Below are 54,107 nucleotides of genomic sequence, written 5' to 3' on the forward strand. Positions count from 1 at the left end.
TATTCGATGACGATAACCGAATGCTTGCCGTCCTCCGACAGGCGGTAGGCAAGCGCCGCGCCGGCGGAGCCCGACCCGATGATGACGAAATCGGCTTCAAGCATCGGCGATGTGCTTCATGAAATCGGCGAGCGAAACATTGCCGCCGCTGGCGACCACGACCACGGTCTTGCCTGAGATATCGACGCCGCCATCGAGAAGCGCCGCCAGCGAGGCCGCCCCGGAGGGCTCGAGCACCAGCTTCAGGCGCTCGAAGGCCAACTTCATCGCCCGGCGCACGGAAGCGTCTGAGACGCTCAGGCCGCGCACGCCGGCTGCGTTCGCCGCCGCGAACGGGGCTTCGCCGGGCTCGCGCGCCATCAACCCATCGCAAATCGATGTCGGTCCGAGCGGCATCGTCTCGATCGCGCCGTGGGCGAGCGAATTGCCCATGCCGTCAAAACCCTCGGGCTCCACGGCGATGATCTCCGTGGCCGGCGAGAGATAGTGGAAGGCAAGCGATACGCCACCTATCAGGCCGCCGCCGCCGACCGGGCAGAACAGTATGTCCGCTTCCGCGCCCTTGGCGGCAAGCTGGTCGAGCGCCTCGAGCCCGGCGCCGCCTTGTCCGGCGACGATCTCCGGATCATCGAATGGATGCAGCAGCGCCAGGCCTTCGTCCCTGGAGATTTGCCTGGCGCGCTCCGACGCCACTTCCTCGCGGGCGCGGTCGCCATGATCGGTCAGCACCACCTTTGCGCCGTAGCCGGCGGTGGCGTCGCGCTTGGCGGCGGGCGCGTCGATCGGCATCACGATCGTTACCGGAATGCCGAGCGCCTGGCCAGCGGCGGCCAGTCCCTGCGCGAAATTGCCCGAGGAATAAGCGACCACGCCGCGCTTGGCCTCGTCCGCCGAAAGCTGCTTCAGCCGCCAGTAAGCGCCGCGGATCTTGAACGAGCCCGCCCATTGCAGCGATTCCGGCTTGACGAAAACGCGTGCCGCGCCGGTTTGCTTGGCAAGCGCTGCCGAGTCGAGCAAAGGCGTTATCTGCGTCGCCCGCGAGGTGACGGCGTAGGCCTGCTTAAGATGATCTAGCGTCGGAACAAAGGGAGCCATCATTCGCCTCTCGGAAACCGCTTGCTCTCTTCGAGCACGTTCAGATCCATGTGATTGCGCATGTAGCGTTCGGACGCCTTCTGCAGGGGCTGGAATTCCCACGGGTAGTAGGCTCCGTTGCGCAGCGCCGGATAAACCACCCAGCGTCGCGCCTGGCTCTGGCGCACGGCCGCATCGAACGCCGCCATGTCCCAGCGGCCACGCACCTTTTCCATGAACGACGCCACCAGGCCGGCATGGGCCGGATCGCCGGCAAGGTTCGCCAACTCCCGTGGATCCGATTCAAGATCAAAGAGTTGCGGCGGATCGATCTCGCAATGGACGAACTTGAATCGCCCCTCGCGGATCGCCACCATCGGCGCGTAGGAACCCTCGGCGGCATATTCCATCAGCACCGGAGCGGTGCGCTCTTCGCCTTGCGCCAGCGGCTGCAGCGACTGGCCGTCGGTCCAGGGCTCGATCGCACTCATGTCGATGCCGGCGAGGTCGCAAAGCGTCGGCGCCACATCGAGATTGGAAACCGGCGTTTTGACGGCGCCCGCCGGAATACCCTTGCCGGCGATCATCAGCGGCACGCGGGCCGACCCCTCATAGAAGCACATCTTGAACCAAAGGCCGCGCTCGCCGAGCATGTCACCATGGTCCGAGCAGAACAGGATGATCGTATCGTCGAGCATCCGCGTCCGTTCGAGCACGGAGACGAGTTCGCCTAACTTGTCGTCGAGATAGGAGATGTTGGCGAAGTAACCTTGCCGCGACCGGCGGATATGCTCGGGTGTGATATCGAAATTCGCATAGTCGCTGGCGAGGTAGAGCCTCTGCGAATGCGGGTCCTGCTTTTCATGAGGAATGAAGCCGACCTGGGGCTCGAGTTCGGCGCAATCCTCGTAGAGGTCCCAATATTTGCGCCGCGCCACATAGGGATCGTGCGGATGAGTGAAGGAAACGGTCAGGCACCAGGGGCGGCGGTCCCGATCATCGGAGGTCCGGGCATGCTCGTACAGCTTCTGCGTCGCGTGGAAGGCGACCTCGTCGTCATATTCCATCTGGTTGGTAATCTCGGCGGTTCCGGCGCCGGTCACCGATCCGAGATTGTGATACCACCAGTCGATGCGCTCGCCGGGTTTGCGGTAGTCGGGAGTCCAGCCGAAATCGGCCGGATAGATGTCGGTCGTCAGTCGTTCCTCGAAACCGTGCATCTGGTCGGGGCCGACGAAATGCATCTTGCCGGACAGGCAGGTGTGATAGCCGGCGGCGCGCAGGTGATGGGCATAGGTCGGGATCGACGAGGCGAATTCGGCAGCGTTGTCGTAGACCTCGGTACGCGACGGCAACTGGCCGCTCATGAAGGATGCGCGACCCGGCGCGCAGAGCGGCGAGGCCGTATAATTGTTGGCGAAGCGCGCGGAGCGCGCGGCCAGCGCCTTCAGGTGCGGCGCATGGAGAAAGTCGGCCGGGCCGTCGGGAAACAGCGTCCCGTTCAGCTGGTCGACCATGATGATCAGGATATTGGGACGGCGGCTCATGCAAGCTTCTTGTGCTGGAGGAGTTTGGTTTCGAGATAATCCTCGACAAGCGCGATCGCGCTCGCGGCGTTGGGCGTGCCGTCCTTCAGGGCGCGGCGGATGTAGAGCCCGTCGATAAGCGCGGCAATGGCTTCTGCGGTGCGCTCGGCTTCGCTCCGCGGCAGCAGCCCCGTCAGACCGCTCATCAGATTGGAATGGAGCCGCCGCGCATAGACGCGCAGCAGCCGACGCAACGGCTCCGACTTCTGCGCCTCCACATAGAAGGCGAGCCATGCAGCGATGGTTTCAGGCTGGAACTGCGTTTCGGAGAAGTTGACCGCTATAACCGCAGAGACGCGTTCACGCGCCGTCCGGCTGGCGAGAGCCTTGCGGACGTCCGCATTGAGCTCGGTCAATATGTGCCGCATCGTTGCCTGAAGCAGCCCGTCCTTGGCGCCGAAATAATGATGCGCCAACGCGGACGAGACGCCGGCGCGCCCCGCAATCTCGGACATAGTGACGTCGAGCGTGCCGCGCTCGCCGATCGTCAGGATCGCGGCGTCTATGAGCGCCCTTCGGCGCAGCGGCGGCATTCCAAGCTTCGGCATTGTGATCCTCCGCCGGCATTCTTATTTTTTATTGACTGATCAATCAACAAAAAAATCGGCGCAGCGCGCGCTGGACCAACGGCTTGCGTTGGACTAGCATCGTTCATAGTTGAACAAAAATCAGGGCGTTGGATTTCGTCCGCAAATGGCGCACCATGCGCCCCGCCGAAGGAGGTTCTCGATGACTGCATGTATCGTTGGCTGGGCGCATTCGCGTTTCGGCAAGCTCGAGGGCGAAACGCTTGAAGGCCTGATCACCAAAGTCGCCGCAGAGGCGCTCGACCATGCGGGCATCGGCCCGGACGATGTCGACGAGATCGTGCTCGGGCATTTCAATGCCGGTTTCTCGCCGCAGGACTTTACGGCGAGCCTGGTGCTGCAGGCCGACGACCGGCTGCGCTTCAAGCCGGCGACCCGCGTCGAAAATGCCTGCGCGACCGGTTCGGCCGCGGTGCGGCAGGGCATTCGCGCGATCGACTCAAAGGCCGCGCGCACGGTGCTGGTGGTTGGCGCCGAACAGATGACCACGACCCCCGGTCCGGAGATCGGCAAGAACCTGCTGAAGGCTTCCTACCTGCCGGAGGACGGCGACACGCCGGCCGGCTTCGCCGGCGTGTTCGGCAAGATCGCTCAGGCCTATTTCCAGCGCCATGGCGACCAGTCCGATGCGCTGGCGATGATCGCTGCCAAGAACCACAAGAACGGCGTCGACAACCCCTATGCGCAGATGCGCAAGGATTTCGGCTACGAATTCTGCCGCCAGGAAAGCGAAAAGAACCCGTTCGTCGCCGGACCACTGAAGCGCACCGACTGCTCGCTGGTTTCCGACGGAGCGGCGGCGCTCGTGCTGACCGACTCGAGCAACGCGCTTTCGATGCGCCGCGCCATCGCCTTCCGCGCCAACGAGCACGTCCAGGATTTCCTGCCGATGTCGAAGCGCGACATCCTGCTTTTCGAGGGCTGCGAGGAAGCCTGGAGCCGCGCATTGAAGAAAGCGGGCGTGACGCTCGACGACCTGTCCTTTGTCGAAACCCATGACTGCTTCACCATCGCCGAACTGATCGAATACGAGGCGATGGGACTGGCGAAGCGCGGCGAGGGCGGCAAGCTGGCGCTGAGCGGCGAAACGGCGAAGGACGGACGCTTGCCGGTCAATCCGTCGGGCGGGCTGAAGGCCAAGGGCCATCCGATCGGCGCCACCGGCGTCTCGATGCATGTACTGACCTCCATGCAGCTGGTCGGTGAGGCGGGCGGCATTCAGGTTCCGGATGCGAATCTCGGCGGCATCTTCAACATGGGTGGAGCCGCGGTCGCGAACTACGTTTCGATCCTGGACCGCATCAGATGAAGCATTCGGCCATCGTCACCGGCGGCGCTTCAGGTATCGGCATGGCCGTTGTGAAGCGTCTGCTGGACGATGGCTGGCCGGTCGCGGTGATCGATGCCAATGATGTGGAATTGGCGAGGGCGGAGGACACGTTCGCCGATGACAATGTGATCTTCTTGCAGGCCGACGTGACTGATGAGGAGGAGATCTCGGCGGTCTTCGACGAGGTCGTGGACCGGCTCGGCTTGATTGGCGGTCTCGTCAACTCAGCGGGCATAGCGCGCGATATTCCGGCCGAAGAAACCAGCGCCGAGCTTTTTCGCGAAGTTCTCGACATTAACCTCGTAGGCTCGTTCATTACCGCGAAAGCCGCGCTGGAGCGCATGGGCGCCACGCTCTCCATCGTCAATATTGGCTCTGTTTCGGGGCTCCGCGCCAATCGTGGACGGCTTGCTTACGGCGCGTCGAAGGCCGGCGTAAAGATGATGTCGGAGGTACTGGCGCTGGAGTTCGGCAACCGCGGCGTGAGGGTCAATTGCGTGGCGCCCGGTCCGACCGAGACGCCGATGATCTCGAAACTGCACGACGCCGATCAGCGCCGCCTATGGCTTGGCCGCGTCCCGCAGGGCCGCTATGGTGAGCCGGAAGAAGTGGCGGCGGCCGTCGCTTTCCTGCTGTCGCCGGAGGCCAGCTTCGTCAACGGGCACACGCTGGCAGTGGACGGCGGCTTTCTCTCGGCAGGCATCATCGCCGGCGGCTAATCGTCAGCGAAATCAACGATATGGATCGGAATTTTGAATCATGAATTTGCGTGTGGTGGGTTTCGTCCTATGCCTTCTGCCCTGCTTCGCTGGCCATGCTCTGGCCGCTGACACGCCGCGGGCTGTTGCCGAGAAGTTCTGCGCGACCAGGCTCAAAGGCGATGAGGCGGCGGTGCGCTCGCTGCTTACGCCGTCGCTGATCAAATCGATTGAGGAGGCGGAAGCGCGCAACGACATCATCGCCAAGGCTTCGCCGGACGAGAAGCCGCCATTCGGCGACGGCATTCCCTATCAGAGCTTTCCGGATGCAGCGCCGGTCTGCGAGGTGGGCGACGAGAAGCAGGTTCCGGGCCGGACCGAGATCGAGGTTCGATACATGTTCCCGGACACGGAGGGCGCGGCCTGGACGGACAAGCTCGTCCTGATTGCCTCGGATGACCGCCTGCTGATCGACAATGTGGTATTCGAGACTTCGGTGAACGATACCGACGAGATCAGTCTGCGCAGCGTCTTGTTCAACGCTTTCGACCAATAAGCGGGCCGACCAACAGAGCCGAACCGGCTATCGCAACTGCCGCAGACCTCCCCAACACCCGGTGATTTCGTGACAGATCCAGTTCTCGTCGAAGTACTGCGCGGCGGCCTCGTCGAAAGCGCTCATCGCGGGGCCCTGGCCGTCTTCGACGCTGACCGCAAACCGATATGGGAGGTCGGTGATACCGCCCGCCCGGTTTTCCCGCGCTCGGCTGTGAAGGCGATTCAGGCGCTGCCGCTCGTGGAAAGCGGCGCCGCCGATGCCTACGGCTTCGGCGACAGGGAATTGGCGCTGGCATGCGCCTCGCATAGTGGCGAAGAGGCACATATCGAACTTGCCCGCTCGATTCTGGCCAGAGCCGGGTTGAGCGAAGCAGCGCTCGAATGCGGTGCGCACTGGCCCAGCCAGCAAGCCGCCATGGTCGCGCTTGCTCGAGAGGGCAAGATGCCGACCGGCCTGCATAACAATTGCTCCGGTAAGCATGCTGGCTTCATCTGCGTGTGCTGCAATGCCGGGATCGATCATCGCGGCTACATAGCAGCCGGCCACAAGCTTCAGGAGATGGTGCGCGAGGCGATGGAGGATGTGACAGGCGCGGCGCACGGGCCGGGCAACCGCGGCACCGATGGCTGCTCGATCCCGACCTATGCCGTGCCGCTGAAGAATCTCGCTATCGGTTTTGCAAAAATGGCCACGGGGCAGGGGCTGTCACCCGGCCGTGCCAAGGCGGCGAAGCGCCTGTTTGCTGCCTGCATGGCCGAGCCGTTCTATGTCGCAGGGACGGGCCGGGCCGACACGGCGCTGATGCAGTCGGCGCCCGGGCGCATTTTCGTGAAGATCGGGGCGGAAGGCGTCTATTGCGCAGCGGTGCCCGAACTGGGGCTCGGCATTGCGCTGAAATGCGACGACGGCGCCGGGCGGGCCGCCGAAGTGGCGATTTCAGCGGTGCTGGCGAGCCTGTTCGCCAGGAACGAGGCGCTCTCCGCCAAACTGACCGAACTTGCCAATCCCGCCCTGACCAACTGGAACGGTATTGCGGTCGGGAGCAGCCGGCCAACCGCCGTGTTGAACGAGGTCAGACACTGACCTCAGCTGACGTGATTGCGCTCGACGGTAAGGTGCGGGAACCCGGAATTTTCCGCCATCGCGAGGTCGGAAGTGACCGGATCGGACCAGCGATGGCCGATGACCGCGCCGCTTCTTGCGCCGTCGATGACGTTTTCCGCGATGATTGCCGAGCCGGCGCCTTCGACCACCGAAACTGCGATCCCGGTTCCGGTCTTGCGGATGACGTTGCCGGTGGCCGCGACATTGCGCATGAACGGACCCCAGCCGATCTTCATCCCGTATAGCGGCGCGTTCTCGACCATGTTGCCTGTCACGGTAGTATCGGCCTCGACCGTGATGCCGACGCCGAAGCCCGGCGCGTCGGCGGGGTAGGGGCCTTCGGTCGAAAGATTGCGCACGATGTTGCCTGAGCAGACACCCGCCCGCCCGCCTTCGTTGAAATTGACCATCGAGATCCCATTCGCCGCGCCGTCGACGATGTTGCCGATGATGATCGCGCCTTCGAACGCAAATTCGGCGTAGAGCGCCGTTTCGCCGCTGCGCGTACAGCTGTTGCCTGCGATTTGCAGATTGCTCGAACTGTTGGCGCGGATCGCCGAGAAAGCGCAGTCCGCAACCGAATTTTTTGCCACCCTCACGCCGTTTGCGCGGAAAGTATTGATGCCGTTGCCGTATTGACCCGTGCCGCCATTGCGCGCTCCAATCCGCTCGACGCGGTTTCCGGTCACGATCGTCCCGTCATCAGCGGCCTGCCAGCGATGCACCAGAATGCCGCCATTGGCGCAATCTGAGACGCTGTTGCCGGTGATGTCGAGACGCACGGCTTCCACCGAGTAGATGCCGGCGTCCGCGGCGCCCGAAATACTCGAGCGGTCGATCCGGCCGGTAACGCGCTCGAGCGCGGCGCCATTCTTGCCGCTGCCTCTGATCTGGCAGTTTTCGACCACCAGATCGCCGATACGGCGAAGATCGAGCAGCCCCTGCGCCTGATCGCCGATCCAGCGGTTCGCCCCATCGAGAACGAGCCCCGAAAGCTCGATGTGTCCGGCTTCCTCGGCCAGCATCAGATAGCCGCCGCCGCCATAGATGATGCGGGTCGCGCCGGGCACGCCGCTGAGGCGGACATGCCGCGGCAGCGACAGGTTGGAGACGATGTAGACGCCGGGCGGCAGGAACACCGGCATGTCGCGGTTCGCTGCCTCCTCCAGCATTTTGGCGAAGGCCTTGCTCTGGTCGTCAAAGGCGGCGGGCCGCAGGCCGAGTTCGCCGGCATTGATCGAACCGCGCATGGCGGCCAGCTTGATGCCGGAGAGTTCCGAGGCGCTGGCGCTGAGCGGCGAGGCGAGACCCGCGACAGCGAAACCCGCCGTGGCGGTCAAAAAGCTGCGTCTGTTCAACATCGGCACAGTCCCGGTGATGTTTTGCCTTGTTACGCAGGAAGCGTACCAACGCCGATCGGGCTTGTGCGACCGCCGGGCAGGGCTTAGGCTCGCTTGATGAGCAGGGCCTTCACGCGCGAAGACGACAACAACAACGGCATCTCCGATATTGGCGAGCGCCCGGTAAGTTCGCACCGTAATCTTGTGACGCCGGCCGGCCTGGCGGCTATCGACAAGATGGTCGCAGACCTGCGCGAGGAGTTCGCGAAAGCGGAGTCCGAAGGCAATCGCGAGCGCATGGCGTTGGCTTCGCGCGATTTGCGTTACTGGGTGGCCCGCCGCGAAAGCGCCGAGGTTTCCGTACCCGAACCCGACAGCAAGGTCGTCCGTTTCGGCATGACGGTCACTATCGAGAACGAGGACGGGAAAAGCCATTCCTGGAAGATTGTCGGCGAGGACGAGGCCGACGCTGCGCATGGCATGATCTCGCACGTCTCGCCGATGGCGCAGGCCCTGTTTGGCAAGAAGGTAGGCGATCTGGCCGTTGTCAACGGCAAGGAGTGGGAGATTGTCGAGATTGGGTAGCCAGGCGTGCACTACTGCGAGCTAGCAACCCGATACTTTTCCAACCGCCTATCTGCCTCGGTCAGCTTGGCCCTGAACTCCTCGGTCATGTGCGGAGAGGCGTCGCCTTGCGCCAAGATCGAGAATGCGACATCGTAGCGAGCCATCACCTTGCGAGCGGCGGCAAGTTGCTTTTCGGTGATCTTTTCCGGCTTGGTCATCCTGCAGCCTTAGGTAAGCAGTGCGACCTTAGCACATGCCGCTCTAATCAGCTAGCAACCCATCCAGCAACCTCTCCGCAGCCTCCGGTATCACCGTGCCCGGTGGAAAGATTTCCGTCGCACCGGCCTTCAACACGGCGTCGTAATCCTGCGGAGGAATGACTCCGCCGGCTATGATCCTGATGTCATCACGGCCGAGTTTCTTGAGGGCGCCGCGAAGCTCGGGAATAAGTGTCAGGTGGCCGGCCGCGAGTGACGACGCGCCGACTATGTGCACGTCATGGTCGGAGGCGAGCCTGGCGATCTCTTCAGGCGTCTGGAACATCGCGCCGACCGTCACGTCGAAACCGAGATCGGCAAAGGCGGTGGCGACGACCTTCTGGCCGCGGTCATGGCCATCCTGTCCCATTTTGGCCACGAGGATGCGCGGCTTTGCGCCGTTTTTCTTCTCGAATGCCGCAACCTTGTTTTGGACCCGATCGATGACGGCGTTCTGGCCGATCTCGTTGCGGTAAACGCCGGAAATAGTCTGGACCGACGCGACATGCCGGCCGAATGCTTTTTCCAGCGCCAGCGAGATTTCGCCGACTGTCGCCTTGGCGCGGGCGGCACGGATCGCAAATTCCAGCAGATTCCCGTTCGAGCGAGCCGCATAGGTCAGCGCGTCGAGCGCGGTTTCCACCGCTGCGACATCGCGCGTGCCCTTCAACTGCTGGAGCTTCGAGAGCTGGCGAGCCCGCACTTCGGCATTGTCGATCTTGAGGACGTTGACTTCGATGTCCTTTTCCGGCCGATAGGCGTTGACCCCGACAAGCGCCTGCTCGCCGGAGTCGATGCGCGCCTGGGTGCGCGCGGCGGCCTCCTCAATGCGCAGCTTTGGGATGCCCTTCTCGACCGCAGCCGCCATCCCGCCGAGGCTCTCCACCTCTTCGATGTGCCCGAGCGCCTTTGCCGCCAGATCCTGCGTCAGGCGCTCGACGAAGGCCGACCCGGCCCAGGGGTCGATGATGCGGGTCGTGCCGGATTCCTTCTGCAGAATCAGTTGCGTGTTGCGGGCGATGCGTGCCGAATGGTCCGTCGGCAGCGCCAGCGCTTCATCGAAGGAATTGGTGTGCAGCGACTGGGTATGCCCCTGTGTTGCGGCCATGGCCTCGATCATGGTGCGCATGATGTTGTTGTAAGGGTCCTGCGCGGTGAGCGACCAGCCGGAGGTCTGGCAATGAGTGCGCAGCGACAGCGAGCGCGGATCCTCCGGCGAAAAGTTCTTCTGGATGAGCGTCGCCCAGAGCAGGCGCGCCGCCCGCATCTTGGCGACTTCCATGAAGAAATTCATTCCGATCGCCCAGAAGAAGGACAGGCGCGGCGCGAAGCGGTCGATGTCGAGCCCTGCCGCTACGCCGGCGCGCGCATATTCGATGCCGTCGGCGATGGTGTAGGCAAGTTCCAGGTCGGCCGTCGCCCCGGCCTCCTGCATGTGGTAGCCGGAAATCGAGATGGAGTTGAACTTCGGCATATGCGTCGAAGTATATGAAAAGATGTCCGAAACGATCCGCATCGATGGCTTCGGCGGATAGATGTAGGTGTTGCGGACCATGAACTCCTTCAGAATGTCGTTCTGAATAGTTCCGGCGAGGTCCTTCTGCGCCACGCCCTGTTCTTCCGCCGCGACGATGTAGAGCGCCATGATCGGCAGCACGGCGCCGTTCATCGTCATCGAAACGGTCATCTGGTCGAGTGGAATGCCGTCGAACAACTGACGCATGTCCAGGATCGAATCGATCGCGACGCCTGCCATTCCGACGTCGCCCGCCACGCGTGGATGATCGCTGTCGTAGCCTCGATGCGTCGCAAGGTCGAAGGCAACCGACAAGCCTTTCTGGCCGCCGGCCAGGTTGCGCCGGTAGAAGGCGTTGGATTCCTCGGCGGTCGAGAAGCCGGCATATTGGCGGATCGTCCAGGGCTGCTGGACATACATTGTCGGGTAGGGGCCGCGAATGAAGGGCGCCGCACCGGGATAGGTGTCGAGATAGGGTAGCCCGGCAAGATCGCTCTTGCCGTAGGTGCGCTTGACGGTGATCCCTTCGGGCGTCAGCCAGGTGTCCGCGTCGCTCGACGACGCGCTGGTCTTTGGTTCGGACCATGCAATCCTGGTGAAGTCAGGAATCATCCGACAGCCTCTAGCAATTCGTCTATTCGCATGGCGTCCAGCCGTTGGCAGAACGCCGCACCGTCTGTGGGCAGGGGGCGTCGCTCCGCTTCCAGCGTCTGGACCGGCGTTTCCTGTTTCGCCGGATAGAGCGTGGTCCCGACCAGCACCCGCTTGCCGTCGCGATAGTCTTTTGTACGCGCTTCACGCGCCGCCAAGACACGGTTCTGGATGTGGCCCTCCGCCAGGCTGGCCAGTATGCCGCCTTCGGCCTCGATGCTTTGGAATTCCTTCCACGCCGCGTCGCAAAGCGCTGTCGTCAGAGCCTCGATGCCTCCCGATCCGCAGGCCGGGTCGGCGACGAAATCGACATGGCTTTCTCCCGCCAGGATCAGTTGCGTGTTGCGCGCGATTCGTCGGGCAAATGCGTCGGGCAGACCAAGCGCTATCGTGTGCGGAAGAATCGATACCGAATCCGCGCTCCCGGCCGCCGCTGCAAACCCGGCGAGCGTGGTACGTAGAATGTTGGTTTCAGGATCCTTCGCCGTCATCATTCGGTACGAGGTTTCCGCGTGGATGGCCGCCGAGGAAGGCGGTATCGAGCAGGCCTGCTGCGCCCGCTCCCATAGCCTCCGCAACGCCCTTATCTTGGCCATAGACAGGAACTGGTCCTGATCGACGCTGAGCGAGAAGCCGATATGCGGTGCGGCATAGATCAGCGCCTGCCGCGCCTGCTCGAACAGCTTGAGGTGGGATACCGCCGCGGCGAGCACGATGCCGAGTTCCTGCGCCTCGGTGGCGCCGGCATTGTGGAACACCCGGCCATCCGCCTCGAGCAGGACACCCGGAACGCCGAGCGCGAAGAAATGCGCCAGCGATTGCGGCATCGACGCCTGCAGCGCCTCGATCGACATGCGCAGGCGGCCGGTGCCGGCAAATATGGCGGCGGAATCTATGCCGAAGGACAGGCGCAGCTTGGCCGGATCGGCGCGGCGCTTGGTCAGAAGCGCCACCAGCCAGTCCGCCATCGCGCGGCTAGCGGGATGGACGTCGATCCTGAGATGGGTGCGGTTGAGGGCAACGTTCTCGAGGACGGCCTGCAAAGCCTCCGCCGTTCCGGGCAAGCCGTAACCGAACGCATTGGGGGCCCCCTCGAAAACCAGCGACAGACCGGTGGCGCCCTGCGCAATGTCCTCCAGCGCCTGCGCGTTGGCGCGGGCGGGATCGGGATCGTCGACACGCTGCACGACAATCCACGGCGTCTGCGGGTTCTTGCGCGTCAGCGGCTTGAACTGAGCGGCGCGATCGTAGAGCGGCTCGATGCGAATGCCGTCATCAGTGTGCGAAACCAGGGCTTCTTCGAAAGACATGCCGGCCAAGGCCTTGGCGGTGAGCGCCAGCCATTGTTCTCTATCAACTGCCGGGAACTCGACAGTACCGACTGCGTTTTCGGCGTCCATGCGCATCCCTTCTTTCTGCCGACTGCCTGCCCCAAATCGAATCTTATGACCGGAAGCGGTGCGCGGCAATGCGCTCCGAACCTCTTGCCATTGTTGTCCGCGGATCGCGGCCAAAATAGGCGTTGCAATCAGATTCTGGATTGCCAAACCCCGCCGCACTCCGCAACCCTTGATAGGGCATTTTGTCCGAACAGCATTGTGGCGCTGGAACCGCGCCACTATACCGGTTCGGACGCCACAACGTCGCAAGCCCTTTAGGCCGCTACCGGAGACTGAATTCATGGCGGGAGAAGACAGCATCTTTATCGGCGCAAGCCGAAAGCCGGACGACAGCTACCAGCAGCCGGAAAGGCTTCTTTTGAAATACGGCAATCGTCACGGGCTGGTGACCGGCGCCACCGGCACCGGCAAGACGGTGACGCTGCAGATCCTGGCCGAGGGCTTTTCCAATGCCGGCGTGCCGGTTTTCTGCGCCGACATAAAGGGCGACCTTTCCGGCATAGCCATGATGGGCGAGGCGAAGGATTTCCTCGTTGCGCGCGCCGAGGCGATCAAACTCGACCCATATGAGTTCCAGGAATTCCCGGTCATCTTCTGGGATCTGTTCGGCGAGCAGGGCCATCCGATCCGGGCAACCATCTCGGAAATGGGGCCGCTGCTTCTGTCGCGGCTGATGAACCTGTCGGAAGCGCAGGAAGGCATCATGAACATCGCCTTCCGGATCGCGGACGAAGAGGGATTGCTGCTGCTCGATATGAAGGATCTGCAGTCGCTGCTGGCCAATATTGCCGGGCGCGCCGACGAGATCGGCGCGCGCTATGGCAACGTGACCAAACCTTCCGTGGGCGCCATCCAGCGCTCGCTGCTGGTGCTGGAGCAGCAGGGCGCGACGCACTTCTTCGGCGAGCCGGCGCTGAAGATCGCCGATATCATGCGCACCACGCGCGACGGTCGCGGCGCGATCAACGTTCTTGCCGCCGACAAGCTGATGATGAACCCGCGCCTCTACGCGACGTTCCTGCTCTGGCTCATGTCGGAGCTTTTCGAGGAATTGCCGGAAGTCGGCGATCCGGACCAACCGAAGCTGGTGTTCTTCTTCGACGAGGCGCATTTGCTGTTCGACGAGGCGCCGAAGGCCCTGGTCGATCGCGTCGAGCAGGTTGTGCGGCTGATCCGGTCCAAGGGCGTCGGCGTGTATTTCGTTACGCAAAACCCGCTGGACATACCGGAGACCGTGCTCGCCCAACTGGGCAACCGCGTCCAGCACGCGCTGCGTGCCTATACGCCGCGCGAGCAGAAGGCGGTCAAGACCGCCGCGGACACGTTCCGGCCAAACCCGGATTTTGATTGCGCCAAGGCGATCACTCAACTCGGAGTCGGTGAGGCGCTGGTCTCGACCCTTGAGGCCAAAGCCATCCCATCAATGGTGCAGCGGACGCTGATTCGCCCGCCGTCCTCGCGCCTCGGGCCGATCACGCCCGAAGAGCGCCGGAAGCTCGTGGCCGAAAGCCCGGTGGCAGGGCAGTACGACAAGACGATCGACCGCGAATCGGCCTTCGAACTGCTGCAGAAGCGGGCCGCCGACGCCCAGAAGGCTGAGGAGGAGGCGCAGGGCCGCGAACAGGATGATTCCGGCCGCTCGCGCTGGACCATTCCGGGATTCGGCGACGAAGAGGACGACGGCTACGCGCCGCCCCGCAATTCGCGATCCCGATCGGCGCCTCGGCCTCGCGCGTCAAACCGTCAGACGGTTGCCGAAGCGGCCATCAAGTCGGTCGTGCGCTCGGTCGGTTCGTCAGTCGGCCGCGCATTGGTACGCGGCATTCTCGGCAGCCTGAAAAAGGGATTTTGAGACCGCGAAGCCACTCATCCTGGTGATGAAATCTGACGCTTGGTACCCGACCCAGACTCCGCTTTGGGTGGTGAGCGGACGACACTGCTCGTCCCGCTAACAAGATTCAGTATCTCCGGATTGCATCGGCTCACGAAAGCAGGAATTCACCGCAAATAAGCGGTGGGGCGGTCATGGAAGAAAGAGCCGAATCGAAGAAATCGGTCCGCAAGTGTGCCGATGAAATTAAGCCGTTTCGCTGCAAACATCTGATCGCTTTGCTTGAGAATCCGACTGATGTGAAGAATATTGGAACGGTGATCCGGAACGTGAATGCCTTGGGTGTCGAGAAGGTCTATGTAGTCGACCCTCGCCGATCCCTGCCTGACGAATGGCAGGATTTGCGCGATCGGAGGTCGGAACTTGTAGAAGGTCGCCGCCGAGATGCCGTGCTTGCGGCAGACGTCCGCCGTCTTCGCACCAGCCTCCTGCTCCTTCAGCATCCCGATGATCTGTTCTTCCGTGAACCGCGATGGTCGCATCGTCCGTCTCCGTGATCGACGGACTCTGCCCAATTCTGGAGGAAGTTCAGGGTCTCAGGTCAGCACTGGCGAAGCCTTGTTGCTCGGCCCTCGTGATTGTGAGCGCGCGGCTGTCGGCGCGCTCAACCCATTTCAATTTGAGCGATCGGGCCAACAGCGTCGCCCCGCTAATCAAGCACGACCACGGCCTCCACCTCGAAGAGCATGGGGTCAATCGCAAGCTTGGGAACGGGAGTCAGCGTCTGCGCCGGCAGCGCCTCGCCAAACATTTCCTTGACGTTCCTGGTCAACACCTCGAGCTTGGACATATCGTGATCGACCACGAAGACCGTGAGCTTGGCGACGTGATCCGGCCGGGCGCCGAGCGCATCGAGGGCGGTGCGCAAATTTGCGTAGGCCTGCTCAACCTGGACAGCGAAATCGGGCGATAAGGCTCCTGTGCTGTCCTGGCCGCCCTGTCCGGAGATGTAGGCCACCTTGGCTCCGCCGGGCACGATCACCGCCGTGCTGTACCCATTCGGCGTCGGGTCGAAGAGGTTTTGTGGATTGACGATGGTCAGCTTGAGATCGTTCTCATTCGCTGTCGTCGCAGTGGGAACGCCCATGGTCATGATGATTAGCCCTCCGATAAGCAGATGCTTGATTGCGCGTGACATGATTTTTCTCTTGGCTCTGAGAGCTACGAGCACCCTCGCGGCCGTCAGGATAGAACTTTAACCCGTCGCCTATGCGACCGACTCGTACGCCGCACGAGTCATCCTATGGTACGGTGTACGAGTCAACCGCTCAGCATCGACATTCCTGACGTTGCCTGCCAAAATCGAGGTACCGGACCAGCGAGGAAGACGGATGGCAGCCAAACGCAGCGGCGCCCGACGCAAACAGTCCCAACCGATAAATGTGCGGCTCCAGCCCGTGCAGGAGCCGCGCAGCGAACCGCCCCTCTCTCGGGAACGTATCGTGGCGACCGCGGTAGAGCTGCTGGACGCCCAAGGGCTAGACGGATTGACGATGCGTCGGCTGGCCGATCGCCTCGGCTCGGGCGTGATGAGCCTATATTGGCACGTCGACAACAAGGAGGATGTCTTTGATCTGGCGCTCGACTCGGTGCTCGAATATTGCGGACCGCCGCAAACAGTTGAATCTCAAGACTGGCGCGAGGAAGCCGTTCATATGCTCGAAGACTGGCGCGCCAGCATGCTGCGCCATCCCTGGTCGGCATCGCTGTTGCCGCGCCGGGCGCTCGGCCCGAACATCCTCAGTCGCCTGGAACTGCTGAGCCAGACCTTGTCCAGAGCCGGTGTAGCGGACGCAAATCTGAACGTCGCGATATGGTCGCTCTGGAACTATGTGATGGGCGCCACCATCACCCGGACGAACTTCGACCTCCCGGACGACTGCAGGGCCGCCACGCAGCAGCGCTTTACACATCTCAGCGAACGCTACCCGACAATCGAACGCTCCCGCTTGCTGTTGGACAGCGACTGGGATGACGCCTTCCGGAAAGGCCTCGGCTTCCTGCTCGATGGCCTCGCTCCAGGATAGTGAACTCTTCCTTCATCTCGTACGCAAATGAGTAGAAGGCGGGACGGCCGAGATGGGTCGAAACAGGTATTTCGGCGCCGGTACCAAGCGTCGGATTTTCACCACTTGTTGGAGGCGACGGCGCCAACTGCGGGATCCGATGGCTCTCAGGCCATCGGAATGCCGGACGTGACCAGGATCGGCGTGCGATTGGGCACGCGGTCGTAGAGGTCGATAATGTCCTGGTTCATCAGCCGGACGCAGCCTGACGAAACCGACTTGCCGATGGAATTCCATTCGGGCGAGCCGTGCACGCGGTAAAGCGTGTCTTCGCCGTTCTGGAAAATATAGAGCGCACGAGCACCGAGCGGATTGTTCAGCCCGGGCGGCATGCCGCCATTTTCCACGCTGTATCTTGCCAGTTTGGGATCGCGCGCAATCATCTCGGCGGGCGGCGTCCATTTCGGCCACTTCCGCTTCCATTGGATGACTGCCCGGCCGGACCACTCGAAACCGGCGCGGCCGAGACCGACGCCATAGCGTATCGCCTGCCCGTTTTCGCGGACGAGGTAGAGAAAATGGTTAGAGGTATCGACCACTACTGTCCCGGGCCGTTCGCCGGTTGGATCCTGAACGATCTGGCGGTAGTAGCGCGGATCCACTTTCTTGATGGGCACTCCCGGAATCTCGTAACCTTCGTCGACCATAGGGCCGTACATCAGCGCATAGCTGCCGAGCGAAGGCTCGATTTCGGGCGTGGGCGCTATCTGCACCGGCTCGAACTGGGCGTAATGGGGCATGCTGGTGCATGCCGACACCGTCAGAGCTGCTGCGCCGGTTGCCGCGGCGCCGAGAAACCGTCTGCGAGTGAATTGGGAGGAAGAAACCGAAGTGATGCTCATGATACCCTTTTAATTCTCGAGGCCGGGATAGATAGTTTCCGACCTCGCAATAATGCGTGAACGCCCCGTGCTCGTTCCTCCCCGGATGGGGCGCGATAGGCGGTTCTGAATCTGTCGCGAGGGTGAAAAAAGAAAGGCGAAGGTGTGTCTGCCTCACCGCTGTTGCATTTGGGCAACGGATGGCTCAGGCGCCGGCGAGCAACCCTTCCAGCGAGGGCAGGATGAGGGCGGGCGGGTGGTCGCGGTATTCGTCGGGCTGGCCGCTGCGGTTTACCCAGACGGTGTGGAAACCGAACTTGGCCGCCCCGGCGACATCCCAGCGGTTGGAAGACTGGAAGGATATTGAGGCGGGGTAGAGACGCCAGTTCGTCGCCACTAGATCGTAGACGGATGGGTCGGTCTTGAACTTCCGGACCTGGTCGACGGAGAATATGTCGTCGAGCACCGTGTCGAGCGCCGCGGAACGGACCGCCGCCTCCAGCATTGCCGGCGAACCGTTCGACAGGATTGCAAGACGCGCGCCTTCCGCCTTGAGTGCCTTCAGCACCGCCGGGACCTCCGGATAGCAGTCGAGCCGCCAGTATGCGTCGAGCAGATCCTGCCGCAGCGACCGGTCGGCGGACGGCACCCTATCGAACGCGAAGTCGAGCGCCTGTTCAGTCAGTTGCCAGAAATCCGCGTAGGAGCCCATGAGGCTCCGGACCCAGGAATATTCAAGCTGCTTTGCCCGCCAGATGTCGGACAGCAGCTGCCCCTCAGGGCCGATTGCAGCCGCATGCCGCCGCACCGCAGCGTGGACGTCGAACAGCGTTCCATAGGCGTCGAATACGAAGGCGGCGTGGTGCATTCCAAACTCGTCCATCATTGCGGGCGCGGACGCAATACCCTTCGCTGCTGAACATCGCTTCTGGCATCAACAATTCCTCTTGCCCGATGGTTGACGGCGCCGGACAAAGCGTCTTCCATTGCACCTCACCGAGATTTGGGACTTCACATGAGCTTATCGACGCCCGCGCAATCGACGACCTGGACCTATGTCGACGGAGACTGGCATGAGGGCAATGTCGCGCTCATCGGCCCCCGCAGCCACGCAATGTGGCTGGGCACCAGCGTCTTCGACGGTGGCAGGTGGTTCGAGGGCGTATCACCGGATCTCGATCGGCATTGCGCGCGCGTCAACGCATCGGCGGTTTCGCTCGGCCTGAACCCGACAATGGCCACCGAGGAGATTGTCGGCCTGGCATGGGACGGCTGGAAGAAATTCGACGGCAAGACGGCCGTCTATGTCCGGCCGATGTACTGGGCCGAACACGGCGGCTATATGGGCGTTCCGGCCGACCCGGATTCGACCCGCTTCTGTCTTTGCCTCTACGAAGCGCCGATGATCCCGCCATCGGGTTTTTCGGTGACGGTTTCCCCGTTCCGCCGCCCGACGCTGGAAACCATGCCGACCAACGCCAAGGCCGGCTGCCTCTATCCCAACAATGGCAGGGCCATCCTAGAAGCCAAGCAGCGCGGCTTCGACAATGCGCTGGTGCGCGACCTGCTCGGCAACGTCGCCGAAACCGGCACGTCGAACATTTTCCTGGTCAAGGACGGCCACGTCTTCACGCCGGCTCCGAACGGAACTTTTCTTTCCGGCATCACGCGTGCGCGTACGATTGCGCTGCTCGCGGATTACGGCTTCCGCACGACCGAGACCACGCTTTCGGTGCGCGACTTCATGGAAGCCGACGAGATCTTCTCCACCGGCAACCACTCCAAGGTGGTCCCCGTGACCAGGATCGAGGACCGCGACCTGCAGCCGGGGCCAGTGGCCAAGAAGGCGCGGGAACTCTATTGGGAGTGGGCGCATTCGGCTTGAGATTCGGGTGAGGCCGGCCTGCAAATGGTGGCTTTCTGCGCTTCCGGTGCTCACGTACCTGAATGTACGCTCCGCTCCGGTTCTCGAAACCCACCATTTGCAGGCTCGCCCTGACCTGAATCTCAACACACCCTAGACCAGACAGGTTCCAAGCCGATAAAAAAAGGATGCTAGCGCCTGTCGCGGAGTTGTCGCGGCGATATTCCAACCTATCTCAAAATCCGGCGGCTGCGCCGGAAACATTGCCACCGAGGAGTTACGACCATGGCTTTTGAACTGCCTGCATTGCCCTATGATTACGAGGCGCTCCAGCCTTACATGTCCAAGGAAACGCTCGAATATCACCACGACAAGCATCACAAGGCCTATGTCGACAACGGCAACAAGCTCGCGGCCGAAGCCGGCATGGACGGCCTGTCTCTCGAAGAGATCGTCAAGCAGTCCTTCGGCAAGAACGCCGGCCTCTTCAACAATGCCGGCCAGCATTACAATCACATCCATTTCTGGAAATGGATGAAGAAAGGCGGCGGCGGCAACAAGCTTCCGGGCGCCCTGCAGAAGGCCATCGACAGCGATCTCGGCGGCTATGACAAGTTCAAAGCCGATTTCATCGCCGCCGGCACCACGCAGTTCGGCTCGGGCTGGGCGTGGCTTTCGGTGAAGGGCGGGAAGCTTGCAATCTCCAAGACCCCGAACGGCGAGAACCCGCTCGTGCATGGCGCGTCGCCGATCCTCGGCGTGGATGTGTGGGAGCACTCCTATTACATCGACTACCGCAACGCGCGGCCGAAATATCTGGAGGCCTTCGTCGACAATCTGATCAACTGGGACTACGTCCTGGAAATGTACGAGAAGGCCAGCGCATAGCTGAAAAGAAAACCCCGGCCAGTCCGGGGTTTTCTTTTCCGGGCGCGAGCTTCAATCACGCGTAAATCACGGAAGCGTGACAGGCAGTCAGGAAGTTTTTCGGGCAGCTTTCGTTTGCCCAAAGGCAGCCTTTTTGCAACCCAGAGGTCACTCCATGAAGAAATTTGTTATTGCCGTTTCCGTAATCGCGCTCGCCACCACCGCCGCGTTCGCCGACGTGATCGCAGACCGCAAGGCGGTCATGAAGGAAAATGGAAGACAGGTTGGCGTGCTGGTGAAGATGGTCCAGGGCGAGACGGATTTTGACGCCGAGGCGGTCATGGCGGCTTTGACCAAGCTGAACGAAAACGTGCAGGCGATAGATGTCGCCGCCTCTTTCCCGCCGGGCAGCGACAAGGGCGATACGACCGCTTCCCCGAAGATCTGGGAGGACATGGCGGGTTTCCAGGCCGAGGTGGACAAGTTCAAGGCCGTGACGGCCGAAGCCGCCGCCGCGCCGGCCCAAAGCCTCGAAGCGCTGAAGCCGCAGGTCGCCGCGATCGGGCAAAGCTGCTCAAGCTGCCACGAGACGTACCGCATCAAGAAGGGCTGACGCCAGCCCATGAACTCGCCCGGAAAGCTGGCCGCCGCCGCCGTGATCGCGGCAGGTATTAGCGGGCTGGCCTTCTGGTACCTGACAGCGCCCGGCCGCATCGGCGCCGAAGCCGCGGAGGCGCTTGGGACAGGCGACGCAGCGAGGGGCGAGCGCATATTCTGGGCCGGCGGCTGCACGTCCTGTCACGCCCGGCCGAAATCCGAAGGCGAGGCGCTGCTCCAACTGGCTGGCGGAGTGCAACTCGAGACTGCGTTCGGCGCGTTCGTCGCGCCGAACATTTCTCAGGACGTGAATGACGGCATTGGCGGCTGGTCCGGGAAGGATTTCGCCGACGCCATGCTGAAGGGCGTTTCACCCTCGGGACGGCATTACTATCCTGCATTTCCCTATACGTCCTACGCAAGGATGAAGCCGGCCGACGTGGCGGACCTCTACGCCTTCATGAAGACGCTACCTGCCGTGGCAGGCCGGGCGCCGGATCATACACTGAGCTTCCCGTTCAGCTTCCGGCGCGGCATCGGTCTGTGGAAGCTGCTCTATCTCGATGACGCTCCAGTCATTGCTCTGGACGAGGGCTCTCCGGAAAAACTTCAGCTCGGCCGCTATCTGGTCGAGGGGCCCGGCCATTGCGGCGAATGCCACACGCCGCGCACGGTTGCGGGCGGGACCGACAAGGGCCAGTGGCTTGCAGGCGCTGTCGCAGCCGAGGGCGACGGCGTCATTCCCAACATCACATCAGGCGAGGGCGGGATAGGCGACTGGTCCGAAGGCGATATCGCCAGCTATCTCGAAACGGGGTTTACGCCGGATTTCGATTCGGTCGGCGGCTCGATGGTCGAAGTTCAGAAGAACATCGCCAGATTGACGCAGGAAGACCGGGAGGCGATCGCCGCCTATCTCAAGGCGGTGCCGCCGCGTCCGAATGGTTATCCGGCGCGGCAGCCTCCCGACGAGCCAGCGTCAGACTGAACACTTGTAGGGAAGCGCGGACGCCTTTCCCGCGATCTTCAGCGCGAATGCGTAGTTGAAGGCGATCTCCTCCAGCCGCGAAAAACGTCCGGATGCGCCGGCATGGCCGGAATCCATGTTGATCTTGAAGAGAACCGGGTTGTTGCCCTTTTTCCGGACGCGCAGGCGGGCGATCCATTTCGCCGGCTCCCAATAGGTGACGCGTGGATCGGTCAGGCCGGCGACCGCCAGGATCGGCGGGTAGTCATACGCGCCGATATTGTCGTAGGGCGAATAAGCAGCGATCGTCCGATAATCCTCTGCGGACAGAATGGGATTGCCCCATTCGGGCCATTCCGGCGGCGTGAGGGGCAGCGTGTCGTCGAGCATGGTGCTCAGTACGTCGACGAAAGGCACCTCGGCGATGATGCCGCCAAACACCTCTGGCGCCATGTTGGCGACCGCGCCCATCAGCATGCCGCCCGCTGAGCCGCCTTGGGCGACGATCCGGTCATGTGCGGTATAGCGCTCGGCGACCAGATGGTTGGCGGCGGCGATGAAATCGAGAAACGTGTTCTGCTTCTTCGCGCGCTTGCCGTCTTCGTACCAGCCATAGCCTTTGTCCTTGCCGCCGCGCACATGTGCGATGGCATAGACGAAACCGCGATCGGCAAGCGACAGGCAGTTGGTGTTGAATGCCGCGGGAATGGCGATGCCGTAGGAGCCATAACCGTAGAGCAGGCAGGGTGCGGTGCCGTCCAGCGGCGTTTCGCGGTGATGGATGAGAGAGATCGGCACCAGTTGGCCATCGTGGGAGGGCGCCATCAGCCGGCGGGTGACATAGTCCGCGGGATTGTGGCCGGAGGGAACCTCCTGTGTCTTCAAAAGCGTGCGTTCACGCGTGCGCATATTGTAGTCGAACAACTGCGCGGGCGTCGTCATCGACGAATACGAGAACCGCATCGTGTCGGTGTCGTATTCGTAGGAGCCGGAGAGGCCGAGCGAGAAAGCCTCTTCCTCGAACGAGATCATGTGCTCTTCGCCGGTGGCGCGGTCGCGTACGACGATTCGCGGCAGGCCGTCCTTGCGCTCCAGCCGGACGAGGAAATCCTTGAAGCTGAGCAGCGACAGGATCAGCCGGCCGGGTTCGTGGCCGACGAGTTCCGTCCAGTTGGCGCGCCCCGGATCGCCAACCGGCGCGGTCATGATCTTGAAGTCCTTGGCGCCATCGGCGTTGGTGAGAATGAAGAAGATGTCGCCGCCTTCCTCCAGATCGTATTGCAACCCGGTCTCGCGCGGTTCGACGATGTGCGGCGCGGCCAGCGGATCCCTGGCGCTGAGCAGGCGGTATTCCGTAGTTTCGTGATCGTTGATGCCGATGAATATCCAGTCATTGCTGCGCGAACCGCCCACACTCATGAAGAAGCCGGGATCGGGCTCCTCGTAGACGAGGCGATCGTCGGCATGATCGGAACCGAGCGCGTGGAAGAAAATCTTTGAGGGGCGATGGTTCTGGTCGAGCCGTGTATAGAAGAATCCATTGCCGGCAGCATTCCATACGCCCGAGCCGCCGGTGTCAGGGACGGTTTCGGCGAGGTCCTTGCGTTCCGCAAGATCGCGGACGTGCAGCGTGAAAAACTCCGAGCCCTTGTCGTCGAAGGCCCACAGGAGTCGGCTGTGGTCGGGCGAGTGGTCGACGCCGCCGATGCGGAAATACGGCCGACCCTCGGCTTCCGTGTCGCCGTCGAGGATGATGTCCTCCTCGCCGCCGTCGCGCGGGGTGCGGAAGTAGCGCGGCTGCTCTCCGCCCTTCTTGAAGGATGAGCCATAAGCGTACGGGCCGTCCTTCATCGGAACCGACGAGTCGTCCTCCTTGATGCGGCCCTTCATTTCATGAAACAGCGCCTTCTGTAGCTCGACGGTGTCAGCCATCAGGGTCTTCTGATAGTCGTTTTCGGCATTGAGGTGATCGCGGATGGCCGGATCGAGCAGCGCCGGCTCACGAAACACCTCCTGCCAGTTCTGTGCGCGCAACCAGGCGAACTCGTCTGTCCGGGTAATTCCGTGCCTGGTGTCGGAGACCGGGCGCTCCTCGGTTGCAGGCGGATTGATATTCGGAAACATGGTTTTTGCGGTCATTGCTTCTCGCTCGGGAAAATTCTTGAATGGCAAATGAATACGTCCGTCACGAGGCGTTCAAGAGCAGGTATCTAGATTTCAGCGTGCCCGGTTTAGCCGGTTCGCCAGAGGAGAGATAGATGAATAGGCTTTTGAGGGTCACCGCGGCGCTCGCCGCATGCTTAACCGTTGCAGTCGGCGCGAGCCAGGCCGTGGCGACAGTGTTTGCGGCATGGGAAGTTGCCAATGTGCCGTTTGGCGATACGTTGAACGTCAGGAAGTATCCGGCCGGCCATTCGCAGAAGCAGGCGGCGTATCCCAACGGCACGGTGCTGCAGATGACGGGCAAATGCACCGGCGGCGTCAACCTGCTCGACATCTCCAACCAGCCGGCCTGGAAGCAGGAGCAGGCGGTTCGTTACCGCTGGTGCCAAATCTGGCACGACCCGGCCCAGAACGGCAATTTCGTTACCGGCTGGGTTTACGGCAAATACATCGCTCCGCATTAATTGCCGCCGCATAAGTCGGCCTCGAAACTAAGCGGTTCCGCTCATACTGCAGCTCAGGCCCGTCCGGGTTGCTATACGTTTCAGCGCTCGCCGAGAACCGGCCTTGGGGGCAGTGTCCGAATCGGCTATCCGGCATGTGCACTGCGACGAAAAAGCGCCATTGCGCGACTTGAACCCCAAGCAGTAAAGACTTGGCGCAGCCGTGACGCTACGTAACGTTGCTGATTTGAGTGAAAATCGGGGTCGTCTAATCGACCTCGGCTCGTAAAAGTGTCCGGCGAATATCTGGAATGACTAGACGGGCAGCTAATATATACAAAAATTGTGAATTGACTTGACTTGGCAATATGCCCGATAAGACATCTCAGCGCGAATCGTGGGGTTTTGCCCTGCGCCAGACTGCGCAATGCCCCGCCGGTTAGAAAGGGGCGCAACAATCTAGCTAAATTGGGGCCCGAGTAATATGGACACTATGGAAACACCTGCTCGTAATCACGAGATGCTGATCGAGCTTACGGCCGATGTTGTCGCTGCTTATGTGAGCAACAATCCGGTCCCGGTCGGCGAACTGCCTAACCTTATTTCCGACGTGCATGCAGCGCTCGGCCGCGTCGGCGGCAGCGCAGAACAGCCGCCCGCCGACAAGCAGAAGCCGGCGGTCAATCCCAAGCGATCCGTGCATGACGACTACATCGTGTGCCTGGAAGACGGCAAGAAGTTCAAGTCGCTGAAGCGTCATCTGATGACCCATTACGGCCTGACGCCCGACCAGTACCGCGAAAAATGGAGCCTGGACGCCAGCTATCCGATGGTCGCGCCGAATTACGCGGCCGCGCGCTCGCAGCTCGCCAAGAAGATGGGCCTCGGCCGCAAGCCCAAGTCCCGATAGGCTTAGCCGTCTACAGGAGTTTCGCGACGGCGCCTTCGGGCGCCGTTTTGTTTTGTACCCTTGCCTTGGCGCAGCGCGGCTTTCGTTCCGCGCAGCCGGTCGAGCCCCTGCTTCAACGCTATGTGTCGGTTGAGATCGTAGCTCCAGTGCCGCCGCAGTCCCTTCAGGCGCTCGCGCTCGATAGCCCGTTCCAGGCGGCTGGCGAGCTTGAGCTTTTCGGCGGGTCCGGCCTCTAGCGCGGCGGCAAGATCGATGCCGCAGGCAAGATGCAGAGCGGCAATCTGCCGGGCATGCGCCGTTTCCTGGGCTTTCCGATGCTTGAAGTCTTTTGTTTCCTGATGAAATCCGTGCATGCCCCCTGGTCCTGTCCTTTGGCTTCGATGCCCACAGGCTAGGCGCGTGGCCAAGGGGTGGGGATAAAACTCCCGCCTAAAAAGTCAGAAGCATCAAAAAAGCACCGGATTTTCAGTAGGTTGGCTGCTGGCTGCCAGATTCTTTGTTCTCATTTTGTTCACATCCTGGTTGCAAGCCGCTATAAGAACTTATTCCTATCAGGCGAGAAGGAAAAGTTCAGTGCATTCGACAGCAGCGGCGGCCAGGAAGGCGATCATCGAAATCCAACCGAGGGCAAGGAGCGCTCCAACCCGCCCGGCCGGGCGGGTCGTGGGGCCACGCGGAGAACGCGTGGTCGAATTGTGCGAGAGCATGATCGACATCGTCGCGGCCTTGTTCAATGTCTCCGGAAAGGAACTGCGACGGTCGGGGCGGACAGATCATGGCGTCGCCCGAGTTCGCCAGATCGCGATGTATGTCAGCCATGTGGTGCTGCGGCTCAGCATGAACGAAGTCGGCCACGGCTTCGGGCGCGACCGCACGACGGTTCTCCACGCTTGCCACCTGATCGAAGACATGCGCGACGACCAGGATTTCGACTGTCTCGTCGCGCGGACCGAGAGGGTGGCGCTCGCCGCATTCCGCTACCGGCTGGGACTCTGACGGATGGCCGACAGGATGAAGCAGCGGATCCTGGGCTTTCTGGCGCGTGGCCCGGTCACTGTCCGGCCGGCGGCGAATGCGGGCAGGGTTCTGCTCACCGCCGGCGAGCGCGGGGCGATTGCAGTCGACGCCGCCTTACTGGCCGCAATGGCGAAGGATGGCGTGCTTATCCGGCAAGGCGCGCGCCTTTCGCTCGCGCCGGAGCGCGCAACGGCCGGCGCGGGTGGCGTGGAGACCAGCCGCTTCCAGGATCAGCATCGCGAACTGGAGATCATGCAGGTCGAGACCGGCGGGGAGCCGGGCCTTGCCTTGATCAATCTGGCGGAATCGCCGCTGGGGCAATTGATACGCCGCCGCGGCGCGGACGGCAGGCCGTTCCTGACGCAAGCGGAATTCGCGGCCGGCGAGCGCCTGCGGTCGGACTATACGCGCGGCAGGATCATGCCGCGGCTCGGCGCGAACTGGGAAGCGAGCGTCGCTTCGGGCACGCGCGCTCAGGGCGGCGGACTGGCCGAACTGACCGATGCCGCGCTCGCGGCGCGCCAGCGCGTCGATGCCGCGATCGCCGCAGTCGGCCCGGAACTTTCAGGCGTGCTGATCGACGTTTGCTGCTTCCTGAAAGGGCTGGAACTGGTCGAGCGCGAGCGCGGCTGGCCGGTGCGCTCGGCCAAGATCGTGCTGAAGACCGCACTCGGCGTGCTCAGCCGCCATTACAATCCGGCAACGGGGAGAACTGCGCGGCAGCGCCCGCTACACTGGGGAAGCGAGGACTATCGGCCGAAAATGTCGATCTAGAACGAGTATTAGGCGTGCTGGACGAGGGCGGCTTCGGCGTCGCCCTTCATGCGCTTGACCATGGAGCGCAGGCCGTTGGCGCGCTGCGGCGTCAAATGCTCGTCGAGGCCGAGCGAGCGCATCAGCGCCTCGGCGTCGGTAGAAACGATCTCGCTGGCGCGCTTGTCCGAAAACAGCGCGAGCATGATGGCGACCAGGCCGCGGACGATATGTGCGTCGGAATCTCCCTGGAAGCGGACGACCGGATCCGGCCCCGGACCCTTGTCGGTCACCAGCCAGACCTGGCTGACGCAGCCTTGAACCTTGTGAGCGGCGTCGCGCGCTTCGTCCGGGAAGGGCGGCAGCGCCTCACCGAGCTCGATTATATAGCGATAGCGCTCCTCCCACTCGTCCAGGAAGGCGAAATCGTCGCGGATGGTTTCGATCGTAGCAGTCATTGCCGTCGATATAGTGGCTCGACCGGGCCGCGTCACGGAAAAAGACTGACTTGTCGGGCAGGACGGCTGGCGCAAGACCTTCAGTTCGCTACCGGACCCTCGGCCTCGGGCGCAATGGTGCCGGTCATGGTGGCGGTGTCGGGTTCGCCGAAATTCTCGTCGAGCATTTCAAAGGCGATGCGGGCGGCCTCCCGCGCTCTGACGCCGACCGTTTGCAGGGCCGACTTGCCGGTCTCGCAGACTTCGGGTTTGCGCTCGCAAATGCCGGTTACATCGCCGACGGCCTCACGCGCGGCCAGAAACGCCTGGATGGCGCCGACGCTTGGGGCGTCCGTGGACGAATCGCCAGTGTCCAGCGGAAGGACCAGCAGGACCAGCGAAAACCAGAATGCCATCCGAACCAGAAAACCCATCTGACTGCCCTCATCGTCTCCGGGGCGCGCTTCGTAAAATGCGCGACCTCCTTGTTATCACTTCACCATGGCACAAGCCGCCCAAGGAGCGCTTGCCTGGGAAGGCGGCTTTTTCGACAAATTCGATTCAAATTTTAGACATCGCCGCATCCGGACAGTTCGATCAATGCTTTAACGGCGCAGGTAAGATTATATTAACCATGTAAACTATTGCAATTGCACAATTTTTCGATTCCATAAGGCGGTCTGTGGGGTCCCCGGCGTGCACGTTGGCTGCCTCGCGCGGCTAAACCGTCTGTTTACCATGGAACCAACTCACCCTGTCCGGAAGCGCCGGCGCTCCAATATTCGGCTTTGACGGTGGGCCTCGATCGGCGCGCCTTATTCATTCTTTAAAGCCTGGGTGCGACTTTCGGATTCAACCAGAACCGGTCCATGAACCGGGGCGAATAGGGTGCGTTGAGTGAGTTTGTTGGCGGCCAGATATAGCGACTTGCTCGGCGCGATCGCCGCCGGTTGCGATCGGCTGGTCCACCCGTCGATCGCCGGCGGAAGCGAAAAGCTTCGCCACCGCCGCCTGATCGGCGCGCTGCTCGCATCGCCGTTTCCGATTGCCGCCGCCGCCGGCCTGCTGCTGCCATCCGCACTTGGCGCCGCGGTTACGCTGGCCTTCATTTGCGCGACCTGCGGGGTGGCTTGGCTTGCCGCTCTGCTGGCCGCCGCAACCGGCAAGGACCGGGCGGGCGGCGTGATAGCGCTGGGCGCCGGCGCGGCGGTGCTTGCTTGCCTGACGGCGGCAGCCGGTGGCCTGGCCTCGCCCATGACCCTCATAATGCTTGCGCTGCCGTTAGAGGCTTATTGGATAGCGCGGACCAAGAAATCGGCCTTGTGGGGAGCGGCGGCGGCCGCCGCTGCTCTCGCGCTGCAGTCGGTGTTGGGCGGCGCGCTGTTTCCCTATGCTTCGCCGGCTCTGTGGCACTGGCTGCTTCCGACGGCCTATGCTGTCGCGATCCTGGCGAGACTCGTTCCGGTCGTCGGCGACACGGGCGCCGCCCGGGAGACGAACGCCGAAACGAAGCTCGAGGACATCATCGACGCGGTGGTGCTGAGGATCGCGCCGGGCGGCGACGTTCTCGACGTCACCGAAAAATCTCGCCAGATGCTGCAACTGCCGCCCGAGCTGCTGCTGGGAACCGGGCTGTTCGACCGCATTCATGTAGCCGACCGGGTCGGCTATCTCTGCGCGCTCGCCGATCTCCGCGACGGGAAGCCGAGCCGCAAGGCGGAAGTCCGCATCCGCCTGCCGCACGCGGGCCATGGCATGCCGAACGACAATTACCGGCATTTCGCGGTCGAATTGAGCAGGGATCCGGGCTCGGAACAGGCGTTCCTGGCGATATTGCGCGACAATGAGGAAGTGGCGGAACTGCGCGCCGCACTGGCTACGGCGGTCGATGCGAATAACGGCGCCGATATCGCCAAGGGCCGCTTCCTTGCCGCCGTCAGCCATGAATTGCGCACGCCGCTCAATGCCATTATCGGCTTTTCCGATATGCTCCTGCACGAGATGTTCGGCGGCTTCGGCGACCCGCGCCAGAAGGAATATGTCGGGCTCGTCCGCGATTCGGGACAGCATCTGCTGGAAGTCGTCAACTCCATCCTCGACGTGTCTAAAATCGAAGCCGGCTCCTATCCGACCAATCCCGAGCCTTTCCGGTTCCGCGAGGCGGTCGAGATGTGCAGCTCAATGATGGGCCTGCAGGCCAAGGAAAAGAAAATAAGGCTGCATGCCGACGTTTCGGCCGAAACCGGCGAAATCCATGCCGACAAGCGCGCCGTGCAGCAGATGCTGATCAATCTCGTGTCGAACGCGGTGAAGTTCACGCCGGATGGCGGACGGGTGACGATCGGAGCAAAGAGAATCGGCTCGCGCCTTCATTTCTGGGTAAGCGACACCGGGATCGGCATTGCCGAAGACGATTTGTCCACGATAGGAAAGCCGTTCACCCAGGTCCAGAACGACTATACGCGACGGTACGAGGGAGCGGGCCTCGGGCTGTCGCTGGTGAAGGGCCTGGTGGCACTACACGACGGCACGATGTCGATCGAAAGCGCGGTGGGCGAGGGCACGGTCGTGACGATAAGCCTGCCGGTCGACGGCCCCGCCGGAGAGATGCGCGGCGATGGCGGCGAATTGCTGCCGATGCCGGGCAGGACGAAAGAGAAGGTTGATGGGACGCTCCGCAAAGCAGGCTAGAAAAGCTGTCAGCCGGAGCCGTGCGCTGCACGGCGGCGCCGCCGCCCTGGGCGGACTGATTTCGCGCAATCCGGTCATGGTGGGCGGCTCCACAGCATTTCTCGTTGCGCTGCTCTATGTGTCGGCAAACGCGCTCTGGTATCAGCCGCACGCGCATCCCGGCGCATTCTTTGCCACGCGCGACCTGAATGAGGCCGGTTGGCCGGGCCGGGAGACAGAATCGGAAACGACGATCCATCTGGTGCGGCCGGAGGAAACCCCCGCCCGCCCGAAGGGAGATCCGCGCGTCGAGCAGGTCCAGGCCATTTTGAAGGAACTGAGCTTCTATGACGGCGCGGTCGACGGTCTTGCCGGCCCGAACACCACGCGCGCCATCGAAGAGTACCGGCGCAAGGTGGGTCTTACCGTGACAGGGGAAATCGACGCCGAGCTTCTCGAAATGCTGGGCACGCCGTCAACGACAGCGGGAATAGCGCCGACGCCGGCGCCTCGGGAAAGGGCCATCCCTGTGCCACAGCCGGTGGTGGACGCGCCCGAAGACATTGTGGTCAGGATCCAGGCCGGCCTGAAAGCCTTCGGCAATGACGACATGGAGATCGACGGAGTGATCGGCTCGCGCACCCAGGCTGCGCTGCGAGAATTCCAGTCGCTGTTCGGGCTACCGGAAACCGGCCAGCCGGATCAGGCGGTCTATGCCAAGATGAAGGAAATCGGACTGACGAACTGAGGCGCTCTCGCGCGGGCGGCGGCGCGCCGCGCCCTTTTCCGTTCCGGCCGGGAGAGGGTAAGGGTGGCGAATTGCTTCATCCAACGGAAAGCTCCCGCGAAATGCGCGTCACCACCGATCTGTTCGTTTCCGCGCTTGTGCGGCGGATCTTCGCCGCAGGCGGCTTCGCCGCAGTGGTCAAGCGCGGGGCAACCGAGGCCGGTGCGGTATTCGTTATTGCGCGCGGCCGGCTCGGCGACGCCAGCCTCTACGGTCCGGCCCCGCAGACGAGCTACGACGAGAGCCGGCCCGACGAGCGGCGCTTCACGCCGGTGCACCAGGGTGACGCTGCAGAAGCTCTGGACAGGCGGCTGGAAAAGGAAGCGCGCTTCGATCCCGATGTCTGGATCGTCGAGGTGGAAGCGGGCGATACGCCTATTGAAGAACTTATCCCGGTTGTCAGGTTCTAAGTTGACAAAATCCTATTGTGCGGCCGCTCATGCTCAGCGATAGACGGTGGCGCCATTAGCGGGATGGCATGGATCCGGTTCGACCCCAAAAGCCATAAGCAAGAACTTGCCCTTGTTACGGTGAACAACTTGAATCCCCGGCCCGCCAAAGCCGTTCTTCGTCTCCTGATTGTCGACGAGATAGACATCGGATAGCTCGGTCGTGCTCAGTTCCTTGATATAGCTGTCGTGCTTGCTCTTGGATATTTCTGCAGCGTTCCAGAAAGAGCAATCGGCGCTTCGAACAAAGTAGGCGAGCGTCACCGGATGCATACCAAGTATATCGCGAGCTTTGCTGGCAAGGGCGTCTCGTGCTTTGGTCAATTCATCAGCAGATTTAACTGTCAAATTAATGTCGACATTGTCTATCTGTTGGACGAGAGTTATGCCGTTCCCGTTTATGGCAGCTATCCGGGCTATCATCGCCGAGATGTCACTCTTGAACAGAACCATCCCGATGACCGCGAACACAACGAATGCGGCCGGCCAAACCAATTTCTCCATGTCGCCACCCCCTCTGAATGTATCAGAGATTGCAACATATCATCGCGTTTAAACTTTTGGTAGTAGTTCCAACCGGAAGCTGCATCACAGTCTCGGCGCGTTTCTCCGGACCGACAAGGCCGCGGCCTCCATCCGCCAGTTGCGGACACGGTCGAGTGCCGCGTCGCGGTCAAGCGCGCGGTAGCGCTCGAGAAACAGCCGGATCGCTTCGGCATGCGCGAAATGCCCCGGGAAAACCGCGGCGGCAATGAGGAAAGCACGTTCCTCGGCAAGATCCAGCGCACGCAACGCTGCAAGCAGTGCGGCATGGCTCGACGTATCAGCGGTGGAGCGCGCCACGGCCGCGTCCATGTCGAGCGCATTGGCGAGCGCAGCCTGGAAGAGAGCAGGGTTGCCGGTAAGCGCCGCGGCGCTGAGCTTTGCATAGCGGGAATCCTCGGTGGGTTCGCGATCACCGTCGCTGCGTGCAGGCAACATCATGGAGCGCAGGCGGCGGCGCACATTGTCGGCGGCGTCGCCGCGATTGGCGGGAATCTCGTCGTTAGCGATTGTGGTTTTGCCGACAGGTTCGGGCGCAGTCCCGACGCTACCCGGCGCCCGCCTTTCAAGGGCCCGGATCAAATGGGCTATGGTCTGGTTCAGGCCGGGCCGGCGGGCGATGGCGCGTGCATGCGGCAGGCCGTGGCGGCCGATGAGCGCGATCAGGTCGATATCGCTCAGCGCCCTGGACCGGACGAGAAGGGGCGCTGCGATGTCGACCGGCTCGGCGCAGAGGCGATCAACCAGCGCCTTGGGCGCGCTTTCGCATTCGGAAAGGGCGGCGGCGACGAACCGGCGCGACTCGACCGAAACCATGTCGAAGAGCGGCAGAGCGAGGTCTTCGAGCTGTGCGATTTCGCGGCGCGACGGGCGGGTGAGCGAGCAGAAGGCGGATACGGCTGCGCGAAACAGCCGCTCGGCCTTGCGCGCTTCGCCCTTGATGGCGATCTGCCTGAAATCGGATGCTGACACCGGGTACGCCTACTCGAAACACGCTGCGCCGCCGCCGCCGGACTTTGCCGACCCGCGAGCACGATCGCGACGATAAAGTTAGCCCCGATCCGTTAGCAGACTGTTAACTCTCTGCGCCCTTAATCGAAGCGGAGGCGTTGCGTGGTTGCTCCGGTCCAACCGAGAGGGAATTCGCAAGTCATGGGCAGCATAGTTTCATTCGTGCAGAAGAGAGCAGGCGCGAGCCGGCCTGGCCTGGCCGCCGGCACGCCCGCTACCGTCATCATCTTTCCAGGGGTTCGCTACGAGCGGCCGGGGGGCCAGAACGCCGTTTCGCGGCCCGGCCTCGGTCTGCCAAAGCAGATCAAGCCGCAGCACTGAACCCGGTCGATTCAGGCCGGCCTGACCTGAGCTCAATACACCTGGTCGTATGAGACTGATCAGATCAGCGTGCAGGTGATGCCGGCAAGGTAGCGGTTTACGACCTCTTCCCAGCTTTCGTCCGGCACGAAGATGCGGATGACGACGATACCTTCGTCGAGAGGTGCTTCGACGAAAATGGCTTGCTGCAGCTCCTCGGGAAGATCCTTGCGCAATTCGATCATCTGGGCAGGGGTGAGGATGGCGAAATCGAGCAGGCCGGTGGCCGAGGTTCGGTCGTTGAACGAGTAGATGTTCTGACCGCCGCGATCGTAGACCGAGACCGACCAGAACGGCACATTGCCGGGCGCGCTGACCCGAACCATGCCGTCGGAGAGATCGAAGCGGCATGCCGCCGCGCGGAAAAGCGGGTCGACCGAGCCCACCGCCGCCGATCCTCCGACCTCGGGATCGATCCGCGTCATCCGATAGAGGTCCGACGCCATCGCCAGGCGCGACCAGGCATCGCGCTCCGACATTTCGGGAACAAGCAGCAGGATGGCGATATGGACGATGCCGGCGCCGAGGAGGCCGAGCAGGATGGCGTACAGGAGCCTAACCATCGCAGCCAGCCTCTACAACGAGCGGCAGTTCGACCTCGGCTATGCCGGTGCTGTCGGCGATCGGCGTGTCGTAGAGGGTCAGCACAAGACGCATCGCGCCGGAGCCCGACACCGTCAGCCAGTTGCCGGGAGCGGGACGGCTGCTGACCGCTATTACGAAGGAATTGTCGGGCTGGCGCAGGAGTTCGAGCGAGTGGAGCGCGGATTCGCGGCCGTCTACGGCTTTGATGGCGCGGCCGGCACCATCGGCGGCATAGAGCGTCCAGAAGCGGGCGGGCGGAGTGGATCCCTCGATGCGATAGGAGCATTCGCGCCTGAGCAGCGCGCCATCGGCGTCGCGTTCGACGGCGAAGGCCAGGCCCTCGGCGCGGCCGAGCGACAGAATGCCCTCGCGCGCCACGCGTGCCTTCGAATAGGGATCGGCGTTGGGCGTGCCGATATCGGGGAATGCGGTCCAGCCGCCAATGGTGACTGCGCCGACGCCGTCCTGGGCCCTGAGCACATACCATAGGCTAGCGGTTCCGCCGCCAATGGCGATGACCAGGGTCAAAAGGGTGAGGAAGGCGGTCTTGAGCATCAGGCGCGCCGGCGGGAGGGATCGTCGTTCGAGTAGCGCGTTACAGGCGCGGGGCGCAAGCCGTTACGCCTCGATGGGGAGGACTGCTCTCCTTCCACGACGTCGGCTGCCTTACAGGGCCGACAGGGTTTCGGGTTCGGCGGGGGCTTCGATGACGGGAGCGGAGCGGAATGTCTCCGACATCTGCCTCAGAAGACGCGTGGTGGTCGACGAAAGCACCGGGGGCCGCTCGATGACGGGCGCTGAAGCCTCTTTCGCCCCTTCGCCGGCCTTTTCCTTCGCCTTGGCCACGAGTTTCGGATCGACGAACGGATTTTCGATGCCGGGGATGGGCTTGAGATCGATGTTCTGGTGCGCATAGGTCATCAGCCGCTGCCATATCATCGCCGGCAGGGAACCGCCGGTCATGTCGTTGGTCGGCGAAAAGTCGTCATTGCCGAGCCAGACGGCGGCCGTGTAGTTGCCGGTGAAACCGACATACCAGGCGTCGCGGTAGGACTGCGTCGTGCCGGTCTTGCCGGCGGAGCGGATGCCGGGAAGGGCTGCGCGCCGCGCCGTGCCCCATTCGGGGATCTGCACCAGGATGGAATTCATCGCGGCAAGCGCCTGTTCGGAAAGCACGCGCTTGGGGGCAGGGGCGTCGCGCTCCCAGTCATAGACGACCTCGCCGGAATGGGTCAGAAGCTGTGTGACGCCGTGGCGCAGGCCGGCAAGGCCGCCGGTGGCGAAGGTGCCGTAGCCGGTCGCCTGGTCCATGACCGTCATGCCCGACGTGCCGAGCACTGTCGTCTTGAATACTTCGAGCGACGATTCCACACCCATTGCATACGCCATCTCGACGATCGGCTTGACGCCGAGATGATCCTTGGCGAGCCGTACCGGCACGGTGTTGATGGACTTGACCAGCGCGGTGGTCAGGTTCATGCGGCCCGAATAGCCGCGCGAATAATTCTTCGGCGACCAGCCGTTCCAGGTGATCGGACCGTCGGAAACGGCAGATTCCGGCTTAAACCCGTTTTCCATCGCGGTCGCGTAGACATATGGCTTGAAAGATGAGCCGGCCTGGCGTAGCGCACGCGTGGCGCGGTTGAACTGCGAGTGGCCGTAGTCGCGGCCGCCGACGATGGCGCGCACCGCACCGTTGTTTTCGAGCACCACCACTGCGCCTTCGGTGACGCGGTATTCCTTGCCGTGCTGGCGCAGATGGAATTCGAGCGATTCCTCGGCCGCCCGCTGTATGTTCATGTCGATGGTGGTGCGCGCTACCATGGAATGCACGCCGGACTTGGCGGCGACGCGCTTGACCTCCTCGAAGGCCCAGTCGAGGAAATAGTCCGGGCTGTTCAGTTCGCCGCGGTCAACGATGCCGGCGGGCCTCAGCCGCGCCGAAAGCACCTGGCCCTCGGTCATGAAGCCGCTGTGGACGAGATTGGTGAGCACCACATTGGCTCGCGCGCGAGCCGCGGGAAGGTTGATGTGCGGTGCGTATTTGGCCGGCGCCTTGAACAGACCGGCAAGCATGGCGGCCTCGGCGAGGTTCAGATCCTTGACCGTCTTGCCGAAATAGAAATCGGCGGCCGCGGCGATGCCGAAGGTCCCGCCGCCCATATAGGCGCGGTCGAGATAAAGCTGCAGGATCTCCTTCTTCGACAGGTTCATCTCCAGCCAGACCGCCAGGAAGGCTTCCTTGATCTTGCGTTCGACGGTGCGCTCATTGGTCAGGAACAGGTTTTTGGCGAGTTGCTGGGTGATGCTGGAGCCGCCCTGGACGACGGAATTGGCGCGCACATTTTCCGACATTGCGCGGATCAGGCCGGCGAAATCGATGCCGTAGTGCTCGAAGAAGCGGCGGTCCTCGGTGGCGAGCACCGCCTTGATGACGTGATCCGGCATTTCGTCGACGGGCACCGAATCGCGCTGGATGATGCCGCGCTGGCCGATCTCGTTGCCGTAGCGGTCGGTGAAGGTGACGGCGAAATCGTCCTGGGCGCGCCAGTCGCCATGGGTCTCCTCGAAGGCGGGCAGGGCCAGCGCCAGTATCACCACCGAGCCTGCGGCGCCGAGCGTGAAACTTTCGCTCAGGAGTTCCATGACCCCGCGCCGCCAGCCCGAAAGGCGGAAATGGCGAAAGAAGATGGTGAGGTTTTCCCAGAATTCCCGCGCTGCAAAGCCAGCCTCGTAGAGGGTGGAATCAATCCAGGCGTCAATCGCCAGAAGCCTGCCCGCCCGTGGGCTTTTCGATTTCTGCGGTTTGAACGGGTCGTCCATGCAGTCGGTGTCCGGGCAAGCGGTTTCGCGCGGGCGAAAACGCCCTTGTTATCATTTTAGGATTGCGGCGGTGCGAAATCCAGTTCCGGCGGGCGCGGACGCGAAATATCGTAAAGATGTGACGATCGCCTGCGACAGCCTGTAGCTGGACATAATGCGGAAACAGGATAGCATATTTGCCATGGAAAGGCTTGCCCGTATCCTAGCAATCGTCCTGCTCGCGGCATTCGCCCTGGGTACGGTTGCGCATGCAGCGCGTACGACGAGCATGGCACTGGCTATGTCTGCTTCCACTATGGCCGATGGAGACATGGGCGATTGCGAAGGCTGCCCCGATAACGACGGTACTACCTCGACATGCGGACAAGTCTGCCTGACGCCTTTCGTCGGAATTCCGGCAGCCGTCGGCGCTGAGTTGCCGTTCGTGGCCTCCAGTATCGCGCGCCCTGCGCTGAAAGCGCCGGACGGTCACGTCGGGTCGCCCGACCCTTCTCCGCCACGAACCACCTTCCTGAACTGACGTCCGGCCGGGCCTGCCCGGCTGCCGGCGTTGGCGATCGCTGGCGAATTTTTGCCACCAGCGACCGCAGTTCCGCATGGGCGTCTTCCGACGCGCGCTGCGAATGAACGGCTGACTTTCAGGAAAGGTCAATCCATGTCGAGATTTTCTATGCCGGCGCTGACGCGTCGAGCCTTTGTTGCATCGGCGGCCGCGGGGGCGGCGAGTGCAATGCTATCTTTGCTCCGGCAGCCCGGAGCCAATGCCGCGGCTGTGCGCGAGGTCCGGCTGAGGGCTGCGCCCGGTCGGGTGTCGCTTGTGCCGGAACCGTACGGCGAGACGCCGGCATGGTGCTATAACGGGGCTGTTCCCGGCCCGGAAATACGCGTCCGCCAGGGCGAGCGCCTGCGGGTGGAGGTGGAGAACGGCCTTGCCGAGGAAACGACCGTGCACTGGCATGGCGTGCGCGTGCCGAACGCAATGGACGGCGTGCCGCATCTGACCCAGACGCCGATCGGGGCGGGCGAGCGCTTCGTCTATGAGTTCGACGCGGTCGACGCCGGCACGTTCTGGTATCACCCGCACCAGCGCGGCTTCGAGCAGGTCGGGCGCGGGCTTTATGGGCCGCTGATCGTCGAGGAGAATGAACCAGTGCGCGTCGACCGCGACGTGACCTGGGTGTTCGGCGACTGGCGGCTGACCAAGTCGGCGCAGATCAGCGACGATTTCGGCAACATGCACGACATCCATCACAATGGCCGCGTCGGCAATACGGTCACCATCAACGGCCGCGTTCCGGACAGCTTTGCCGTCAGCAAGGGCGAGCGCATCCGCCTGCGGCTGATCAACGCCGCCAATGCCCGCATCTTCAGCCTCGATTTTGCAGGCCATGAGCCGATCGTCATCGCGCTCGACGGCCAGCCGGTGACGCCGCACGCGCCGGACGGCGGACAGGTGGTGCTGGGGCCGGCCATGCGCGCCGATCTGATCGTCAACATGACGGGTGAGCCGGGCAGCCGGGTTTCCGTCGTCGACCGGTTCTATCAAGGGCTGGAATACCGCTTGGTCGATCTCGCTTATGCCGATGGTCCACTTCGGGAGCGCGCGCCTGACTGGCCGATGGAACTGCCGGCCAATCCGCTGCCGGAGCCGGACCTTGAGACCGCGTCTCGTAACGAAGTCGTCTTTAATGGCGGCATGATGGGCGAGATGGTGGCGCAGGACATGGGCGAGAGCATGGGCCCGGGCGCGCCGGGCAGCATGATGGGCGACATGAAGCCGGGCGGCATGATGGGCGACATGAATTCGATGATGGGAGGGATGATGCGGATGATGAACTCCGGCGCCGCCTGGTTCATCAACGGCGTCGCCGCCGACGAAGGCAGCCATGTCATGAAGCCGATGCTGACGCTCGCCCGGGACAAGAGCCACGTCATCGCCATGACCAATGCGACGGCGTGGCATCACCCGATGCATCTGCACGGCCACTCGTTCCGGGTGATTTCCCGCAACGGCCAGCCCACCCGCCGCCGCGAATGGCAGGACACGGTGCTGCTTTCACCGCGCGAGAAGGTCGAGATCGCCTTTGTCGCCGACAATCCGGGCGACTGGATGTTCCACTGTCACGTTCTCGAACACCAGGCCGGCGGCATGATGGGCGTCATCCGTGTCGCCTGAATTCCAAAACCCGAAAGGAAAAAGACATGTCGAATATCGTGAAAACTCTCGTCCTTGCTTCTCTGCTCTCTAGTACCGGTCCGGCCTTGGCGGGTGAAAAGGATGTTACCCTCTACAAGAACCCACAATGCGGCTGCTGCGAGGGTTATGCCGACTATCTGCGGGAAAACGGCTTTGCGGTCACCGTAAAGCCTACGCACGACCTCACCGCCATGAGCCGCGAGGCCGGCATTCCTGACGACGCCCAGGGCTGCCATCTCTCTTTCATCGACGGCTATGTGGTCAGCGGCCACGTGCCGGTCGGAACGGTCAACAAGCTTCTGACCGAACGCCCCGACATCAAAGGCGTGACGCTGCCCGGCATGCCTATGGGGTCGCCCGGCATGAGCGGCGCGAAGGAAGGCCCGTTCGAGATGCTGGAAATCCAGAAATCCGGCGGCGTCGGCGGCGTCTACACCAAGGAATAGGAGCGCGGTCTGATGATGGAAGGCATGAACGGCATGATGATGTGGGGCATGGGCTTTGTGTGGCTGCTCGCGGTGCTTGTGCTCGTCCTGGGGGTGGCGGCGCTCGTCAAATATCTGTTCCTCAGCGGCAAATGAGAAGGGCGCCTGTTCTCTTTCCGGTATTGGGCTTAGCCTTGGTCGGCCTGGGACTAGCCGGTACATGGCCTTGGCTTGCCGATCGGATGGCAGGTGACGGCGCCGCGATCGCGCGGGGTGCGAAGCTCTATGCCAAGCACTGCGCCGCCTGCCACGGCGCCAGACTCGAAGGGCAGCCCAACTGGAAGAGTCCGCTGCCTTCAGGGAGGTTGCCGGCGCCGCCGCACGACGCTTCCGGTCACACCTGGCACCATCCTGACGGCGTGCTGTTCCGCGTCACCAAGGAAGGGGCGGCGGCCATCGTCGGCGGCGGTTACGAAAGCGACATGCCGGGTTTCGGGGAAATCCTCGGCGACGAGGATATCCGGGCAATTCTCGCTTTCATCAAAAGTACCTGGCCGGAACGGGAGCGCGCTTATCAGGCGGAGATGAGCCGCCGGGAACGGGAGAAGACACAGTGAGAGCAGACCTGACCGCTTGCGCGGCACATACTTTCGGCGGAGAAGTCCGGCCATGAAAATGAAACCGTTCCTTCTAGCGCTGTTTCTGCTGCCAGCTCTTGTGCGGCCCGTGTCGGCTCACCATCCTGGGGCCGATCTCGACGAGATGATGGGCAGCGAAGAGAAATTCTTCCAGGCGATCGATGAGCCGGCCGCACCGCCATTTGAACTCGCGAATTTCGAAGGGAAGGTAGTCCGCCTATCCGATTTTTCCGACAAGATCGTCGTGCTCAACTTCATCTTCGCGAGTTGCACGGATTTCTGTCCCATTCATTCGGAGGTGATCGCCAACATCCAGGAAAAGATCAACGCCACCCCGATGAAGGACAGGGTGCAGTTCCTGACCGTCACGACCGATCCGGCCAAGGACACAGCAGCCGTGCTCAAGGACTATGGTCGGGCGCATGGGCTGAACGCGGAGAACTGGATGTTTCTCACCAAGCTTCCCGGCCAGCCGGAGGACGCGACGCGAAAACTGTCGGAGGAATACGACGTCCGTTTCGAACCGCTGGAGGGTGGTCAGCAGATGCACGGAGCCGTCACGCATGTCATCGATCGCGGTGGGCGCTTTGCCGCAAAATTCCATGGCCTGCGCTTCGATCCGCTGAACATGGTCATGTATATCAACGGCCTCACCAACAATGTCCAGAAACCGGCGAAACCCGAGACCGGCTGGTGGGAAAGCCTGAAGGCGATGTTTCGATGAGTTTGGGCGTAGCCGCTGCATAAGTCGGGTGCGGAATTGATTTATCCGCTTAGAAACCTGTTCTTTCCGTCGCCGCGCCCGCTGCTTCCTTTCCGAACCGGTGAGGTTTCGGAGTCGCTCGGTCCGCGGGACCTCACTTGGGTCGGCGGACGGTTCTCACTTTTCCGCTCCGTCCTCCTCCGCAGAAGAATTGATCGCCGCCATCGGACTCGAGCCCCGACACGTCTGTTCCAGGCGGCATATCGAGCCTCTCCAGAGTCTCACCCGTTCGAGGGTCGACTCGCCTCAGATCGCTCCGATCGTCTTCCCATGTGGCATGCCAAAGCTCGCCATCGACCCAACTCACCCCGGTGACGAAGCGGTCGGAATAGATGGTGCGAAGAATGGCGCCCGTCTCAGGATTGATCTGGTAGATTCTGCGCGCTCGATATTGTCCGACCCAGAGCGACCCTTCGGCCCAGGCCAGCCCCGAATCTTCGCCGCCGCCGGGCGCCGGGATCGTGGCGAGCACATGTCCGGTTTCGGGATCGATCTTCTGGATGCGATCCTCGGCGATCTGGAAAAGGTGCTGGCCGTCGAAGGCCGTTCCTGCATGGGCGGCGACATCGATCGAGCGCACTGTCTCACCGCGCACAGGATCGAAGGCATTGAGCTTGTCTCCGGACGCAAACCAGACGTGCCGACCGTCGAAGGTGACGCCGTGGACGCTGTCCGCACCGGGGAAAGGTCCATATTCACGGAGGATTTCGGCTGCAGATTTTTTCATGCCCCTATCCTAATCGCCCGGCAGCGGACCGGGGAGTAACAAGGTTGTCGGGAATCCCGGCACGGGCGGAGGCATCCACCGCTGCGCCGGCCCGCGACCATACGACTGCACCTTGCCGGCTGCCGCAAGCTGCTCAAGCGCGCGCTGCACGGTGCGCGGGCTTGCGTCGAGCGCAATCGCCAGGGCCGAGCTCGACCAAGCCTCGCCGTCGGCAAGCAAGGCGAGCACCGCCGCATGCTGCTCTTCGACGGGCGGCGCCAGCACGATGATCTCGGGGGCGCGGCGCGGCGCCAGCGCAAAGCCTTGCTTCGTGGCACTCACATCTGCAAGCGCGCGAAGCTCCACGCGCAGCCGCCCGATTTCGACGCGCAACCGCGCCCGATGCGATTCATCGGTGTGTTTGGCCTTGAAGGCGCGTGCGACAAGCGTGCTCCTCGACACATCTCGCGGCCATGCTTCGGCCAGCGCGCGGAGAAGCGCGAACAAGACCGGACGGGTTGCGAGCGAGACTACCAGCCTTTCATCGCGCACAACATTGCGGCACGCATCCACCACGAGCGCCCCTGACGCCAACAGCGCTTCGACCTCCTCAAGCAGGAGAGGGCGTTCCTCGCCACGCGCGATCAGGCGCGCCGCGGGCGTGTTCATGACAAGCGATGCACTTTCGACCTCTGCCGTCAGCGCGGGTATATCCGCCTCGCGCGCGGCGTGCTCGGCCCGGATGAGCGCAGCGCGCGCAGCCTTCGTCCGCAGACGCCGAATACCGATTCCTGCCGTCACCAGCTCGTGCGCGGCCCTCGACGCTGCTGGCAACGGTGCGGGATCGAGCCCGGCGAGCGTGCGCTCGGCCTCGTCGAGGCGACCGATCAGGAGCAGTCGCCGGACCTCGAGATTGCGCGCATGCGCTGCGTTTACGCGGTCGCCATGCGCTTCGAGCGTCGCCCGCGCCGCATCAAGCGCCTTCGCCGGCCAGCCAAGGTCGCGCGCGACGAGCGCAATCTCCGCCTCGGCGACCACGCATCTGGCGCGGGCCACCGCTTCTTTTGGGCCGAACGCGCGCGCGGCGCTCTTGAGGAGAGCCTTGGCCCGAACAAGATCGCCGAGCTGCGCCATCGCGATGCCTCTGAGCGCGAGCGCAGGTGCATCGCCACGCAGCGCAACCCGCTTCAATGCGCCGAGAGGATCGCCTGCCGCAAGTGCGCGCGCCGCGGCCGTGATCAGCGAGTCCATCGGGATCCCGTCACACTTGTTACTCTCGTCATTCGATATCCGTCACTAACCTACCTCGGGACAATCAACCAGCACGAGTATGGCCAGGACTGACGTTTCGATGACACTCCACGCCAACCAAGCGCAGAAAATGCTGGCAGGCACCGGATCGGCCGGTGTCTCAAGCGACAACGCCGCGACAAGCGGCGCGGCTAAGTGGCTATCCTTGGCGGCTGCGCCGACCTTCGCAATTATGGCGCTGCTGACGGGCGTACTTGACGGCGTGCCGGCCGATATCTGCTCGGCCGCGCGGGATATGTGGCAGCTGGGCGGAATGGTCCCGATGTACCTGCTGATGAGCGCCTTCCATTCGGCGCCTTGGCTGAGACTTTTCTCCAGCCGATGAAGCGGGAACGGCCACTCGGCGCAATCTTCTACCGCCCGTTCACCAGATTGAGGATCAACTGGTGGACGGCGCCGCCGTTCGAAAGCTCGACGCGGTCGAAATCCCGGCTCTTCTGGCGCTGGGCCAGCGACAGTGCAGACAGGCGTTGCGTCATCTCGGCCCTGATCTTGCGGCATTCCGGGTCGTCGGGAACGGACAGGCCGACCGTCGCCGCCTCGATCGCCTTCACCATGTCGATGATAAATTCGCCATGCACCTTTTCATGCGCGCGGACGCCGGCTGAAAATGTCTCCCAGAGCTTTTTCGCCGGCTGCGGGAGCTTTGCGGCGGGCTTTGGCAGCCTATAAGTGATGATGAGTTTCGGCTTGGCCGAGACGAGCGTGCAGGCGCCGTCCTTCGGCTCGTATTTGCGCTGCCAGGTCAGCTTGAAATCGGTGTAGGCGATGACGCGGCCGATGCCGGCCTTCGGCCCGCGCTCGCCGATCGAGGCGTAAAGCTCGGGGCCGGACTTACCGAAGATCGAGTAGGGCTCGACCTTTTCGACCGCCTGCCATTCGGCCCGGGCAGCGAGCGGCGAGGAGGCGATGCAGGCGGCGATGAGCAGAAGTCGGATGGTGATTTTCACGCAATTTCCGGGCGTTTTGGTTGGAGCCGCAGGTTAGGTAGGGCAGCGGAGCGTTTCAACCGGGCATGCCGGCCATCCAGGCCGGCATACGAGCGGGGGAATGACTGTCGCTGGCTCAGTGATTATCAGATTCTGTTGCCGTTGGAGGCGAGCATAGTCGCCCGTCCGCCGCTCGGCACCACGACCAGTTGCTTGATCTTCCCCTGCTTGAAGGTGGTGAGGAAACGGTCGTAGTTCTTGAAGGCGACGCAGCCATGCGATTCCGCCCGGCCGCCTCGCAGCAGGTAGCTGTGGGTGAGGAAGCCGTCGCGGCCATGCTTGTTTTTGCCGTCGACTGGCAGCATGCGGATCGCCTCAACGCCATGGAAGAGCTTTTCGCGCATCTTGAGGTTATAGGTGTGCGGCGGGGTCGGCCCCTTCATCTTGACATGCGCGTAACGCGGGTCGTCGGCCATGTTGCCGATGCCGGAATGGGCCTCGAGCACGCTGCCGTCGGGCATGTAGACCTTGGCGGCGCTGATGTCGTAGACGGCCACGCCATTTCCCGCCCTGGTTCCGCCGCCGAACAGGTTCCGCAGCGTCTTGCCGAACCCGCCGCGGGATTTCTCTTCCGTGGGATCGTTCGGCCGCGCATAAGCGAGTTTTTGCGGCTTCGGCTTTTGGCGTTCCTCGGCCTTCGGCGCCGCCGGCTCCTCGGCCCGCCGAATTTGGGGCTTTTCAGTCTCCGCGTCAGGCTTGCCGGCCCGCTCGACACGCGGACGAGGCTGCGGCACCGGGTGGGACAGGAGGTCTTCAGCATCCGGCAGGGCGGCGGCGGCGTCGTCCATGTCCGGATCCTGCGACGCGGCGAGGTCTTCCTCCGACGGGTCTGCCAGCAAGGCCGACAGAGCGGCGCCGGCTGCATTCGGCGAAGGATCGACATAGGCCAGCATGGGCAGGGCTGTCTTGGGCGGCGACGCAAACCGCTCCTCGGCGGGCGCGCCGGCCTTTGCGGCCGCGCGTTGCGCCTTGGCGGAAGCTGATCGGTCGAAGAGTGCGGCTAGTTTCTCGGACGTCAGCGCGGCTTTCTTCACGACGGCGTCGAAGCGCGCCGCGCCGCTTGCGCCGGTTCCTTCAGATGCGTCGGGAAGGCGGGCGGATTTCGGCGCGGAGGCATCAAGGCTTGCGGCCATTGAAGGGGCATCGCCGGTAAGGCTCGCGGTCATGAAGGGGCGGCCGCCGGCGGTGACGCTCGCCGTCACCAGGGCCTGCGCGGCCGTGGCGCGCAGCCTGGACGCCTTGCCGGGTTCGGCGTGCCTCTCCGGCAATCGCGGCTCAATCCTTTCGGCTGTCTGGAAGCGCGGCTTGGGCAGGAAGCTGGCAGGACCGGAAACGACGGAGCTGCCCAGCGCGACCGTTCCGGCTACCGACCACACGGCGGCGACAGCGAAGGCCGCGCCGAAAGAAGTGACCAGCAGTGGACGCAATATACGGTGCAAAGACCGTATAAGAACGACTTTACTCACAAACACATACCCAAACCGGCAATCCCGCAAAGGGGCTTCAGGTCGGCAAGCGACCGATGCTGCGTGACGTCCGGATTGTCCCCATCTTGAACGACTGACTGAAAAAGGATGGGCAAATATGGTTAAATTTTGCTTGCGGGATTTCTAATCTCTGCGGGCGGGGATTTTTTTAAGGCTGAGAGGGCTGTCGTGGCGGGCAGCCGACCGTCGCTTAATTATCCAATGCACACTCATCGAGAAAACCGGTTGCAAAACAGGATCAGTTATGCGATAAGCAAAACTGGTTGCATGTCGCAATCAGTTTCAGGAAGGAGTCTAACATGCCCAAACTTCGCGTTGGCTGTTTCAGCCTGTCACTCGACGGCTTCGGCGCCGGCCCCGACCAGAGCCCCGACGACCCGCTCGGCAAAGGCGGCGAGACGCTGCACGAATGGTTCATCCCGACCCGCACATTTCAGCAGGTGCACGGAAAAGAGGGCGGCACGACAGGTGCCGACGACGAGTTCGCGGCGCGCGCCTTCACCAATATCGGCGCGTGGATCATGGGCCGAAACATGTTCGGGCCGGTTCGCGGACCTTGGCCCGACGAAAATTGGAAAGGGTGGTGGGGAGACAATCCGCCCTATCACTGCCCCGTCTTCGTGCTGACGCACCATGAGCGCTCGCCGATCACCATGGAGGGCGGCACAATTTTTCACTTCGTAACCAACGGCATCGAAGCGGCGCTCGAGCGCGCCGTCCAGGCCGCCAATGGCAAGGATGTGCTGATCGGCGGGGGCGTGGCGACCGTCCGGCAGTATCTGCGCGCCGGGCTCATCGACGAGATGCACCTTGCGATCTCGCCGGTGCTCCTCGGCTCCGGCGAACACCTCTTCGCCGGTATCGATACAGTCGGCCTCGGCTACCGGTGCACCGAGCACGTTCCCACGCAAAACGCCACCCATGTCGTGCTGACCAGGTAGGGGCGGATATTGACGCCGACTTCTCTATCTCCTCCCTTCTCTTCCAACGCCAGAAGGCGAGAACCGCCTTCTGGCCGATCGGCGAAGCCATGCGGCTTCCGAGCGTCCGCCTCGCATCGCCTGCGCTCTCCAGTTTGTCACGCCGCCCGCGCTTCGTGGAAGCGGCACCAGCCATTCGGGCTGATTTCGCCAGCGACGATTTCGCATCCGTTCGGCTGCCGGAAGTAAGTACACCCGGCGCATCGTCGGCCGCGATTTGGGGTGTCCTGATAGAGCGCCAGGACCTTGGAAGTCTTTCCGCCTCGCACTGCGGAGACGCAGGCCGATAGACCACCTGCGCCCGCAATCGCTGCACCGGTCACGGAAACTTTCAGGAATTTTCGGCGCGACAGCATTCGGCTTTCGCCAGCATCTGCCGACCCATGGCTATCATCTTTTTTCATGACGTTTCCTCCGCGCGGCCGATATCGGCCCGCGTCTTGTTCCGGGGGACTTCATCGTCGCCCGTCGGCTTCAAGTGCTTTTCAGCGCGCCGTTCATCCTCTCCTGCGCATAGGCCCGGGAAATCGGGGCAGGCCTGCCGTCGCGGCCAGCGTCGCCCCCGGACCGAACTGCAATGCGCGCCTGCGTGAGAGATAGAGTGAAGGCTTTGCACGGATCATGGCTTCCTCCCAAAGCCCGCCGGCGTCAGTTTTGGCGCGCCGGATCACGGGCCAACAGCCTCAACCGCGCCGAAGGTGAAATGTTCCTTAACCCTACCGCTCAGGGTCACGACGCTGTCCGGCCGGTGGCTATCACGGCTCGCAGAATTGTAGACATGTGGACAAGACCGCACGTCCACATGTCATCATCTATGGTGTTGGGGGCGGCTCAAGCGTGCGTTGTTAGACCAGGCGACACCTTGTAGGTTGGAACGACACCTTGGAGATTGGAACATGGCGCTCAAGCGGATGGACAACATAGGAATCGTCGTCGAAGACCTCGGAGGGACGATTGATTTCTTTCGCGAACTCGGCCTCGAGCTCGAAGGGCGGGCGACGATCGAAGGAGAATGGGCCGGACGTGTCACTGGACTGGGCGATCAGCATGTCGAGATTGCCATGATGCGCACACCGGACGGCCACAGCCGGCTCGAGCTCTCCCGCTTCCTCAGGCCGCATGTCGTCGCAGATCACCGGAACGCCCCGGTCAACGCCCTAGGCTACCTCCGCGTCATGTTCACCGTGGACGATATCGACGAGACGCTTGAAAGGCTCCGCACGCGCGGCGCGCAGCTCGTAGGCGAAGTCGTCCAGTATAAGGACGCGTATCGGCTCTGCTACATCCGCGGGCCTGAAGGGCTTCTCATCGGACTCGCCCAAGAACTCGGCTGAGAGCAATACGAAGACAAATGGCGAAGAGTGACCAATGTCAGCAGGTGCGTCCGAGGCCGATCCGCCTCAACCGCGCTCAGCCGAGGCGCTGCCGGCAGGTGGCTCACGTATCAACAAACTGACGACGCAGAAAGCGTATCTGCGCTGGCGAAAGAAGCGACGACTCGACTCCAAATAAATTTCAGCCCACTCTTAGCTAACCGCTGGCCCGATGAAGCCCCGCACTCGTCTGTTCGGTCACCCGGAGTCGGATAAACCAGCGGCCCATGCCCGGACTGGAAAGACCCGCCTCTCAAATGGGCCGGCAACGGACCAATCTCCGGGAGACGCATGGGGGCCACTGGCGGCGGAAGTACAACGCCAAGAGTGGGCCGATACACCAGCGAACGACGGCTTATTCGTAACGCTGGCATGACTCACGAAACCTTTTGGTTCCGTGGCCACGGACCGAGGGATTCCCCATGAAGCCCAAGGTCACGATAGAAGTGAAAGTGAACACCGCGCTCTGCCTATTTGGAATCGCGGCCATTCTCTCGATCTTCTTTTAATGGGGGCGTCCGGAGCGATCCGGGCGTCTCTCTTTCCGCTTCACCGCTTCCTGTTTAGGTTTCGACGGCGTCGAAAGAGCGCGGCGCAGCGCATCATCGCGGCGCTTTTTCGATTTCGCGCTCATCTTCTTTGTTTGGCTTGGGGGGAATCATCCAATGGAAGAACCACAAACTCCTAGACAGCTCGTAACCTCGGGCGTGACTGAAGAGCAGCAAAGCCAACTTAGATCGCTAGGGGATTTAGTTCTATCCGCATACATCGAGACAGGCAAAATGCGTGCGAGCATCGCGCTTGCAGAGCACTCCATCTCAATCCTTAACGACCTGATGCGACAGGATCGCGAGAGCGGGTATAGCCTGTCCACCGATATCCCTGCTCATATAAGTCTTGTCCAACACTGGCCACCCATTGCAGCAACTTACGCTATCAGTACCCTGTATCAGTTTCGAGAGGTGCTGAACGGCTTTGGGGAATGGATGGACGCATCAACGATCAAGCCCTGGCTGGTTGAGCCAGATTTCGTCTCCAACGCCCTTGCCCTATTCGAAAAGAATTTCCCCAAATGGGAAGCTACTCGCCACGCCACCGCACATTCGGCAGAGATTCGACGGAAGGTGGATAAGAACTTGCATAGCGCGCCACTGTCCAAGGGACCTGTGAGAAAAAACAAGGGGTCTACGATGATCATGCAAGATACTTTTGATGGGCGCACCATGTACACGACGAGGCGCGGAGAACTCCTTAAATTCGAAGCTACGCCCGAGAACTATCAGCGGCTTCTCGCGGTTTACAATCTGCTTCTGTCAGGCGCTCGCGTGGATACATCCCGACCGTTGCAAAGTTGAATTTACCATCAACGGTCACGCCGAACTTCAGACCAAACTCGCCCATGAAGGCTCCCGGATCGGCCTTCTCAAGCGCTTCATAAACCGCTCGCGCCAATTATTAGGAAAATAATCCTTGACACCGTGACGGTGCTCTGGTAGGTTCTCGCTATCGTCGGAAAAGTGTGGGCAGCGGCAAGCCGGGGCGGAAGCCCGCGGGCGTAAGGCGCTGCCCCGGCCCTTCGGGCCACTTCTCCCGCAGTTCCTTCGACAAGCTCAGGAGGGGAGAAGGGACGCGGAGATTCCTTCGCGCCCCCTTCTGTCCTGCCCACACGGCGGAGATCGGCCGGCATTGGCGTTCAAGCAAAATCACGGACAGATTGGAGAATCTATCATGCCTGCGGCAATCAGCCCTGTGCAGTTGGCGGCGCTGCGCGCCTTGCGCGAAGGCGAGAACCCGACATTTTCGCGGCTTGGGGCCGCGGGCAAGATCAACCCCGCGACGCTGCGCGAACGCGCCCGCCGCGACAACTGGAAGACGCGGCGCTTTACGCGTTCCGGGGCGGAAGCCAGGAGCGGGGCGCCGGAAGGCGAAGCCGGGGCGGAAGCGCTGGCCGACCTGCCGGAGGGCATGTCGCTCGAGGACGTGCGCAAGCGGCTGGCCGAAGTGCTGCCGCGGCTTCTCGCGCGCATGGTGGAACTCGCCGAACGCGGCGTTCTCGACAAGGGGCGCATCGACGCGCTGCTGGCGATGGGCCGCATACTGGAACAGTGGGAAGCGGTCGCCCAGGCGTCCGCGGCAGAACAGCAGAAAAGAAGCGATGACGAACTCGCCGCAATGCTCGAACGGGTCGACGAACGAATTATCGAACTTGCCCAGGCTTACGCAGAACGGCTGGGCGGCGGCGAACATTCCGAAGGAGCAGGTTGAACGGATCCTCGCCGAATGGTTCGGCCGCGCCCGGCCCAAGCAATATCCGCTGGAACGGCGGCCGGCGACCTGGGTGGTGATGGGCGGGCGCGGGGCCGGCAAGACCAGGCTCGGCGCCGAATGGGTGAACGGGCTGGTGCGCGGGTTGCCGCCTTTCACGCGGCGCGGACGCGGGTATGAGCGGATCGCGCTGGTGGGCGACACGCTGGGCGATGTGCGAGAGGTGATGATCGAGGGTCCTTCGGGCATCCTGACGATTTCGCGCGAGCCCCGGCCGCGCTTCGAGGCCGGCCGGCGCAGGCTGGTCTGGGATAGCGGCGCGGTGGCGCTGATGTTTTCGGCTGAGGATCCGGAGAGCCTGCGCGGGCCGCAATTCGACGCCGCCTGGTGCGACGAACTCGGCTGCCCGGCGGTCGACAAGGGGCCGAACCAGCCCAACGTCTTTCCCGATCCGAAATCGGCGGAGAATGCGATTCCTTATTTTTCCGGCGCAGGTAGGTCGGACCTGGCGCAGCAGCGCTTTCTCGAAGCGCATGCGAGCTACTGGGATCCTGCGGACGCGGATTTCGAGGAGGCGCACAACCCGCTGTCGCCGGTCTATGGCGGCCGCATGGTCGACATCGAACGCGTCTATGTCTGGGCGTGGGATGCGCGGCCGTTTCCCGCCTTTCCGGCGCTCGGCGACCGCTGGACCGATGGCGGCAACTGGCATTGCGGTCACTGGTTGAACGGTCGGCTCGGCAGCCCGGATGCAGGCGCACTGATCAATGCAATCCTTGCCGACCACGGATTACCTGCAGCCGACGTGGCTCACGCTGACGGCACGCTGCACGGCTACGTCGTCGCCGATCCTTCTTCGGCGCGCGCGGCGCTGGAACCGATCGTGGAGCTGTTCGACCTCGCAGTGTGCGAGGAAGCCGAGGGTTTAGTTTTCCGGCGCAGGGGCGCTCAAAATGCGCCGCCGGCCGAGATTTCCGAACTCGTTTCGGACGGCGGCAATCCGGTGATCGAGACTGTACGCTCGCCCGACCACCAGCTTCCGGTCGAACTGGTGCTGGCGTTCCGCGAGCCTTTTGCCGAATATCAGACGGCGGCGGTGAGAAATGTCCGCTTCGGCGCGACCGGCAGCCGACAGCAGACGATCGATTTTCCCGGCGTACTGGAAACCGGGCAGGGCCGTGCGCTGCTCGACGATTGGATGCGGCGCATCTGGTCCGAACGCGAACAGGTGACGTTCGCGATTGCCGAACACCGTGCCGACATCCGGCCTGGCGCCGTTCTGCGCCTTCCGGCGGCGGAAGTGGATTCCGACTTCATCGTAACCGAGATCGAGGATGGCCTGGTCAGGCGGGTGACGGCGCGGCAGATCGCGCGGACGCCGCCATCCCCCTGGCTCCCCTCCGGCTTCGGCCCGGTTCAGACGCAAGATTCGCTTGCCGGCAAGCCGCACGCGCTGTTTCTCGATTTGCCTTCGCGGTCCGGCTCTGCTGCGCCGCAGGACCAGTTCCGCGTCGCCGTCTGGCAGAAGCCGTGGCGGAGCCAGACCGTCCTGGCATCGCCGGAGGATACCGGCTTCGGTTTCCGCGCGGCGGTCGGCAAGCCTGCCGATCTTGGGGTGCTGGTCGAGCCGCTGCCTGCGGGCTTCGAGGGGCGGATCGACCGGGCGACGGCAATCATCATCGAGCTCTTCGACGCCGAGGCGGCGAGCGTCAGCCGGCTGCAATTCTTGAATGGCGCCAATGCAGCCGCCATCCGCTCGACAATCGGTGCATGGGAGATCGTGCAGTTTGAGAGCGCGGAAGAAATCGAGGCGGGCGTGTGGCGGCTGAGCAATCTGCTGCGCGGCCAGCTCGGCACTTCCGACGCCATGGCGGCGGGCGCGCCGGCCGGAGCGGACTTCGTCATGCTCGACGATGCGGTGCAGCCGGCCGGGCTTCGCGCCAGCGAGGCCGGGCTTCTGCTCAATTGGCGCATCGGGCCTTCCGAGGCGGACATTTCCAGCGAGAATTTTTCCGCCCATACCGAAACCGGCGGCTTGCGCGCACGACTGCCGCTGTCGCCGGTCCATCTCCGCTGCCGGAAGAACGCGGGTGGGGCGGAGATTTCGTGGATCAGGCGCGGCAGGATCGACGCCGACGATTGGGTGCAAAGCGAAATCCCGCTCGGCGAGGAGCGGGAAGATTACCGGATCGAGATCGCCGCGGCCGGCGGGCCGGTCGTCCGGACAGCGTTGTCGCCGGAACAGAACTGGCAATACCCCTCGGTCGACATCTTGGCCGATTTCGGCGGCTTGCCGGTCGAGATCGACGTCACCGTCAGACAGCTCAGCGCCGCCGCGGGCTGGGGGATTCCGGCGACGCGCCGTTTCATCCTCTCATAATCAGATTTTCACAATTTGCCTCAACCAACAGGAGCATTTCATGACCGCAAGCAAACCCTGGTACCTGTCGCGCACCATCTGGGCGTCGCTGGTGACGATCCTCACTGCCGCGATGGGCCTGATGGGCATGTCCGGAGCCGGGATCGACGATGCCGCGCTGACCGATGCGGTGCTGCAGGCGGTCACAGCGCTGGCTGGCGTGATCGCAATCTTCGGCCGGCTTTCGGCCAAGGACAGGATCGGGTGAGGGGCAGGCAGGCGGCATCGGATCGGCTCGCGCCCCGCTTGACGCCGCCCCTGGGCTGTTTGACTGTTCATTCCATGTTCAGCAGGCTTGGGTTAGAACCGGCGGCATGAAAACGCTACGTTCCATACGCTGGTCCGCAACGCTCGCGCTCTGCGCGGCGATGGCCGCCACGCAAGCTCCGGCCACGCCGCTCGAGGCGCCGGAGCAGGCGGAGCCGACGATCATGGCCCAGACCGACTGCTACGCGATCGGCCAGCAGGTCGCTGCGCAGAGCGGCGGCACGCTGGCGCGGGCAAGTTCGTCGAGCCAGGGCGGACGGCCCGTTTGCGTAATCGTCGTGCTCGTGCCGGGCAAGGAAGGACAGCGCCCGCGGCGGCGGGAAATCGTCGTTCCGGCCGACTGACCGGTCGCTGTTTCCCCGATGCGAAAAGCCTCTTATACCTGAAGCTTCTGCAGCAACGAGCACGTGATTCCATGCGGATACTCGTCGTCGAGGATGACAAGGACCTGAACCGGCAGCTTGCCGAAGCGCTGACGGATGCAGGCTATGTCGTCGACAAGGCTTTTGACGGCGAGGAGGGCCACTTCCTCGGTGATACCGAACCATACGACGCCGTGGTGCTCGACATCGGCCTGCCGCAGATGGACGGCATCAGCGTGGTCGAGCGCTGGCGGCGCGGCGGCCGCAAGATGCCGGTGCTGATCCTGACGGCGCGCGACCGCTGGAGCGACAAGGTGTCGGGCATCGACGCCGGCGCCGACGACTACGTGACCAAGCCTTTCCATATCGAGGAAGTGCTGGCCAGGGTGAGGGCGCTGATCCGCCGCGCCGCCGGCCATGCTTCGTCGGAACTGTCCTGCGGGCCGCTGCGGCTCGACACCAAGGCTTCCAAGGCAGACGTCAACGGCGTGCCGCTGAAACTCACCTCGCATGAATTCCGGCTGCTGGCCTATCTGATGCACCATATGGGCGAGGTGGTGTCGCGCACCGAACTGGTCGAGCATCTCTACGATCAGGATTTCGACCGCGATTCCAACACGATCGAGGTCTTCGTCGGTCGCCTGCGCCGGAAGATGGGCATCGACATGATCGAGACGGTGCGCGGCATGGGGTACCGCATGCGCGAGCCGGAGGCGTGACGGACGCAGCTTCAAGCAGGCGCCCCGACGGCGAGCGACGCCGATGAATTTTGGACCGCGCTCGCTGACCTTCCGCGTCATCGCCTTCTCCACGGTATGGGCGATCGTTGCGCTGGTCGTCATCTACACGGTCATCGCTGCACTTTACCGCCAGACCAGCGAACGCGGCTTCGACAGCCTGCTTTCGGCGCATCTGTTCAATCTGATCGGCTCGGTCGGCGTTTCGGCTTCGGGCGAACTGACCGGCGGCCCCAATCTCGGCGATCTGCGCTTCTCACGGCCGAATTCGGGCTGGTACTGGGCCGTCGAGCCGGTCTCGCGCGGCCTGACGGGCGAATTGCGCTCGCCGTCCATGACGCGGGCGGTTCCCTCGCCGAGCGCGCAGCAGGCGCCCTTCAACATCGATTTCCAGCGAAATTATGCGATCGAGGGCATCGAGGGGGAGGAGCTGGAGGTTCTCGAAAGCGAGTTCGTGCTCGATGCGCAGAACCGCGTCGCCCGTTTCAGGGTGAT

At 62.9% G+C, this 54,107-nt stretch carries 60 protein-coding genes and 1 pseudogene (2 of these 61 only partly in view); 35 read left to right on the forward strand and 26 right to left on the reverse strand.

Annotation, left to right across the window (positions count from 1 at the left end; translation table 11 throughout):
* The 4 genes in view from betA to betI are tightly spaced (each overlapping or abutting the next) and all read right to left on the reverse strand, a layout consistent with a single transcriptional unit that may run on beyond the window.
* Positions 1 to 104: the beginning of a choline dehydrogenase gene (gene betA, locus ABVK50_RS07330; RefSeq protein ID WP_353642188.1), read on the reverse strand. The gene continues 1,549 nt to the left of window position 1, outside the view; 104 of the gene's 1,653 nt are visible here — the first part of the coding sequence; the start codon lies at positions 102 to 104; the stop codon falls past the left edge of the window.
* On the reverse strand, positions 97 to 1,098 hold the full coding sequence (locus tag ABVK50_RS07335) for a threonine/serine dehydratase (protein ID WP_353642187.1): 1,002 nt from the start codon (positions 1,096 to 1,098) through the stop codon (positions 97 to 99). Before ABVK50_RS07335 ends, betA begins: the two co-directional genes overlap by 8 nt.
* Complete coding sequence (gene betC / locus ABVK50_RS07340; RefSeq protein WP_353642186.1) at positions 1,095 to 2,621, reverse strand: choline-sulfatase; 1,527 nt, start codon at positions 2,619 to 2,621, stop codon at positions 1,095 to 1,097. The genes ABVK50_RS07335 and betC overlap by 4 nt, the downstream gene beginning before the upstream one ends.
* A complete protein-coding gene (gene betI / locus ABVK50_RS07345) occupies positions 2,618 to 3,208 on the reverse strand; it encodes a transcriptional regulator BetI (protein ID WP_353642185.1) in 591 nt (196 codons plus the stop codon). Before betI ends, betC begins: the two co-directional genes overlap by 4 nt.
* A gap of 181 nt (positions 3,209 to 3,389) precedes the next feature.
* Between betI and ABVK50_RS07350 the strand changes: the two genes are divergently transcribed.
* The 4 genes from ABVK50_RS07350 (at position 3,390) to ABVK50_RS07365 (ending at position 6,917) form a co-directional block, all read left to right on the forward strand.
* Positions 3,390 to 4,556, forward strand: a complete 1,167-nt coding sequence (locus ABVK50_RS07350) for an acetyl-CoA acetyltransferase (RefSeq protein ID WP_353642184.1) — start codon at positions 3,390 to 3,392, stop codon at positions 4,554 to 4,556.
* Positions 4,553 to 5,296 carry an SDR family oxidoreductase gene (locus ABVK50_RS07355; RefSeq protein WP_353642183.1) on the forward strand — a complete coding sequence of 248 codons (744 nt, stop codon included), beginning with the start codon at positions 4,553 to 4,555 and terminating at the stop codon, positions 5,294 to 5,296. Before ABVK50_RS07350 ends, ABVK50_RS07355 begins: the two co-directional genes overlap by 4 nt.
* A 40-nt stretch (positions 5,297 to 5,336) precedes the next feature.
* Complete coding sequence (locus ABVK50_RS07360) at positions 5,337 to 5,831, forward strand: hypothetical protein (protein WP_353642182.1); 495 nt, start codon at positions 5,337 to 5,339, stop codon at positions 5,829 to 5,831.
* A gap of 69 nt (positions 5,832 to 5,900) precedes the next feature.
* On the forward strand, positions 5,901 to 6,917 hold the full coding sequence (locus ABVK50_RS07365; RefSeq protein ID WP_353642181.1) for an asparaginase: 1,017 nt from the start codon (positions 5,901 to 5,903) through the stop codon (positions 6,915 to 6,917).
* A 2-nt stretch (positions 6,918 to 6,919) separates the two neighbouring features.
* Here ABVK50_RS07365 and ABVK50_RS07370 read toward each other — a convergent pair whose 3' ends face one another.
* A complete protein-coding gene (locus tag ABVK50_RS07370; protein ID WP_353642180.1) occupies positions 6,920 to 8,299 on the reverse strand; it encodes a TIGR03808 family TAT-translocated repetitive protein in 1,380 nt (459 codons plus the stop codon).
* A gap of 96 nt (positions 8,300 to 8,395) precedes the next feature.
* Between ABVK50_RS07370 and greA the strand changes: the two genes are divergently transcribed.
* Complete coding sequence (gene greA, locus ABVK50_RS07375; RefSeq protein ID WP_353642179.1) at positions 8,396 to 8,863, forward strand: transcription elongation factor GreA; 468 nt, start codon at positions 8,396 to 8,398, stop codon at positions 8,861 to 8,863.
* An 11-nt stretch (positions 8,864 to 8,874) separates the two neighbouring features.
* Here the strand turns inward: greA and ABVK50_RS07380 are convergent, their stop codons facing one another.
* The 3 genes from ABVK50_RS07380 to ABVK50_RS07390 are packed head-to-tail and all read right to left on the reverse strand — an operon-like array spanning position 8,875 to position 12,669.
* Positions 8,875 to 9,063, reverse strand: a complete 189-nt coding sequence (locus tag ABVK50_RS07380; RefSeq protein WP_353642178.1) for a hypothetical protein — start codon at positions 9,061 to 9,063, stop codon at positions 8,875 to 8,877.
* Positions 9,064 to 9,106: 43 nt separating this feature from the next.
* Positions 9,107 to 11,230 (reverse strand): methylmalonyl-CoA mutase, encoded by a 2,124-nt coding sequence (gene scpA / locus ABVK50_RS07385; RefSeq protein ID WP_353642177.1) that lies wholly within the window; start codon positions 11,228 to 11,230, stop codon positions 9,107 to 9,109.
* Positions 11,227 to 12,669, reverse strand: coding sequence for a methylmalonyl-CoA mutase subunit beta (locus ABVK50_RS07390; RefSeq protein ID WP_353642176.1), 1,443 nt, complete (start codon positions 12,667 to 12,669; stop codon positions 11,227 to 11,229). The genes scpA and ABVK50_RS07390 overlap by 4 nt, the downstream gene beginning before the upstream one ends.
* Positions 12,670 to 12,949: 280 nt before the next feature.
* Here ABVK50_RS07390 and ABVK50_RS07395 point away from each other — a divergent pair, with 280 nt between their 5' ends.
* Positions 12,950 to 14,521, forward strand: a complete 1,572-nt coding sequence (locus tag ABVK50_RS07395; RefSeq protein ID WP_353642175.1) for a helicase HerA-like C-terminal domain-containing protein — start codon at positions 12,950 to 12,952, stop codon at positions 14,519 to 14,521.
* 395 nt (positions 14,522 to 14,916) lie between these two features.
* Here the strand turns inward: ABVK50_RS07395 and ABVK50_RS07400 are convergent.
* Positions 14,917 to 15,042 (reverse strand): annotated as a pseudogene (locus ABVK50_RS07400) (transposase); the annotation flags it as partial.
* Positions 15,043 to 15,209: 167 nt separating this feature from the next.
* A complete protein-coding gene (locus ABVK50_RS07405) occupies positions 15,210 to 15,698 on the reverse strand; it encodes a RidA family protein (RefSeq protein ID WP_353642174.1) in 489 nt (162 codons plus the stop codon).
* A 193-nt stretch (positions 15,699 to 15,891) separates the two neighbouring features.
* Here ABVK50_RS07405 and ABVK50_RS07410 point away from each other — a divergent pair, with 193 nt between their 5' ends.
* Positions 15,892 to 16,587 (forward strand): TetR/AcrR family transcriptional regulator C-terminal domain-containing protein, encoded by a 696-nt coding sequence (locus ABVK50_RS07410; protein WP_353642173.1) that lies wholly within the window; start codon positions 15,892 to 15,894, stop codon positions 16,585 to 16,587.
* A gap of 146 nt (positions 16,588 to 16,733) precedes the next feature.
* On the opposite strand, the gene ABVK50_RS07415 is transcribed toward ABVK50_RS07410, so the two are convergent.
* Complete coding sequence (locus tag ABVK50_RS07415) at positions 16,734 to 17,468, reverse strand: L,D-transpeptidase (RefSeq protein ID WP_353642172.1); 735 nt, start codon at positions 17,466 to 17,468, stop codon at positions 16,734 to 16,736.
* Positions 17,469 to 17,652: 184 nt separating this feature from the next.
* A complete protein-coding gene (locus ABVK50_RS07420; RefSeq protein ID WP_353642171.1) occupies positions 17,653 to 18,315 on the reverse strand; it encodes a haloacid dehalogenase type II in 663 nt (220 codons plus the stop codon).
* A gap of 147 nt (positions 18,316 to 18,462) precedes the next feature.
* Here ABVK50_RS07420 and ABVK50_RS07425 point away from each other — a divergent pair, with 147 nt between their 5' ends.
* The 4 genes from ABVK50_RS07425 (at position 18,463) to ABVK50_RS07440 (ending at position 21,763) form a co-directional block, all read left to right on the forward strand.
* A complete protein-coding gene (locus tag ABVK50_RS07425; protein WP_353642170.1) occupies positions 18,463 to 19,332 on the forward strand; it encodes a branched-chain amino acid aminotransferase in 870 nt (289 codons plus the stop codon).
* 264 nt (positions 19,333 to 19,596) lie between these two features.
* Positions 19,597 to 20,199, forward strand: a complete 603-nt coding sequence (locus ABVK50_RS07430; protein ID WP_353642169.1) for a superoxide dismutase — start codon at positions 19,597 to 19,599, stop codon at positions 20,197 to 20,199.
* A gap of 154 nt (positions 20,200 to 20,353) precedes the next feature.
* Positions 20,354 to 20,791 carry a cytochrome c gene (locus ABVK50_RS07435; protein WP_353642168.1) on the forward strand — a complete coding sequence of 146 codons (438 nt, stop codon included), beginning with the start codon at positions 20,354 to 20,356 and terminating at the stop codon, positions 20,789 to 20,791.
* 9 nt (positions 20,792 to 20,800) lie between these two features.
* Positions 20,801 to 21,763: a cytochrome c gene (locus ABVK50_RS07440; protein WP_353642167.1), complete on the forward strand. Its 963-nt coding sequence runs from the start codon at positions 20,801 to 20,803 to the stop codon at positions 21,761 to 21,763.
* Here the strand turns inward: ABVK50_RS07440 and ABVK50_RS07445 are convergent.
* On the reverse strand, positions 21,755 to 23,881 hold the full coding sequence (locus tag ABVK50_RS07445; protein WP_353642166.1) for a S9 family peptidase: 2,127 nt from the start codon (positions 23,879 to 23,881) through the stop codon (positions 21,755 to 21,757). The two genes, ABVK50_RS07440 and ABVK50_RS07445, sit on opposite strands and share 9 nt — an antisense overlap.
* Positions 23,882 to 24,000: 119 nt before the next feature.
* Here ABVK50_RS07445 and ABVK50_RS07450 point away from each other — a divergent pair, with 119 nt between their 5' ends.
* Complete coding sequence (locus tag ABVK50_RS07450; RefSeq protein WP_353642165.1) at positions 24,001 to 24,369, forward strand: SH3 domain-containing protein; 369 nt, start codon at positions 24,001 to 24,003, stop codon at positions 24,367 to 24,369.
* A 463-nt stretch (positions 24,370 to 24,832) separates the two neighbouring features.
* On the forward strand, positions 24,833 to 25,258 hold the full coding sequence (locus ABVK50_RS07455) for a MucR family transcriptional regulator (RefSeq protein WP_165031085.1): 426 nt from the start codon (positions 24,833 to 24,835) through the stop codon (positions 25,256 to 25,258).
* Positions 25,259 to 25,260: 2 nt separating this feature from the next.
* Here the strand turns inward: ABVK50_RS07455 and ABVK50_RS07460 are convergent, their stop codons facing one another.
* Positions 25,261 to 25,611, reverse strand: coding sequence for a cytoplasmic protein (locus ABVK50_RS07460; RefSeq protein WP_353642164.1), 351 nt, complete (start codon positions 25,609 to 25,611; stop codon positions 25,261 to 25,263).
* Positions 25,612 to 25,831: 220 nt separating this feature from the next.
* Here ABVK50_RS07460 and ABVK50_RS07465 point away from each other — a divergent pair, with 220 nt between their 5' ends.
* Positions 25,832 to 26,254 (forward strand): helix-turn-helix domain-containing protein, encoded by a 423-nt coding sequence (locus ABVK50_RS07465; protein WP_353642163.1) that lies wholly within the window; start codon positions 25,832 to 25,834, stop codon positions 26,252 to 26,254.
* 15 nt (positions 26,255 to 26,269) lie between these two features.
* A complete protein-coding gene (locus ABVK50_RS07470) occupies positions 26,270 to 27,049 on the forward strand; it encodes a DUF6456 domain-containing protein (RefSeq protein WP_353642162.1) in 780 nt (259 codons plus the stop codon).
* Between the two features lie 8 nt (positions 27,050 to 27,057).
* On the opposite strand, the gene ABVK50_RS07475 is transcribed toward ABVK50_RS07470, so the two are convergent.
* Positions 27,058 to 27,486 carry a SufE family protein gene (locus ABVK50_RS07475; protein ID WP_353642161.1) on the reverse strand — a complete coding sequence of 143 codons (429 nt, stop codon included), beginning with the start codon at positions 27,484 to 27,486 and terminating at the stop codon, positions 27,058 to 27,060.
* Between the two features lie 80 nt (positions 27,487 to 27,566).
* Positions 27,567 to 27,899, reverse strand: a complete 333-nt coding sequence (locus ABVK50_RS07480; protein WP_353642160.1) for a DUF5330 domain-containing protein — start codon at positions 27,897 to 27,899, stop codon at positions 27,567 to 27,569.
* 472 nt (positions 27,900 to 28,371) lie between these two features.
* Here ABVK50_RS07480 and ABVK50_RS07485 point away from each other — a divergent pair, with 472 nt between their 5' ends.
* From ABVK50_RS07485 to ABVK50_RS07495, 3 genes are all read left to right on the forward strand, one after another.
* The gene (locus tag ABVK50_RS07485) at positions 28,372 to 30,156 is read left to right on the forward strand and encodes a PAS domain-containing sensor histidine kinase (protein WP_353642159.1); all 1,785 of its coding nucleotides are present in this window, start codon (positions 28,372 to 28,374) and stop codon (positions 30,154 to 30,156) included.
* Positions 30,131 to 30,883 (forward strand): peptidoglycan-binding protein, encoded by a 753-nt coding sequence (locus ABVK50_RS07490; protein WP_353642158.1) that lies wholly within the window; start codon positions 30,131 to 30,133, stop codon positions 30,881 to 30,883. Before ABVK50_RS07485 ends, ABVK50_RS07490 begins: the two co-directional genes overlap by 26 nt.
* 101 nt (positions 30,884 to 30,984) lie before the next feature.
* Complete coding sequence (locus ABVK50_RS07495; protein WP_353642157.1) at positions 30,985 to 31,332, forward strand: DUF1491 family protein; 348 nt, start codon at positions 30,985 to 30,987, stop codon at positions 31,330 to 31,332.
* Positions 31,333 to 31,365: 33 nt separating this feature from the next.
* On the opposite strand, the gene ABVK50_RS07500 is transcribed toward ABVK50_RS07495, so the two are convergent.
* A complete protein-coding gene (locus ABVK50_RS07500) occupies positions 31,366 to 31,875 on the reverse strand; it encodes a hypothetical protein (RefSeq protein ID WP_353642156.1) in 510 nt (169 codons plus the stop codon).
* An 84-nt stretch (positions 31,876 to 31,959) separates the two neighbouring features.
* The gene (locus ABVK50_RS07505; protein WP_353642155.1) at positions 31,960 to 32,886 is read right to left on the reverse strand and encodes a hypothetical protein; all 927 of its coding nucleotides are present in this window, start codon (positions 32,884 to 32,886) and stop codon (positions 31,960 to 31,962) included.
* 180 nt (positions 32,887 to 33,066) lie between these two features.
* Here ABVK50_RS07505 and ABVK50_RS07510 point away from each other — a divergent pair, with 180 nt between their 5' ends.
* Positions 33,067 to 33,246, forward strand: coding sequence for a hypothetical protein (locus tag ABVK50_RS07510; protein WP_353642154.1), 180 nt, complete (start codon positions 33,067 to 33,069; stop codon positions 33,244 to 33,246).
* 59 nt (positions 33,247 to 33,305) lie between these two features.
* Here ABVK50_RS07510 and ABVK50_RS07515 read toward each other — a convergent pair whose 3' ends face one another.
* From ABVK50_RS07515 to ABVK50_RS07525, 3 genes are all read right to left on the reverse strand, one after another.
* A complete protein-coding gene (locus ABVK50_RS07515; protein WP_353642153.1) occupies positions 33,306 to 33,848 on the reverse strand; it encodes a DUF1254 domain-containing protein in 543 nt (180 codons plus the stop codon).
* Positions 33,841 to 34,425 (reverse strand): DUF1214 domain-containing protein, encoded by a 585-nt coding sequence (locus ABVK50_RS07520; RefSeq protein ID WP_353642152.1) that lies wholly within the window; start codon positions 34,423 to 34,425, stop codon positions 33,841 to 33,843. The genes ABVK50_RS07515 and ABVK50_RS07520 overlap by 8 nt, the downstream gene beginning before the upstream one ends.
* A 111-nt stretch (positions 34,426 to 34,536) precedes the next feature.
* On the reverse strand, positions 34,537 to 36,693 hold the full coding sequence (locus tag ABVK50_RS07525; RefSeq protein ID WP_353642151.1) for a PBP1A family penicillin-binding protein: 2,157 nt from the start codon (positions 36,691 to 36,693) through the stop codon (positions 34,537 to 34,539).
* Between the two features lie 181 nt (positions 36,694 to 36,874).
* Here ABVK50_RS07525 and ABVK50_RS07530 point away from each other — a divergent pair, with 181 nt between their 5' ends.
* From ABVK50_RS07530 to ABVK50_RS07555, 6 genes are all read left to right on the forward strand, one after another.
* Positions 36,875 to 37,213, forward strand: coding sequence for a hypothetical protein (locus ABVK50_RS07530; protein WP_353642150.1), 339 nt, complete (start codon positions 36,875 to 36,877; stop codon positions 37,211 to 37,213).
* Positions 37,214 to 37,423: 210 nt separating this feature from the next.
* Positions 37,424 to 38,869, forward strand: a complete 1,446-nt coding sequence (locus ABVK50_RS07535; protein ID WP_353642149.1) for a multicopper oxidase family protein — start codon at positions 37,424 to 37,426, stop codon at positions 38,867 to 38,869.
* Between the two features lie 26 nt (positions 38,870 to 38,895).
* Complete coding sequence (locus ABVK50_RS07540; RefSeq protein WP_353642148.1) at positions 38,896 to 39,336, forward strand: DUF411 domain-containing protein; 441 nt, start codon at positions 38,896 to 38,898, stop codon at positions 39,334 to 39,336.
* Positions 39,337 to 39,348: 12 nt separating this feature from the next.
* The gene (locus tag ABVK50_RS07545) at positions 39,349 to 39,471 is read left to right on the forward strand and encodes a hypothetical protein (RefSeq protein ID WP_353642147.1); all 123 of its coding nucleotides are present in this window, start codon (positions 39,349 to 39,351) and stop codon (positions 39,469 to 39,471) included.
* 86 nt (positions 39,472 to 39,557) lie between these two features.
* On the forward strand, positions 39,558 to 39,932 hold the full coding sequence (locus ABVK50_RS07550; RefSeq protein ID WP_353642146.1) for a cytochrome c: 375 nt from the start codon (positions 39,558 to 39,560) through the stop codon (positions 39,930 to 39,932).
* A gap of 52 nt (positions 39,933 to 39,984) precedes the next feature.
* Positions 39,985 to 40,677 (forward strand): SCO family protein, encoded by a 693-nt coding sequence (locus ABVK50_RS07555; protein ID WP_353642145.1) that lies wholly within the window; start codon positions 39,985 to 39,987, stop codon positions 40,675 to 40,677.
* A 133-nt stretch (positions 40,678 to 40,810) separates the two neighbouring features.
* On the opposite strand, the gene ABVK50_RS07560 is transcribed toward ABVK50_RS07555, so the two are convergent.
* Positions 40,811 to 41,443 carry a glutamine cyclotransferase gene (locus tag ABVK50_RS07560; RefSeq protein WP_353642144.1) on the reverse strand — a complete coding sequence of 211 codons (633 nt, stop codon included), beginning with the start codon at positions 41,441 to 41,443 and terminating at the stop codon, positions 40,811 to 40,813.
* Between the two features lie 9 nt (positions 41,444 to 41,452).
* Positions 41,453 to 42,673 carry a helix-turn-helix domain-containing protein gene (locus tag ABVK50_RS07565; protein WP_353642143.1) on the reverse strand — a complete coding sequence of 407 codons (1,221 nt, stop codon included), beginning with the start codon at positions 42,671 to 42,673 and terminating at the stop codon, positions 41,453 to 41,455.
* A 100-nt stretch (positions 42,674 to 42,773) separates the two neighbouring features.
* Here ABVK50_RS07565 and ABVK50_RS07570 point away from each other — a divergent pair, with 100 nt between their 5' ends.
* On the forward strand, positions 42,774 to 43,058 hold the full coding sequence (locus tag ABVK50_RS07570) for a hypothetical protein (protein WP_353642142.1): 285 nt from the start codon (positions 42,774 to 42,776) through the stop codon (positions 43,056 to 43,058).
* Between the two features lie 28 nt (positions 43,059 to 43,086).
* Here the strand turns inward: ABVK50_RS07570 and ABVK50_RS07575 are convergent, their stop codons facing one another.
* Positions 43,087 to 43,683 (reverse strand): DUF922 domain-containing Zn-dependent protease, encoded by a 597-nt coding sequence (locus tag ABVK50_RS07575; RefSeq protein ID WP_353642141.1) that lies wholly within the window; start codon positions 43,681 to 43,683, stop codon positions 43,087 to 43,089.
* A 125-nt stretch (positions 43,684 to 43,808) separates the two neighbouring features.
* Positions 43,809 to 45,149, reverse strand: a complete 1,341-nt coding sequence (locus ABVK50_RS07580; RefSeq protein ID WP_353642140.1) for a tlde1 domain-containing protein — start codon at positions 45,147 to 45,149, stop codon at positions 43,809 to 43,811.
* A gap of 359 nt (positions 45,150 to 45,508) precedes the next feature.
* On the opposite strand from ABVK50_RS07580, the gene ABVK50_RS07585 reads away from it, so the two are divergent.
* A complete protein-coding gene (locus ABVK50_RS07585; protein ID WP_353642139.1) occupies positions 45,509 to 46,150 on the forward strand; it encodes a dihydrofolate reductase family protein in 642 nt (213 codons plus the stop codon).
* Positions 46,151 to 46,287: 137 nt separating this feature from the next.
* Here the strand turns inward: ABVK50_RS07585 and ABVK50_RS07590 are convergent, their stop codons facing one another.
* On the reverse strand, positions 46,288 to 46,593 hold the full coding sequence (locus ABVK50_RS07590; protein WP_353647020.1) for a twin-arginine translocation signal domain-containing protein: 306 nt from the start codon (positions 46,591 to 46,593) through the stop codon (positions 46,288 to 46,290).
* Between the two features lie 492 nt (positions 46,594 to 47,085).
* Between ABVK50_RS07590 and ABVK50_RS07595 the strand changes: the two genes are divergently transcribed.
* From ABVK50_RS07595 to ABVK50_RS07630, 8 genes are all read left to right on the forward strand, one after another.
* Positions 47,086 to 47,523, forward strand: a complete 438-nt coding sequence (locus ABVK50_RS07595) for a VOC family protein (protein WP_353642137.1) — start codon at positions 47,086 to 47,088, stop codon at positions 47,521 to 47,523.
* Between the two features lie 704 nt (positions 47,524 to 48,227).
* Positions 48,228 to 48,917 (forward strand): hypothetical protein, encoded by a 690-nt coding sequence (locus ABVK50_RS07600; protein WP_353642136.1) that lies wholly within the window; start codon positions 48,228 to 48,230, stop codon positions 48,915 to 48,917.
* A gap of 373 nt (positions 48,918 to 49,290) precedes the next feature.
* A complete protein-coding gene (locus ABVK50_RS07605; RefSeq protein ID WP_353642135.1) occupies positions 49,291 to 49,827 on the forward strand; it encodes a hypothetical protein in 537 nt (178 codons plus the stop codon).
* The gene (locus tag ABVK50_RS07610; protein ID WP_353642134.1) at positions 49,769 to 52,207 is read left to right on the forward strand and encodes a glycoside hydrolase TIM-barrel-like domain-containing protein; all 2,439 of its coding nucleotides are present in this window, start codon (positions 49,769 to 49,771) and stop codon (positions 52,205 to 52,207) included. The genes ABVK50_RS07605 and ABVK50_RS07610 overlap by 59 nt, the downstream gene beginning before the upstream one ends.
* A 40-nt stretch (positions 52,208 to 52,247) precedes the next feature.
* Positions 52,248 to 52,454, forward strand: coding sequence for a hypothetical protein (locus ABVK50_RS07615; protein ID WP_353642133.1), 207 nt, complete (start codon positions 52,248 to 52,250; stop codon positions 52,452 to 52,454).
* Between the two features lie 106 nt (positions 52,455 to 52,560).
* Entirely contained in the window at positions 52,561 to 52,857 is a 297-nt protein-coding gene (locus tag ABVK50_RS07620) for a hypothetical protein (protein WP_353642132.1), read from the forward strand.
* Between the two features lie 71 nt (positions 52,858 to 52,928).
* Positions 52,929 to 53,594, forward strand: coding sequence for a response regulator transcription factor (locus ABVK50_RS07625; protein WP_353642131.1), 666 nt, complete (start codon positions 52,929 to 52,931; stop codon positions 53,592 to 53,594).
* A 43-nt stretch (positions 53,595 to 53,637) separates the two neighbouring features.
* Positions 53,638 to 54,107 carry the 5' portion of an ATP-binding protein gene (locus ABVK50_RS07630; protein ID WP_353642130.1) on the forward strand. 901 nt of this gene lie beyond the right edge of the window, so only the first 470 of its 1,371 coding nucleotides appear in the window; it begins with the start codon at positions 53,638 to 53,640; its stop codon lies beyond the right edge, outside the window.

Source organism: Mesorhizobium sp. WSM2240, assembly GCF_040438645.1.
In the GTDB taxonomy this organism is placed as follows: Bacteria; Pseudomonadota; Alphaproteobacteria; order Rhizobiales; family Rhizobiaceae; genus Allomesorhizobium.

Coding starts and splice junctions, on each gene's coding strand:
- ABVK50_RS07475 (WP_353642161.1), bottom strand. CDS start 27,486: ATGACTGCTACGATCGAAACCATCCGCGACGATTTCGCCTTCCTGGAC.
- betI (WP_353642185.1), bottom strand. CDS start 3,208: ATGCCGAAGCTTGGAATGCCGCCGCTGCGCCGAAGGGCGCTCATAGAC.
- ABVK50_RS07605 (WP_353642135.1), top strand. CDS start 49,291: ATGCCTGCGGCAATCAGCCCTGTGCAGTTGGCGGCGCTGCGCGCCTTG.
- ABVK50_RS07595 (WP_353642137.1), top strand. CDS start 47,086: ATGGCGCTCAAGCGGATGGACAACATAGGAATCGTCGTCGAAGACCTC.
- ABVK50_RS07470 (WP_353642162.1), top strand. CDS start 26,270: ATGAAGCAGCGGATCCTGGGCTTTCTGGCGCGTGGCCCGGTCACTGTC.
- ABVK50_RS07520 (WP_353642152.1), bottom strand. CDS start 34,425: ATGCTCAAGACCGCCTTCCTCACCCTTTTGACCCTGGTCATCGCCATT.
- ABVK50_RS07390 (WP_353642176.1), bottom strand. CDS start 12,669: ATGGACGCCGAAAACGCAGTCGGTACTGTCGAGTTCCCGGCAGTTGAT.
- ABVK50_RS07555 (WP_353642145.1), top strand. CDS start 39,985: ATGAAAATGAAACCGTTCCTTCTAGCGCTGTTTCTGCTGCCAGCTCTT.
- ABVK50_RS07590 (WP_353647020.1), bottom strand. CDS start 46,593: ATGAAAAAAGATGATAGCCATGGGTCGGCAGATGCTGGCGAAAGCCGA.
- ABVK50_RS07360 (WP_353642182.1), top strand. CDS start 5,337: ATGAATTTGCGTGTGGTGGGTTTCGTCCTATGCCTTCTGCCCTGCTTC.
- ABVK50_RS07510 (WP_353642154.1), top strand. CDS start 33,067: ATGGGCAGCATAGTTTCATTCGTGCAGAAGAGAGCAGGCGCGAGCCGG.
- ABVK50_RS07525 (WP_353642151.1), bottom strand. CDS start 36,693: ATGGACGACCCGTTCAAACCGCAGAAATCGAAAAGCCCACGGGCGGGC.
- betC (WP_353642186.1), bottom strand. CDS start 2,621: ATGAGCCGCCGTCCCAATATCCTGATCATCATGGTCGACCAGCTGAAC.
- ABVK50_RS07515 (WP_353642153.1), bottom strand. CDS start 33,848: ATGGTTAGGCTCCTGTACGCCATCCTGCTCGGCCTCCTCGGCGCCGGC.
- ABVK50_RS07380 (WP_353642178.1), bottom strand. CDS start 9,063: ATGACCAAGCCGGAAAAGATCACCGAAAAGCAACTTGCCGCCGCTCGC.
- ABVK50_RS07500 (WP_353642156.1), bottom strand. CDS start 31,875: ATGGAGAAATTGGTTTGGCCGGCCGCATTCGTTGTGTTCGCGGTCATC.
- ABVK50_RS07425 (WP_353642170.1), top strand. CDS start 18,463: ATGAGCTTATCGACGCCCGCGCAATCGACGACCTGGACCTATGTCGAC.
- ABVK50_RS07410 (WP_353642173.1), top strand. CDS start 15,892: ATGGCAGCCAAACGCAGCGGCGCCCGACGCAAACAGTCCCAACCGATA.
- ABVK50_RS07615 (WP_353642133.1), top strand. CDS start 52,248: ATGACCGCAAGCAAACCCTGGTACCTGTCGCGCACCATCTGGGCGTCG.
- ABVK50_RS07550 (WP_353642146.1), top strand. CDS start 39,558: ATGGCAGGTGACGGCGCCGCGATCGCGCGGGGTGCGAAGCTCTATGCC.
- ABVK50_RS07445 (WP_353642166.1), bottom strand. CDS start 23,881: ATGACCGCAAAAACCATGTTTCCGAATATCAATCCGCCTGCAACCGAG.
- ABVK50_RS07620 (WP_353642132.1), top strand. CDS start 52,561: ATGAAAACGCTACGTTCCATACGCTGGTCCGCAACGCTCGCGCTCTGC.
- ABVK50_RS07395 (WP_353642175.1), top strand. CDS start 12,950: ATGGCGGGAGAAGACAGCATCTTTATCGGCGCAAGCCGAAAGCCGGAC.
- ABVK50_RS07460 (WP_353642164.1), bottom strand. CDS start 25,611: ATGCACGGATTTCATCAGGAAACAAAAGACTTCAAGCATCGGAAAGCC.
- ABVK50_RS07540 (WP_353642148.1), top strand. CDS start 38,896: ATGTCGAATATCGTGAAAACTCTCGTCCTTGCTTCTCTGCTCTCTAGT.
- ABVK50_RS07600 (WP_353642136.1), top strand. CDS start 48,228: ATGGAAGAACCACAAACTCCTAGACAGCTCGTAACCTCGGGCGTGACT.
- ABVK50_RS07450 (WP_353642165.1), top strand. CDS start 24,001: ATGAATAGGCTTTTGAGGGTCACCGCGGCGCTCGCCGCATGCTTAACC.
- ABVK50_RS07570 (WP_353642142.1), top strand. CDS start 42,774: ATGACACTCCACGCCAACCAAGCGCAGAAAATGCTGGCAGGCACCGGA.
- ABVK50_RS07545 (WP_353642147.1), top strand. CDS start 39,349: ATGATGGAAGGCATGAACGGCATGATGATGTGGGGCATGGGCTTTGTG.
- ABVK50_RS07455 (WP_165031085.1), top strand. CDS start 24,833: ATGGACACTATGGAAACACCTGCTCGTAATCACGAGATGCTGATCGAG.
- ABVK50_RS07355 (WP_353642183.1), top strand. CDS start 4,553: ATGAAGCATTCGGCCATCGTCACCGGCGGCGCTTCAGGTATCGGCATG.
- ABVK50_RS07405 (WP_353642174.1), bottom strand. CDS start 15,698: ATGTCACGCGCAATCAAGCATCTGCTTATCGGAGGGCTAATCATCATG.
- ABVK50_RS07440 (WP_353642167.1), top strand. CDS start 20,801: ATGAACTCGCCCGGAAAGCTGGCCGCCGCCGCCGTGATCGCGGCAGGT.
- scpA (WP_353642177.1), bottom strand. CDS start 11,230: ATGATTCCTGACTTCACCAGGATTGCATGGTCCGAACCAAAGACCAGC.
- ABVK50_RS07350 (WP_353642184.1), top strand. CDS start 3,390: ATGACTGCATGTATCGTTGGCTGGGCGCATTCGCGTTTCGGCAAGCTC.
- ABVK50_RS07490 (WP_353642158.1), top strand. CDS start 30,131: ATGGGACGCTCCGCAAAGCAGGCTAGAAAAGCTGTCAGCCGGAGCCGT.
- ABVK50_RS07335 (WP_353642187.1), bottom strand. CDS start 1,098: ATGATGGCTCCCTTTGTTCCGACGCTAGATCATCTTAAGCAGGCCTAC.
- ABVK50_RS07430 (WP_353642169.1), top strand. CDS start 19,597: ATGGCTTTTGAACTGCCTGCATTGCCCTATGATTACGAGGCGCTCCAG.
- ABVK50_RS07420 (WP_353642171.1), bottom strand. CDS start 18,315: ATGCACCACGCCGCCTTCGTATTCGACGCCTATGGAACGCTGTTCGAC.
- ABVK50_RS07495 (WP_353642157.1), top strand. CDS start 30,985: ATGCGCGTCACCACCGATCTGTTCGTTTCCGCGCTTGTGCGGCGGATC.
- ABVK50_RS07530 (WP_353642150.1), top strand. CDS start 36,875: ATGGAAAGGCTTGCCCGTATCCTAGCAATCGTCCTGCTCGCGGCATTC.
- ABVK50_RS07435 (WP_353642168.1), top strand. CDS start 20,354: ATGAAGAAATTTGTTATTGCCGTTTCCGTAATCGCGCTCGCCACCACC.
- ABVK50_RS07415 (WP_353642172.1), bottom strand. CDS start 17,468: ATGAGCATCACTTCGGTTTCTTCCTCCCAATTCACTCGCAGACGGTTT.
- ABVK50_RS07625 (WP_353642131.1), top strand. CDS start 52,929: ATGCGGATACTCGTCGTCGAGGATGACAAGGACCTGAACCGGCAGCTT.
- ABVK50_RS07370 (WP_353642180.1), bottom strand. CDS start 8,299: ATGTTGAACAGACGCAGCTTTTTGACCGCCACGGCGGGTTTCGCTGTC.
- ABVK50_RS07560 (WP_353642144.1), bottom strand. CDS start 41,443: ATGAAAAAATCTGCAGCCGAAATCCTCCGTGAATATGGACCTTTCCCC.
- ABVK50_RS07565 (WP_353642143.1), bottom strand. CDS start 42,673: ATGGACTCGCTGATCACGGCCGCGGCGCGCGCACTTGCGGCAGGCGAT.
- greA (WP_353642179.1), top strand. CDS start 8,396: ATGAGCAGGGCCTTCACGCGCGAAGACGACAACAACAACGGCATCTCC.
- ABVK50_RS07480 (WP_353642160.1), bottom strand. CDS start 27,899: ATGGGTTTTCTGGTTCGGATGGCATTCTGGTTTTCGCTGGTCCTGCTG.
- ABVK50_RS07535 (WP_353642149.1), top strand. CDS start 37,424: ATGCTATCTTTGCTCCGGCAGCCCGGAGCCAATGCCGCGGCTGTGCGC.
- ABVK50_RS07585 (WP_353642139.1), top strand. CDS start 45,509: ATGCCCAAACTTCGCGTTGGCTGTTTCAGCCTGTCACTCGACGGCTTC.